The organism is Gillisia marina (assembly GCF_000258765.1).
Lineage (GTDB): Bacteria > Bacteroidota > Bacteroidia > Flavobacteriales > Flavobacteriaceae > Gillisia > Gillisia marina.
Genome location: NZ_AJLT01000023.1, coordinates 1 through 57,671 on the forward strand (window position 1 = coordinate 1; position 57,671 = coordinate 57,671).

Below are 57,671 nucleotides of genomic sequence, written 5' to 3' on the forward strand. Positions count from 1 at the left end.
TTTTTTTTAGAGCCGATGGAGGGACTCGAACCCACGACCTGCTGATTACAAATCAGCTGCTCTAGCCAGCTGAGCTACATCGGCGTCTAATAAATATTATAACTTATTGATCTTCTCTACCAAAGCATTTGCTTTAGTTTCAAGTTCCTTTTCTATACCTTTAAAATGCTTCTTTTTATCTTCAACATTCTTCTGATTGATTTTAGCGATCAATTCGTCAAAAGCTACGATAGCTTCATCAACAATCGCCTCAGTTTTTTTAGGGTCTTGCTTAGGATCTGCTAATTGGTGGATATATGCAGCTTCAATAATATCTCCCATCACATAATTCACATCCCTTTTTAACAATCTCTTACTTGCCATATTTTCTAAATTTTAAGTTGCGAATTTAATCTATTTTCCAATAATACTACACACTTACCTCTAAAATTTTTGCTCCTGTACTATTTATTTTAATTTTTGAAGCAGAAGCCGGTATTAGTAAGGTTTCCCCTTGTTTCAAAATTTCGGGATTTCCATTTTCTAAGCTAACAATTGATTCTCCTTCCACTCCCATCAGTATTAAAAAACAGTCTTTTTCAGCATAATCTTTGCTAAACTCTCCTTCCACCGAAATAATGTTAGTCTTAAAATAAGTGGTATTTATTATTTTTGATGTAGCATTTGGCTGAATCTTATATGCTATTTCATGGCCATTTTCACTTGAAAGATCAATTGCTTCCAATGCCAGATCTGTATGTAATTCTCTTTTTTGCCCAGTTTCAGTTTTTCTATCCCAATCGTAAATTCTATAAGTAACATCCGAAGTTTGCTGAATCTCTGCCAGCATAACTCCTTTCCCAATGGCATGAACCAAGCCAGGAGGGATAATAAAAGCATCCCCAACCTGTACCTTAATTCTATTTAAAGCTCTAGGAAGAGCATTATTTTCAACTAATTCTACATACTTAGATTTTGAAATTGGCTCTTTAAAGCCTAAAATAAGTTCAGCATCCTTATCTGCCTGCACGATATACCACATTTCGGTCTTGCCGAATGAGTTATGCTTTTCCTTTGCAATCTTATCGTTAGGATGAAGTTGAATTGATAGGTTTTCTGCAGCATCAATATACTTTATAAGCAGAGGAAATTTAATTCCGAAGTTCTTAAACACATCCTTTCCAACCAATTCTTCTTTATATTTCTTTAGTAACCACTGAAGAGATTTGCCTTTTAATTTACCATTGGCAACTATAGAAGTATCATTTTCAAGATCTGATATTTCCCAGCTCTCTCCGGTTTTATTAGATACTGTGTTCTTATTGAATAAAGATTTCAACTTACTTCCACCCCAAATCTTTTCTTTAATTATAGGCTCAAATTTCAAAAGATACAATTCATTCCTCATCCTGTTATGTCTTAAGTTTTTCTAATGCTTTTTTGGTGTGAGATGCAGCATTTAGGTTGTTATACTGCATAATGAGCTTACCACCTTTATCAAACACGAAAGTTACTCTTCCCGGTAAAAGCCCCATTAATGATGGCTTCACCCCAAAGGCAGAGCGCGCTTTTTTATTTATATCAGATAAAAATATGAATGGTAATTTATATTTGGTTTTAAACCTTTTATGTGAAGCTTCAGAGTCGGAACTTATTCCAATCACTTCTGCATTCAATGCCTTAAAATCTTCATATTTATCCCTAAAATCACAAGCTTCCTTTACACAACCGGGAGTAAAGTTCTTCGGATAAAAATATACAACCAACGCTTTCTTTCCAGAGAATTTGTTTAATTCAAATAGTTGCCCAGATTCATCCGGAATACTAATATTTGGAATCTTATCACCAATTTTTAAATCCATTTACTCGCCCTTATAAGTTACAAAATTTCTTGGTGTTTCATATAGGGTTATACTAAGTTCTAAGCTCTGTACTAATTTTGGTCTTAATCTATTCCAAATAACAACAGCGATGTTTTCGGCGGTAGGATTTAGTTTTTTAAATTCTTCTACTTCAACATTTAAATTCTTATGATCTAGATACTCTTCTATTTCAGAAGCAATAAGATTTTTTAAAACCTTCATATCTACCACAAATCCTGTTTCCGGGTCTATATCTCCTTTTACAGATACTGTTAATTCATAATTATGGCCGTGAAAATTAGGGTTGCTGCATTTTCCGAATATATCCCGATTCTTATCATCATCCCAGTCCTTACGATATAATCTGTGCGCAGCGTTAAAATGAGCCTTTCTATGTACAGTTACTTTCATCGTTCTATAGATTGGTAATATTTTTCAAAAATAATTTTAAACCATTCGGTATATGCCGTTGGGTTATTTTCCATATCCTTGGCCACATCGTCTAGACCCACCCATTTCCATGCTTCAGCTTCCTCAGGATTCAATTGTGGTTGTTTATTATAGTTTCCAACCAAGATGTGGTCAAATTCATGCTCTGTCAAACCATTATCAAATGGCGCCTTATAAATGAAGGAAATGGTATCTTCTAATTCTGTAGAAAAACCCATTTCTTCCTGTAAACGTCTTTTTCCGGCTTCAATATTAGTCTCTCCTTCTCTTTGATGGCTACAGCATGTGTTAGTCCAAAGTCCCGGGGAATGGTATTTTGTTAATGCTCTTTGTTGAAGCATTAACTCCTTCTTTTCATTAAATATAAATACGGAAAATGCACGGTGTAAGAGTCCTTTTTCGTGGGCTTCCATCTTTGGCATTAAACCAATAGGCTCATCCTTTTGATTTACCAAGATCACTTTTTCTTCGGTCATAACTAAAATTGAAAACCAAAAATACAAAATAGCATCACCAAATCATAGGAAAAGTAGGTGCTAAGGACGGGAAATGCATTTTTAAATATTAAGATCCAAATCCCGGAACAATTCCCATTTCTAGATCAAAAATTTTATCTTTGCAGCCTTAAATAAGGATATGAAATTTACCGACGAGATAAAAAGAAGGAGAACATTTGGCATTATTTCTCACCCAGATGCCGGAAAAACCACTTTAACTGAAAAACTTTTACTTTTTGGTGGGGCAATCCAAGAAGCCGGGGCGGTAAAATCTAATAAAATAAAAAAAGGTGCCACTAGTGATTTCATGGAAATCGAGCGGCAGCGTGGAATTTCTGTAGCAACCTCGGTTTTGGCGTTTGAATATGACGGAATAAAAATAAATATTCTAGATACTCCAGGTCATAAGGATTTTGCTGAAGACACTTTTAGAACTTTAACCGCTGTAGATAGCGTTATTGTGGTGATAGATGTTGCGAAAGGTGTAGAGGAACAAACCGAAAAACTCGTAGAGGTTTGTAGAATGCGAAATATCCCAATGATCGTTTTTATAAATAAAATGGATCGTGAAGGAAAAGATGCCTTTGAACTTTTAGATGAGATAGAGCAAAAATTGAGCTTAAGAGTTACTCCTTTAAGTTTTCCTATTGGAATGGGTTACGACTTTAAAGGGATTTATAATATCTGGGAGAAGAATATCAACCTATTTACTGGAGATTCCAGAAAAGACATTGAAGAGACCATTGAAATCTCCGATTTGAAATCTGAAAAATTAGATGAACTTTTAGGCTCTAAAGCTGCTAATACTTTACGGGAAGAAATTGAATTAATAGACGGTGTTTACCCGAATTTTGATAATAAGGAATACTTAGAAGGAAATTTACAACCGGTATTCTTTGGGTCTGCGCTTAATAATTTTGGAGTACGAGAATTATTAGATTGTTTTGTTAGTATAGCACCAACTCCCCGTGCAAAAGACAGTGAAGAAAGAACTGTAGAACCTAACGAAAAACAATTTACCGGTTTTGTATTTAAAATTCATGCCAATATGGATCCAAAGCACCGTGACCGTTTAGCATTTATAAAGATAGTATCAGGAATTTTTGAAAGAAATAAACCCTATTTGCATGTGAGACATAGGAAAAATTTAAAATTCTCGAGTCCGAATGCATTCTTTGCTGAAAAGAAGGAAATTGTAGACACTTCGTATCCTGGCGATATTGTGGGATTACACGATACCGGAAACTTTAAAATTGGAGATACCTTAACTGAAGGGGAAGTGCTTAATTACAGAGGTATCCCAAGTTTTTCTCCGGAACATTTTAGATATATCAATAACGCTGACCCTATGAAATCCAAGCAGTTGGAAAAAGGGATAGATCAGCTAATGGACGAAGGAGTTGCACAGTTATTTACTCTGGAAATGAACAATCGGAAAGTAATTGGAACGGTTGGAGCTTTGCAATTTGAAGTTATTCAGTACAGATTAGAGCATGAATATGGTGCTAAATGTACCTATGAAAATGTAAATGTATTTAAAGCGACTTGGGTAGAAGTAAAAGATCCAAAAAGTGAAGAATTTAAAGACTTTAAAAGAGTGAAATCAAAATTCTTAGCTAAAGACAAAAGAGGACAATTGGTTTTCTTCGCCGATTCTCAGTTCTCTTTACAAATGACACAATCTAAATATCCGAGTATTAAATTTCATTTGGTATCTGAGTTTTAACAGCGACGTTTTTTTTATAAAAATATAAAACCCCGAAGGAGATCCTTCGGGGTTTTTGATAATCTTTAAGTACAAAATTTCATTCCGATCCCGAAAGCTTTCGGGAGATGAATCTCATTAATTCTCCAGAGATTCTTCACTCCATTTCATTTCGTTCAGAATGACAAGTTGAAGTGAGTTCATAAATAAAACCCTGAAGAAAACTCTTCAGGGTTTTATTTATAATTGAATGTGTCATATTGAGATTGTCGAAATATGATTTGAAATACAACTATTAAAACTTCTCGACTCCGCTCGAAGTGACATACTATACATAAAAAATTTAGGCCTGTCCAGTTGGGCCAAAATTCAATGGAATAGGCGGTTGCTCGTAATCCTTTATTTCACCATGTGCTTTTTCAAAACGCTTCACATTATCTCCCAAGGCCTTCAATAATCTCTTAGCGTGTTGCGGCGTTAAAATAATCCTTGATTTTACCTTGCTTTTGGGTGTTCCGGGCATTATACTCACAAAATCCACCACGAATTCTGAAACAGAATGATTGATAATAGCTAAATTGGAATAGGTTCCTTCAGCTATTTTTTCATCCAGTTCTATATTAATCTGTCCTTGTTTTGCATTTTTATCATCACTCATAATTTCAATAGTTTTGTCTAAAATAAGAAAATCTGCATTCAATCGGCCGAAGCGTCAAAAAATGCAGATTTCTTATGATTTATTTCCTGTCCCACTTTTCAGCAAAACAGGAAACGAATTTATTAATTATAGTTTACTTCCTGCTTTTTCTCCATCATTTCGTTAAGATCCTCTTTAGAACCAACAATAATGTTATCATAAGCACGCATTCCAGTACCTGCAGGGATCTTATGTCCAACGATAACGTTCTCCTTAAGTCCTTCTAGGTAATCTATCTTACCGGCTACCGCTGCCTCATTTAACACCTTCGTAGTTTCCTGGAAGGAAGCTGCAGAGATGAATGATTTAGTTTGTAGGGAAGCTCTTGTTATACCTTGTAGAATTGGTGTTGCTGTTGCATTTACCGCATCTCTAGCTGTAGCAAGTTCTTTATCCTCTCTTCTTAAAGATGAATTCTCATCTCTTAGTTCACGAACACTTACAAGCTGACCCGCTTTCAGTTTAGTAGACTCTCCTGGATTTTCAATTACCTTCAATCCAAATAGATTGTCATTTTCTTCAATGAAGTCTGACTTATGGATTAATTGGTTCTCTAAGAAAATAGTATCCCCAGAATCTACGATTCTTACTTTACGCATCATTTGTCTTACAACAACTTCAAAGTGCTTGTCGTTAATCTTCACCCCTTGTAAACGATATACTTCTTGTACTTCATTCACCAAGTATTGCTGAACCGCGTTTGGTCCTTTAATACTCAAGATGTCTTCCGGAGTAATAGATCCATCAGATAATGGCATTCCCGCACGTACGTAATCGTTCTCCTGAACTAGAATCTGGTTAGAAAGTTTAACTAAATACTTTTTAACTTCTCCTAATTTAGACTCAACGATAATCTCACGGTTACCTCTTTTGATCTTACCAAAAGAAATCACACCATCTATCTCACTAACAACTGCAGGGTTAGAAGGGTTACGCGCTTCGAATAATTCGGTTACACGTGGAAGACCTCCTGTAATATCCCCGGCTTTAGAAGATTTTCTAGGTATTTTAACCAAAATCTTACCAACCTTGATCTTTTCATCTTTATCTACCATAAGGTGAGCCCCAACCGGTAGGTTATAAGAACGAATAACTTCATCCTTCTTACCTAAAATAAGTAAGGTTGGAATCATTTTCTTGTTCTTAGAATCTGAAATTACTTTTTCCTGGAATCCGGTTTGCTCATCTATTTCAACTTGGTAGGTATATCCTTGTTCGATATTCTCGTACTTAATCTTACCAGCAAATTCTGAAATGATCACCCCGTTATAAGGATCCCACTGACAAACAACATCATTAGCTTCACAGTGTCGCCACTCTTAATAAAGATTTGAGAACCATAAGGGATGTTATTAGTACTAAGTACAACTCCGGTTTTCTTATCCTTTACTTTAAGCTCTGAAGTTCTAGAGATCACGATATCGGTAATACTTCCATCTGGACCTTCACCTTTTACAACCTTTAAATCTTCAATTTCTGCAACTCCACCAAACTTAACAATAAGTTTGTTTTCTTCTGAAATGTTTCCTGCAATACCACCCACGTGGAAGGTACGTAGTGTAAGTTGTGTTCCCGGCTCTCCAATAGATTGCGCAGCAACAACACCTACAGCTTCTCCACGTTGCACCAATTTATTGGTTGCAAGGTTTCTACCGTAACATTTCACACAAATTCCTTTCTTAGCCTCACAAGTAAGAGCAGATCTTACTTCAACACTTGGAATAGGTGCTTCGTTTATTTTCTTAACAGCATCTTCAGAAATCTCTTCTCCCGTAGAAACTAAAAGTTCTTCAGTTAAAGGGTTATAAATATCATTTAAGGAAATTCTTCCTACAATACGTTCTCCTAAAGATTCTACTATTTCATCATTCTTCTTAAGTGGTGTAACTTCTACTCCTCTTAATGTTCCACAGTCTTCTTCATTAACAATAACATCTTGTGAAACATCTACCAATCTACGAGTTAAGTAACCCGCATCGGCAGTTTTAAGTGCAGTATCGGCAAGACCTTTACGAGCACCGTGAGTCGAGATAAAGTATTCAAGAATTGAAAGACCTTCCTTAAAGTTGGATAAAATCGGGTTTTCAATAATTTCTCCTCCTCCAGAGTTGGATTTCTTAGGCTTAGCCATCAATCCACGCATTCCGGTTAACTGACGAATCTGTTCTTTAGATCCACGCGCACCAGAATCAAGCATCATATACACAGAGTTGAATCCTTGGTTATCCTCACGGATACGCTTCATTGCCAATTCTGTAAGTCCTGCATTTGTTGCAGTCCAAATATCAATTACCTGATTATAACGCTCGTTATTGGTAATAAGACCCATGTTATAGTTACCAATGATTCCTTCCACCTGTTCGTTGGCTTCATCAATCATAGATTGCTTTTCTTCCGGGATAATAATATCACCTAAACTGAATGATAAACCACCTGTATAAGCGAATTTATATCCTAAAGTTTTGATCTGATCAAGGAATTCAGCAGTTTCAGCAACACTTGTTAACTTTAATACTCTTCCAATAATATCACGTAAAGATTTTTTAGTTAAAACCTCATTGATAAACCCAGCTTTTGCAGGTACTGTTTCATTAAACAATACTCTACCAGTGGTAGTTTCAATAACTTTCTTAACTAATTCTCCTTCTTCATTTAAATCTAGCGTTCTTATTTTTATTGAAGCATTAAGATCTACCATTTTCTCGTTGAAAGCGATAACAACCTCTTCTGCTGAATAAAAAGTAAGTCCTTGCCCTTTAATCTTCACTTCATCTGTAGATACTCTTTGTTTGGTCATGTAATAAAGACCAAGTACCATATCCTGAGATGGAACCGTAATTGGTGATCCATTAGCAGGGTTCAATATGTTGTGAGAACCTAACATTAAAAGTTGCGCTTCCAAGATAGCTTCTGGTCCAAGTGGCAAGTGTACCGCCATTTGATCCCCATCAAAATCGGCGTTGAATGCCGTAGTTGCTAATGGGTGAAGTTGGATTGCTTTTCCTTCAATAAGTTTTGGTTGGAATGCCTGGATTCCTAAACGGTGAAGCGTAGGAGCCCTGTTCAATAATACAGGATGTCCTTTAAGAACATTCTCTAATATATCCCAAACAACTGGTTCTTTTTTTGTCTATGATCTTCTTGGCAGACTTCACAGTTTTTACAATTCCTCTTTCGATTAGTTTTCTAATCACGAAAGGCTTGTAAAGTTCTGCAGCCATATCCTTAGGAATACCACATTCAAACATTTTTAATTCTGGTCCTACAACAATTACAGAACGAGCAGAATAATCTACACGCTTACCAAGTAAGTTCTGACGGAAACGCCCTTGTTTTCCTTTTAAGGAATCTGAAAGGGATTTTAATGGTCTGTTAGAATCTGTTTTTACTGCTGAAGACTTTCTTGTATTATCGAATAACGAATCTACAGATTCCTGTAGCATACGTTTTTCGTTACGAAGAATTACCTCTGGAGCTTTAATTTCCATCAATCGCTTTAAACGATTGTTACGAATAATAACTCTACGGTAAAGATCATTTAAATCTGAAGTTGCAAAACGTCCACCATCCAAAGGCACTAAAGGTCTAAGTTCTGGAGGAGTAATTGGCACAACCTTCATAATCATCCATTCCGGAAGGTTCTCTCTATTCTTATTTGCATCACGGAAAGCCTCTACAACCTGAAGTCTTTTTAAAGCCTCTGTTTTACGTTGTTTAGAAGTTTCGTTGTTCGCTTTATGTCTTAAATCGTAAGAAAGCTCATCAAGATCTATTCTTTTTAAAAGTTCTATCAAACATTCAGCTCCCATCTTAGCGATGAATTTATTTGGATCTGCATCGTCCAAATAAAGATTTTCTTGTGGAAGGGTGTCTAAAATATCAAGATATTCTTCTTCTGTTAAGAAGTCCATCTTTTTTACTGGTTCACCTTCAGCATTCTTTGCAATACCTGCCTGGATCACTACATAACGTTCGTAGTAAATAATCATGTCCAATTTCTTGGATGGAAGACCCAATAAGTATCCTATTTTGTTTGGTAAAGAACGGAAATACCAGATATGTGCTACAGGTACAACCAAGTTAATGTGCCCAACACGGTCACGACGTACTTTTTTCTCTGTAACTTCTACCCCACATCTATCACATACAATTCCTTTGTATCGGATTCTTTTATATTTTCCACAGGCACATTCGTAATCCTTTACAGGACCAAAAATTCGCTCACAGAATAACCCGTCACGCTCAGGCTTGTGCGTACGATAATTGATAGTTTCAGGCTTAAGAACTTCTCCTCTGGATGCCGCTAAAATGGATTCCGGGGAAGCTAAACCTATAGAGATTTTATCAAACCTCTGTTCTGTACTCTTTTCATTATTTCTAGCCATAATCAATGCTATCTAATTATTGTGAAAATCCTGTATTATAGGTTGAGCACTTTCGCACTACACCTATACTAACAGTATATTATTCTTCTAATCTAATATCCAATCCTAATCCTTTCAATTCGTGCATTAACACGTTGAAAGATTCAGGTAGTCCCGGCTCTGGCATAGGCTCTCCTTTTACGATTGCCTCGTAAGTTTTAGCTCTACCAATTACATCATCCGATTTTACGGTTAAGATCTCACGCAAAGTTGCAGAAGCTCCATAAGCCTCTAACGCCCAAACTTCCATCTCACCAAAACGTTGACCTCCAAATTGCGCTTTACCACCTAATGGTTGTTGCGTAATAAGAGAGTATGGTCCTATAGAACGTGCGTGCATCTTATCATCAATCATATGTCCTAATTTCAACATATAAATAACACCTACAGTTGCAGCTTGATCAAATCTATCTCCAGTTCCACCATCGTAAAGATGCGTATGTCCAAATCTTGGCACACCGGCTTCATCTGTTAATTCATTGATCTGATCTAATGTAGCACCGTCAAAAATTGGAGTAGCATATTTTCTACCTAATTTTTGTCCTGCCCATCCTAACACAGTCTCATAAATTTGACCAATGTTCATACGGGAAGGTACCCCAAGTGGGTTCAATACGATATCTACAGGAGTTCCATCTTCTAAGAAAGGCATATCTTCCTGACGAACGATACGTGCAACAATACCTTTGTTACCGTGACGTCCCGCCATCTTATCTCCAACCTTCAGTTTTCTCTTCTTAGCAACATAAATTTTTGCTAATTTTATAATTCCTGCAGGTAATTCATCTCCAACAGAGATCGTGAATTTCTCTCTTCTTAAGTTTCCTTGAAGATCGTTTTCCTTAATCTTGTAGTTATGAAGAAGATCTGCTACTAATTTGTTTAAATGATCATCTGTAGTCCACGTTCCTTGTGTAAGGTGCGTATAATCGTCTACAGAATTTAACATCTTTAGAGTGTATTTCTTACCTTTTGGCATTACTTCTTCCCCTAAATCGTTTATAACTCCTTGTGCAGTTTTACCTCCAACAATCGTAAACAATTTCTCGATCAATTCAGCTTTAAGAACATTGAATTTAGCATCATAGTTTTTCTCTAATGCAGTAACGTCCTCTTTATCCTGAACTCTTTTACGCTTATCTTTTACAGCTCTTGCAAAAAGTTTCTTGTTAATTACAACCCCTCTTAATGATGGGTGCGCTTTTAACGAAGCATCTTTTACATCTCCCGCTTTATCACCAAAGATCGCACGTAATAATTTTTCTTCAGGAGTTGGATCACTTTCTCCTTTCGGAGTGATCTTTCCAATAAGAATATCACCGGGCTTCACTTCAGCTCCAATTCTAATCATACCGTTTTCATCCAAGTCCTTAGTGGCTTCTTCAGAAACGTTTGGAATATCATTAGTAAGCTCTTCGTTACCTAATTTGGTATCTCTAACTTCTAATGAATATTCATCTATATGAATAGAAGTAAATACATCTTCTCTTACAACTCTTTCAGAAATTACAATTGCATCCTCAAAGTTATATCCTTTCCAAGGCATGAAGGCAACCTTCATGTTTCTACCTAAAGCAAGTTCCCCAGCTTCTGTAGCATACCCTTGACAAAGTACTTGACCTTTAGTAACTCTATCACCAACATTTACAATTGGTCTTAGGTTAATAGAAGTACCTTGGTTTGTTTTTCTAAATTTGATAAGGTTGTAAGTTTTAGAATCACTTTCAAAACTCACCATTCTGTCATCTTCTGTACGATCGTACTTAATGGTAATTTTTTCAGCATCTACATACTCAACTTCCCCTTCTCCTTCAGCGTTGATCAATACACGAGAATCTGTAGCCACTTGTCTTTCCAGACCAGTACCAACAATAGGAGATTCCGCTCTTAATAAAGGAACCGCCTGACGCATCATGTTAGATCCCATCAATGCTCTGTTGGCATCATCATGTTCCAAGAATGGAATTAACGAAGCCGATATGGAAGATATTTGGTTTGGTGCAACATCTATATAGTGGATCTCTTTTGGATCTACTACCGGGAAGTCACCTTCCATACGTGCAATAACCTTATCTGTATTTATAGTACCATCATCTTTTAAAGGAATGTTGGCCTGTGCAATCTTTTTGTTCTCTTCTTCTTCAGCACTTAAATAAATAGGCTCATCAGAAAAATTGATTTTTGCGTTATCTACAGTTCTGTAAGGAGTTTCAATGAATCCCATACTGTTCACTTTTGCAAAAACAGAAAGTGAAGAGATCAATCCAATGTTTGGTCCCTCTGGAGTTTCAATAGGACAAAGTCTCCCGTAGTGTGTATAGTGAACATCACGTACCTCAAACCCTGCTCTTTCTCTTGAAAGTCCACCTGGTCCTAATGCAGATAATCTACGCTTGTGGGTTATCTCTGCCAATGGATTCGTTTGATCCATAAACTGAGATAACTGGTTGGTTCCAAAGAAGGAATTAATTACAGAAGACAAGGTCTTAGCATTAATCAAATCTATAGGAGTAAACACTTCATTATCACGAACGTTCATACGCTCACGAATAGTTCGTGCCATACGTGCCAAACCAACACCAAATTGCTGAGAAAGCTGCTCTCCTACTGTTCTAACACGACGGTTAGATAAGTGATCGATATCATCTATCTCTGCTTTAGAGTTTATTAACTCTATTAAATATTTTACAATAGTGATAATATCTTCCTTGGTAAGCACTTGCTTATCCATTCCAATATCAAGACCAAGTTTTTTGTTCATTCTGTAACGACCCACTTCTCCTAAAGAGTAACGTTGGTCTGAAAAGAACAATTTATCTATAATTCCACGTGCAGTTTCCTCATCTGGCGGTTCTGCATTACGTAATTGACGGTAGATATGCTCAACAGCTTCTTTTTCAGAGTTTGTTGGATCTTTTTGCAATGTATTATGAATAATTGCATAATCTCCAGTAGAGTTATCTTCCTTGTGAAGCAAAATAGTTTTATTACCAGTCTCAAGGATTTCCTCGATATGATCTTTGTTCAATTCTGTATCACGGTCTAATACAATTTCATTTCGCTCAATAGATACCACTTCTCCAGTATCTTCATCTACGAAATCTTCATACCATGTATTTAATACTCTTGCCGCTAATTTACGACCAAGATATTTTTTAAGTCCTGTTTTAGAAACTTTTACTTCCTCTGCAAGGTCAAAGATCTCAAGGATGTCCTTATCTCTTTCAAACCCAATTGCACGGAAAAGTGTAGTAACAGGTAATTTTTTCTTTCTATCGATATACGCGTACATTACGTTGTTGATATCGGTAGCAAATTCTATCCAAGATCCTTTAAAAGGAATTACTCGGGCAGAATATAATTTTGTTCCATTCGCATGGAAAGACTGTCCAAAGAAAACACCAGGTGAACGGTGCAACTGAGAAACAACTACTCGCTCTGCTCCATTTATACAAAATGTTCCACTAGGAGTCATATAAGGGATAGTTCCCAAATACACATCCTGTACAATAGTTTCGAAATCTTCGTGTTCTGGATCTGTACAATATAATTTTAAACGAGCCTTTAACGGCACGCTATAAGTCAAACCACGTTCTATACATTCCTGAATGGAATATCTTGGTGGATCCACAAAATAATCCAGGAATTCTAATACGAATTGATTGCGGGTATCTGTAATAGGAAAGTTTTCCAGGAAAGTGTTATAGAGACCTTCATCTCCTCTTTCTTCTGATTTTGTTTCTAATTGAAAGAAGTCCTGAAACGACTTAATTTGGACATCCAAAAAGTCTGGATAATCAGGCTTGTTCTTTACAGAAGAGAAATTCAATCTTTCAGTTTGCGTTGCTAACATCAATGGACGGAATTATAATTTATATAAAATATGGGTGCGTTATAAGGCGTAAGCTTCATATACGCAAAAGGGTTTAGACCTTCGGGAGCTAGTCCCGAGGTCTAAACCTAAATATATTGCTTGTGCTAAGCTTATTTAAGCTCAACCTCGGCTCCTGCTTCTTCTAATTGTGCTTTTAATGCTTCAGCTTCATCTTTAGAAACTCCTTCTTTTACTGGTTTTGGAGCTTCATCAACTAATCCCTTAGCTTCTTTAAGTCCTAATCCTGTAAGTTCTTTAACCAATTTAACTACTGCTAATTTAGATCCACCTGCAGCTTTAAGAATTACATCGAATTCTGTTTGCTCATCGGCAGCATCATCACCACCACCAGCTGGACCAGCCATAGCTACAGCAGCAGCTGCAGGCTCGATACCATATTCATCTTTTAATATAGTAGCTAACTCATTTACTTCTTTTACCGAAAGGTTAACTAATTGTTCTGCGAAATCTTTTAAATCTGCCATTTTCTATCGTTTTAAAATGTTCTTTGTGTATAAATAATTATTAATAGTGCGCGTATTTATTTCTCTTCTTTTTCAGAAAGAGTTTTAAGAATTCCGGCTAATTTACCACCACTTGATTTTAATGCTGAAATAACATTCTTAGCAGGTGATTGTAACAATCCGATAATCTCTCCAATAACTTCTTCTTTAGACTTGATATTAACCAATGTCTCTAGATAGTCGTCACCAACATAAATAGCTTCTTCTATAAAAGCTCCTTTAAGTAAAGGTGTTTGAGATTTTTTTCTGAATTCTTTAATTACTTTCGCCGGAGCATTTCCAGTATCTGAAAGCATAATAGAGGTGTTCCCTTTTAAAACTGAAGGAAGTTCTCCGAATTCTTTATCGGAAGCTTCCATAGCTTTAGCAAGCAACGTATTTTTAACTACTGCAAGTTGTACGTTTGCTTTGTAACAAGCACGACGTAAATTTGAAGTACTCAAGGCGTTTAAACCTGAGATATCTGCAAGGTAAATAATAGAATTATTTGATAACTGCGCAGTTAAATCTTCAATTACTAATGATTTTTCTTCTCTTGTCATAATCTATAATATTATTGCTCAGTGAACCTTTTAGTATCAATCTCAACACTTGGGCTCATTGTAGAAGAAAGGTATATACTCTTAATATATACTCCCTTTGCAGCCACTGGTTTCAACTTAACCAACGTAGTTAATAATTCTCTTGCGTTTCCAGCAATTTTATCTGCATCAAAAGATGCTTTTCCAATACCTGCGTGTACAATACCGAATTTATCAACTTTAAAGTCGATTTTACCAGCTTTAACATCTGAAACTGCTTTCGCAACATCCATTGTTACTGTACCCGTTTTTGGGTTAGGCATTAATCCTCTTGGTCCTAAAACTCTACCTAAAGGCCCTAATTTCCCCATTACACTTGGCATGGTGATAATTACATCTACATCGGTCCAACCACCTTTGATCTTATCAAGGTACTCATCTAAACCAACGTAATCTGCACCGGCTTCTTTAGCTTCAGCTTCCTTATCTGGAGTTACTAATGCTAATACCTTTACGTCTTTACCTGTACCATGAGGAAGAGTTACAACTCCTCTCACCATTTGATTTGCTTTACGTGGATCTACGTTCAAACGAACCGCTAAATCTACTGAAGGATCAAAATTTGCGTTGGTAATTTCTTTTATCAAAACTGAAGCTTCTGCAACCGAATACTGTTTCCCGTTTTCGATTTTAGATTGAGCTTCTTTTTGCTTTTTAGTTACTTTTGCCATTTTTAATATCTATTTTGGATTAAAACGGCGCTTGCCCTTTTACAGTTACACCCATAGAACGAGCAGTTCCAGCAATCATCTTCATAGCCGATTCGATTTTAAATGCATTTAAATCTTGCATTTTATCTTCAGCAATTGCTCTTACTTGATCCCAAGTTACACTAGCAATTTTCTTGCGATTAGGTTCACCCGATCCTTTTTTTGATTTTGCTGCTTCTAATATCTGCACAGCAGCTGGTGGAGTTTTAATTACAAAATCGAAAGACTTATCTTTAAATACTGTAATAACAACAGGTAATACTTTACCTTGTTTATCTTGAGTTCTAGCATTAAATTGCTTACAAAACTCCATGATATTAACTCCGGCAGCACCTAAAGCAGGTCCAACTGGTGGTGATGGGTTAGCAGCACCTCCGCGAACTTGTAGCTTAACAACTTTACTTATTTCTTTTGCCATTATTATTGTTTTTAGATGATAGTTTTAGAGTGGAAGCTTTAAAAACTATCAAAAATATATGTAACAGTAATTCTTTATACCTTTTCTACTTGCATATAGCTTAATTCCAATGGTGTTTTTCTTCCGAAAATCTTTACCATTACCTCAAGCTTACGCTTCTCTTCATTAATCTTCTCTACAGTTCCATTGAAACCATTGAAAGGACCATCTATTACTTTTATAGTTTCGCCAATAGTAAATGGTATCGCAACATTATCTGCTTTTACAGATAATTCATCTACTTTACCTAACATTCTATTCACTTCAGCTCTTCTTAATGGCACAGGATCTCCTCCTTTTGTTTCACCAAGAAAACCTATAACTCCATTAATTGTTTTTATGATATGAGGAATCTCACCTCCAAGATTGGCTAATACCATTATATATCCCGGAAAGTAAACACGTTCTTTAGAAATTTTCTTACCATTTCTAATTTGAATCACTTTCTCTGTAGGAACAAGTACTTCCCCAATAAAATCTTCTAAACCGTGATGAGAAATCTCTCTCTCAATATATTCTTTAACCTTATTTTCTTGACCACTTACGGCGCGAACCACGTACCATTTTTTATCCTTAACTTCTGCCATAGCCTTAAAATTTAAGATTTAATCCATTCAAAATATTGTTCAATAGCCGAACTAAATACGGTATCTACACCCCAAATAGCTAGTGAAAAAATGATTGAAAAAACAGCTACAACTACTGTTAATCTTTGAGCTTCTGCCCAAGTAGGCCATGTAACGTGATTTCTCAATTCGTTATAAGACTCTGAAATATAATTGACGATTCCTGCCATGGTTTTATCTATTTACACGAATTCTAATTTTAGCTTCAAACAAACTATAGTTACAATCCTGTGATTTTATATTTTAAAAAACAGTACCCAAACCGGGACTCTTAATTAACAAGCACGGGTTGAGAGACTCGAACTCACGACACCTGGTTTTGGAGACCAGTGCTCTACCAACTGAGCTAAACCCGTAAATATAAGTTTAGGTATCCCACAAAAAAGCAGGATACCTATAAACTTATGATTTATGCTTAGTCCAAAATTTCAGTAACCTGACCAGCTCCAACTGTTCTACCACCTTCACGAATTGCAAAACGCAAACCTACGTTCATCGCGATAGTTTGCAACAACTCAACATGAATAGTTAAGTTATCTCCAGGCATAACCATTTCTACACCTTCTGGCAAGCTAATAGTTCCTGTAACATCAGTAGTACGTACGTAAAACTGAGGACGGTAGTTATTATGGAATGGAGTGTGACGTCCACCTTCTTCTTTTTTCAAGATATAAACCTCTGCTTTAAACTTAGCGTGAGGAGTTACAGATCCTGGCTTAACGATTACCATTCCTCTAGAGATCATTGATTTTTCAATACCTCTTAAAAGAATACCTGCGTTATCTCCAGCTTCACCTCTGTTAAGGATTTGACGGAACATTTCAATACCAGTAATAGTAGATGTCAATTTTTGAGCACCCATACCGATAATCTCTACTGGATCTCCAGTATTAGCGATTCCAGTTTCAATTCTACCAGTTGCAACAGTACCACGACCAGTAATAGAGAATACATCTTCGATTGGCATAAGGAAAGGCTTATCTACATCACGTGCAGGAAGTTCGATCCATGAATCTACAGCTTCCATTAATTCTAGAACTGTATTTACCCATTTTTCTTCACCGTTAAGCGCTCCTAAAGCAGAACCAGCTATAACAGGTCCATTATCTCCATCATATTCGTAGAAAGAAAGTAAATCTCTTACTTCCATTTCAACTAATTCTAATAATTCTTCATCATCAACCATATCCACTTTATTCATGAATACAACGATTCTAGGAATACCAACCTGGCGTCCTAAAAGGATGTGCTCACGAGTTTGTGGCATTGGTCCATCTGTAGCCGCAACTACCAAGATAGCACCGTCCATTTGAGCAGCACCAGTAACCATGTTCTTCACATAATCGGCGTGACCAGGACAATCTACGTGTGCGTAGTGACGCTCTTTAGTAGAATACTCTACGTGTGAAGAGTTAATTGTAATACCTCTTTCCTTTTCTTCTGGAGCGTTGTCAATCTGATCAAAAGACATAGCTGCTGAAAATCCAGCGTCAGCCATTACTTTAGTAATCGCTGCAGTTAAGGTAGTTTTTCCGTGATCTACGTGTCCTATCGTACCTATGTTTAAGTGCGGTTTGGAACGATCAAAAGTTTCCTTTGCCATAATTAATGATTATTTATTCTTAGTTATATATTAGTGTTCAATTTTATACAAAATATAAGAGCCAACGACGAGAATTGAACTCGTGACCTCTTCCTTACCAAGGAAACGCTCTACCCCTGAGCTACGTCGGCAAAAAAGGCTATCTCCCACAAGCCACGCCTGTTGGAGATAAAGAACAGTTCTAAAACCGTTGTTGTCCTTAGAGCTAGAAGTCATGCAACTGCCCGACTACTTTTTCTTAGAGCGAAAGACCGGGTTCGAACCGGCGACATTCAGCTTGGAAGGCTGACGCTCTACCAACTGAGCTACTTTCGCAAAATCGAAACATCAAAATTGACATTTCTGTTGGATACATCACAATAAAGTGATTTGTGGGGAGAGCAGGATTCGAACCTGCGAAGACGTAGTCAGCAGATTTACAGTCTGCCCTCGTTGGCCGCTTGAGTATCTCCCCAATATTACCTTTCCAAAATTTCACAGAACCATTGAAATCTACACTTAAATGGCTTGCTTTTTTGAAGGTGCAAATTTAACGATATTTACTCCTTAAATCAAAACATTTATGGGAATTTTCTAAAATAAAATAAAGCTTATGCTCTATTAGACCCAGAATAAAATATTTACCCCTGAAAATAAAGCTCTACAAACCTGCAAATCTTCATTTCTTACTGTGATTTCAATTTTTCAAAGAGCCGATGGAGGGACTCCCTTCGACTACGTTCAGGATAAACTTCTTGCCCCAATTAACTTTTTATCTTTTTCAAAACTCAGTTAATCTCCTGATATAATTTTTCAACTTAAAAAGAGCCGATGGAGGGACTCGAACCCACGACCTGCTGATTACAAATCAGCTGCTCTAGCCAGCTGAGCTACATCGGCATTTCTATACTTTTTCAGCATAAAAAAGTCCGCTATTTCTAACGGACTGCAAATGTATACATTTTATTTATTTCACAAAAAGAATTTGAGAAAAAATTTATTAAACGTGAGCACTCATTTTTTCTTTCTTTTTTAATAGTTGACGTTGCAATGCGCTAACCGATTCATCTACACACTCTTCAAATTTTTTACATCTCTTTTTCACCATTATATCTCCACCCGGAATGCTTAACAAAATTTCAGTGATTTTATTTTCTTTTTCGCTTGTCTTTTGAACTTTTAAAAACACATCGGCATAAATAATTTTATCGTAGAAGTGTTCCAATTTATCTAATCTGTTTTGAATGAAATCGATTAATTTCTGATCTGCATTAAAGTTTACTGATTGCACATTTACTTTCATCTCCTATAAAATTTAATTAAACAATAATTTTTGATAATCAGTCCTTGTTTTCGCGGGGATGAGAACCCCTATACACTTTACTTAACTCTGCGATGTTGCTATGTGTATAGACTTGTGTTGACGCTAAACTGGAATGACCTAACAACTCTTTAACAGAGTTTAAATTTGCACCATGACTCAACAAATGGGTAGCAAAGGAATGCCTTAATATGTGTGGACTCTTTTTCACCTTGTTGGATGCTTCACTAAAGTAATTATTTATAATCCTATAAACAAGAGTTTCATATATTTTATCGCCTTTTTCTGTTAGAAATAATTCAGCTCTACCTTCGGTAACAACAGCCTTCCTGAAACCTAGATATTTATTAAGATGCCTGATTAGTTCAGGTAATAATGGAATATACCGCTCCTTGTTTCTTTTACCTAAAACCTTGATTAATCCATTATCAAGATCTAAATCTTGTAACTTTAATCCTACAAGTTCTGAACGACGAACGCCAGTAGCATAAAACATTGTAACAATTGTAATATCCCGAGAGGTTTTAAAAGTATCCGGCTCGATAGCCGAGATCACATCTGTAATTTCTTCTTCAGAAAAAGGAATTTGCACACTTTTCTTAGTCTTAAGCGCCTTGTGACTAGCCAATGGTGTGGCAACCAGCTGATTTGTTTTTACCAAATATTTATAAAATGATTTCAACGAAGCCACTTTCCGATTTACACTTCTATTAGCAACCCCTGAATTCACTAGATTTACAATCCAATTTCTAATTTGAGGATAGTTAACAAGAATTAAATCTTCGTGATCGAATTCTTCGACAATGAACTCTTTAAATGATTTCAGGTCTGCCTCATAGGCCTTCACCGTATGCGGGGAATATTTTTTCTCTAATTGAAGATATTCTAAGAAGTGAGATATAGGCATAAAAAAAACTGTTGGTAAACAAAGTTATAAAACTTTAACTCACCAACAGTAGTTTATCTTGGATACCCTTTAACGGGTTCGATGTAGTTTTCTATTCGATAGAAAGAAGACTTATCGAAACTAGATTTTTTAAAGGGTTTCCCCTAAATCAAATTTCTAGATCTCTTCCTTATCTCTTAAGTTCTGAATGTATTGAGCTTTTTGTAACTGGGCTCTATTCACAACAGAAGGCTTAGAAAATGCTTGTCTGCTTCTTAGCTGACGCATTGTTCCTGTTCTATCAAATTTACGTTTAAAACGCTTTAGCGCTCTATCGATATTCTCTCCGTCTTTAACTGGTATAATTAACATAGTATCACCTCCTTTCGTTAGAAATTAAAGCGCAAAGATAATTGATTTCATTAACCTCGCAACCTTTATTTAAATAATTTTATTTTATAAGCAAACAGCCCAAAATCTCTAGTGAGCAGCCGGCTTGTATTCTTTCTTATCGATAAGCATTTTGGCGATAATTAAAAATTATTTTCGCCAAAAATCATATTCAAGATTAATGTGCCGCTGGCTTATACTCTTTCTTATCGATAACCATTTTGGCGATAATTTCTCTCAAAATTTCTGATGTTCCTCCTCCAATTGGTCCTAACCTACTATCTCTAAGCAATCTTGCCATTGGATATTCTTCCATATATCCATAACCACCTAACAATTGCAAGCAGTCGTAAATAACTCGATCTGCCATTTTTGTAGACAGTAGTTTAGACATACTTGCCTCTTTCACCACATAAACCCCATCTATCATTCTTTTTACTATAGAGTAGTTAAATTCTTTACACATTTCAACTTCACTTGCCATTTCTGCAACGTTGTGTCTTAAAGCTTGAAATTTATCTATTGTCTTACCAAAAGCCATACGCTCACCCATGTAATTGATGGCATAATCTAAAGCAAACTCAGCTCTTGCATGTGCATTCACACCCATAATCAATCTTTCGAATGCGAAATGCTGCATGATATAGTTAAAACCTTTGTCTTCGTCCCCCATTAAATTAGCTGCCGGAATCTCTACATTATCGAAAGCGATTTCTGCCGTATCTGAGGCTCTCCAACCTAGCTTATCTAATTTAGTTGCAGAAATTCCGGGAGTATCTCTATCCATAAGGAAAATGCTCATTCCCTTTCCTCCTTTATCCGGACTCGTTTTAGCTGCAACTACTAGATAATCTGAGTAAATTCCGTTTGTAATAAAGGTTTTAGAACCATTGATTACATATTTATCACCTTTTTTAACCGCAGTCGTTCTCATGGCCGCAACATCAGATCCGCCAAAAGGCTCGGTAATACATAGACAACCTATTTTTTCACCGGCAATACTTGGTTCCAAGTAATTCTTTTTAATTTCTTCGCTACCCTCAACATTCAAATGAGTCATTGCTAAATATGAATGTGCCCACATGGCTGCTGCAAAACCTCCAGAATTAATTTTCTGAAGTTCCTCTAAGAAAATAACTGTATAAAATAGATCCAATTCTAATCCACCATATTTTTCCGGATATGTCAATCCAAAATATCCCATCTCTCCAAACTTTTCCCATATAAAACGTTCTATGGTTCCTGTTTTCTCCCATTTTTCTATGTGAGGCACTACTTCTTTTTTCAAAAATTCCTGAAAACTTGTTCTAAATGCTTCGTGTTCCTCGGTAAAATACATGCTATTCATAAAGTATAATTCTATAATATTAGGGTTGATATAAAACTAAAGAGAAGGTAAGTTCTGTAATTAATCTTCGGAAGTATATCTCAAAAAATTCATAGGAAATCAAAATGAACATCAATTAAGTGCTTACCTAATTCCGAATTCCTATTCTAAGGTCAAATATAACGCTATTCTATCTAATTTTTCTGAAGGAAAGTCCTTAATTTTTGCCAATTCTTCAAAAGTATAAATTTTTTCGTGAAGGGTTCTATAATCAACAATCTCTCTAGCCAAATCATAATCCAAATAAGGCACCGATGCTATTTCTAAAACTGAAGCATTATTAATATTGAATGTAACTACCTCTGTAGGAGCGAGAACATAAAAATTATTTAGGAGCTCTTTTCTTGTTTCAAGATTTAGTCCATAAACATCTTTGAGCTGAAGATCTGAAACGAAACCTCCTATTTTAGACCTATATTTTATAATTCTAGTCGCTAGTACTTCGCCAATTCCTCTTGTTCTTAACAACTCCTCCATTGATGCCAAATTTAGATCTAATTTTTCATTCTGTGAGTTGCTAGCAATCGTTTGAAGGCTCTTGCTCCTTACTTGCCGAGTATTTTTCACCCAATCTGGAAATTTAAAATATGGCGAAATTTGATTTAAAAGACTATCTGAAACCAAGGTAACCGTTTGAAAATCTTCAGCGGAATTCACCCATCTATCAGTATTACGGAAATCATGCAATCTATCTATTTCTTCAACAGACATTCCTAACATATAACCTCTATAATCTGTAATAAAATTGGGATTAAATGGATTTACCTTCACTTCAGCCTTTGCTAAAGCGACTTGCTTTAAAGAGTCTACTTGTTTTTGAAAGTGAGCTATTCTCGTAGAATCTTCTTCAGAAATAATTTTTTCAGTTTTAAAATCAGCAAAAAAATAGATTCCCTGAAGGACAATTATTAGCACTACCAATGAAAAGATCCCATTTCGCTGGCTCTTACTAAAAATAAAATGCGACTTCAAATTGCCCATGTGGAAAGATTATCATTCAAACGCGGACATTAATTTAAGTCATTTATTTAGAATTATCAATTCATAAATTGATGGAAAAGAAAAATCCCACATTGCTACTGAAAGCAATGTGGGATTTTATATTAAAATATTTTATTTTTCTACATCTTCTTTTGAAGGTCATCTGCTCCTTCTTCCAAAGCGTCTTTCTTAATCTTAATTGCATTAAAATATTTTGTAAGTTCTTTCTTAATAACCGGAGTTAAAAACAATACTCCAATAATATTTGGAACCACCATCGCGAAAATCATGGCATCAGAGAAATCTATTACCGCACCTAAACTTATAGATGCACCTATCACAACAAACACAAGAAACACAAGAAACAAAGCTTTGTAAACTAAATCTGTGATTTTTCCTTTTCCAAAAAGGTACACCCAACCTTGCATTCCATAGTATGACCAAGAGATCATAGTAGAGAAGGCAAACAGAATTACCGCTATTGTTAATATAATAGAGAAGTGAGGTATTACGCTATCAAAAGCAATTGCAGTAAGCTCTACACCTTCTGTAATTGGCACTCCGTACGTCATGAATCCACCTTCTAAGTTTGTAATAATAATCACCAAAGCAGTCATAGTACAAATGATCACTGTATCTACGAAAGGCTCCAATAAAGCTACAATACCTTCACTTGCCGGATACTTCGTACGTACAGCAGAGTGAGCAATTGCAGCCGATCCAACACCCGCTTCGTTAGAGAATGCTCCACGACGAATACCTTGAATCATTACACCAATTAATCCACCTGCTATTCCTAATCCCGAGAATGCACCCTGATAAATTAATCCAAAAGCATCATCTATTAAATGCCAGTTAGCTACTAAAATTATAATGGCAGCCAAGACATAAATTCCAGCCATAAAAGGCACTACTTTCTCTGTAACACTTGCAATTCTTTTAATTCCACCAATAATTACTACAGCCACCAATGTTGCCATAACTAATCCAAAGTAAAATCCTGCGTTTCCTCCCGTTAAATCAAATAACTGAACAAACTGAGCAGCGGCTTGGTTGGCTTGAAACATATTTCCACCACCAAAAGATCCACCAATAACAAATACAGCGAAAATCACAGCAAGTACTTTCCCTATAGCTCCGAAACCTTTTTCTTTAAGTCCTTTGCTTAAGTAATACATTGGACCTCCATAAACGGTCCCATCTTCACCAACATCTCTATATTTTACACCTAAGGTACATTCTGCAAATTTTGAAGCCATCCCTAAGAATCCAGCTAAAATCATCCAAAAAGTAGCTCCAGGACCACCAATAGAAAGTGCTACTGCAACTCCTGCGATATTTCCAAGACCAACTGTCGCCGATAAAGCTGCAGTTAATGCCTGAAAGTGAGAAACCTCACCATCTGCACTATCATCCCTTATTGTTTCAATTATATTTTCACCTTCATTTGGCGTAACATCTCCATACAAGGTGCTTGCTCCATGCTTTTCGATGTCTTCATAATCACCCTTCACTACTTTAAGAGCAGTAAAGAAACCAGTGATATTAATAAACTTAAAGTAAATGGTAAAATACAATGCACCTCCAATAAGTACTATTAAAACCCAAGGGATTTGATAATATTCTGAAAAAGGAATTTCGTAAAAAATCAAGTCTACGAACCAACTAGTATAAGCACGAAAAGTCTCGTCTATTGCTTCAGATGTGGTTTGCTCTTGAGCGAAAGTTAGTAGTGGAGCTAGTATTGCAAATAAGGAAAATAAAATTTTCTTCATTATTACTTAGGGTTTATTGGTTTAAGATTTATAAAAATTGAAGCGCAAGATGAATAAAAATATCAGTAATTCAAATTTTTACTAGTTAAAATGTTAAAGATTTACTAAACGCAATATACTTGCTTCAATTTGTCTATCTAATTGAAATTGCCAATTAAGATTAATTCAGAATCCCATTTTTAGTTTGTAGAACATTTCGGCTTATAACATTCTATAAGCTCTTTGTAGAATTAAGCATTCAATAAACAATTAAATATTTCACAGGTCAAACACCGAAGTTCGTTTTGTGTAAACCATATCTTTCAGTTTAAGCCAAAATGCAAATGTTAGGTAAAATGCAAAGCCCAATCCTAAAGTTGCAAAAGAAAGATAAATAAAAAAAAAGTCTGATTGTTTTGGCGCGAATACCAAGTTTATCTGCCAAGCGGGAGGAAACATAAAATCCGTTTCGCTCAAAATAATGCCTTATGGAATATACAAGTTTTAACACTTTTCAAATATACTAATTATTTATACCAAGCCCTGAATAAGTTTCACTCCTAGACCACATTGCAAACATGCATTTTTATCGCAATATTCATTTTTGAGCTGAAGCAAGGCTTGAGAATCATGTGCGTTGGTTGACGTTTTTGGTCTTAAAACATTGAAATTTTCTAGAGTCGAATTCTTCTCGGATTTAACTTGCTGAATAATTTCCAACGTCTCCGAAGTTTCCTTATCTCCCGTTTCCTTCAAATGGCAAAATTTAAAAGGAACTATGGTATTTATGATTAAAAGATCGATGAAATTTTGAGTCAGTTTCTTTTTTCTGGGTTTATGATTCTTTTTAAAGGTATAATGAGTTTCCCAAAACTCTGAGGTGGCAGAACTAAATAGTCGATAAAGTTCTTCTTTGCTCTTACATTTTATCACTCCTGAAAATAAATGTGGTAGCGTACTATAGAGTTGTGCCAATTGCGAAAGCCTAATTGTAGGAAAATTATCCGGTCTCAATCTAAAAAACTGAGGGGCAATTACTGAAGAATTATCCAGATTAAATTTTTGTTTCAAAAACTCATATTCAACTTTGAGAGCAATAAAATAGGCATGATCTAAATCCTCACGAAGCAAACCGGCTTGACCCAAGAAAAGGGCTTCCAATTTAAAAGAAGACTTTCCAATTTTCTGAATCACTTTAAAATCGATACTATTTGCAATACTTTCAAAAGCGTCTCCATTCACTTTGAGTCCGAAATTTCTAAATAGCAATTTAAAAAGTACTTCTTCCCAGTTATTTCCGGTAGTCTTAAGCATCTCCAGGATCTTGATAGATTTCTTCTCTAATCGTTCAAAATAAACCCGTTCTAGCCAGTTAGACATTATAAAATCATCAAAAAGTCTAAAATCTTTTTCGCAGTTGATCCACTTTTTGCTGCCATTTTGCAGTAAAGACTTATAATTATTAAAAGAATCTGGATGCACTAATGCCTTTAATTCCATAGTGGGAATTGCAGAGTTATCTTTTCTGAAAACTTCTCCATCATCTTTCCAAACCACATGAAGAATCACGTTGTCATAGTTAGCATCTGTTTCATGTCTATGAAGATACCAGTCTGAAGATTTTATATGAATTTCAACATTTCCCGCCCAAAGTTGATGATCTATTTCAATCTTAGCATTAAAAAAGTCTGGGCCGGAATTATGATTATGCTTTCCAACATCCAATATGGAAAGTTTCAAATTATTAGTAGTTCTGGTATTACCAAAATCAAACTTTTTGAATTTCCAGAGATAATGTAGAAAGTCTTCTTGCATCAAATAAATGTAAAGCTTTTACATGTATCTAACTGATGCTTAAAGTGTTAAAAAATACGAGAAAACAGTTATTGCAACTTATCGAAAACCTCATCGCCAAACAAATTCACCCAAAGTGTATACATTTTTCCACTAGGGTGCAATCCGTCGTTAGCAACTAAAGATCTATCCGACTTTCCCATTTTGGAGATTGGGGTGATATTATAATAAGAAAGACCAAATTGATCGGTTACTTTTTTGAGAACAGCATTAAATTCTGCTATTTCTCTACCAATTTCCTCAGCATTGGAGGCTCCAAAGGGCGTTGCTCCATAATCTGGAATACTAACCACAAAAACTCCTTCTTTTCCAGTCTTGGAAAATTCTATAGCTTCAGAAAAAATGGTATTTAAATCTGCTTCATAATCTACGATAGATTTATTCTGATATTGATTATTCACACCTATTAAGACAGAAACGAGGTTATATTTCTCGTTACCAAGATTGGCATCCATAGCATTCAATAAATTATCTGTAGTCCAACCGGTTTTTGCAATAATCTTTGGCGCATTAATTTCCTCTCCTTTTATGCGTAATTGCCTAACAAGTTGCACTGGCCAACGCATATCTTCAGAAACACTTTCTCCAATAGTATAAGAATCTCCGAGAGCCAAATAGCTCAAGTTATTCGGGTTATCCGGAATATCATTTTCTTCAGGCTTTAGAGCTTCTGAAGAACTACTACAACCCACAATAAACATGAATAAGCCAAAAACAATTAAAAGAGACCTCATTGGATATATATATATTAATTTATGGTGGAAATGTAATTTATTTTTGAATGCAAGCAATCCATTTTAATAAACTTATAAGACTTCAAATTAGTATATTTAGAAAAAATTAAATTATGAAATACATTTCCATTCTTCTATTCCTTTTATTTACTCAAAATAGCATTGCTCAAGATAAAAATAATGCAGAACTATTCTGGAATAATTTAAAGGAATACTGCGGAAAGGCATTTGAAGGAAAACTAGATGAATCTATAAAAAATGATAGTTTTTCAGGAAAGAAACTCACCATGTATGTTTGGGATTGCGATGAGAAAACAATTAAAATCCCTTTCTATGTAGGAGATGATAAATCCCGTATTTGGGTTCTTACTTTGGAAGGAGATCGAATAAAACTAAAGCACGATCATAGACATGAGGATGGAAGTGAAGATTCTATTACCCAATATGGTGGAATGAGTACAAATGCTGGGTTAGAAAATCTTCAGTTTTTCCCTGCAGACGTAGAGACTGCCAAACTAATACCTGCTGCCGCTCCTAATGTTTGGTGGATTACTTTAGATGAAGACACTTTTTCCTACAATTTAAAAAGATTAGGAACCGAAAGACCACAATTCACAGTTACTTTCGATCTTACGAAGCCAGTTGAAATTCCAGGTGCCCCTTGGGGAGCGGAATAAATTGAAAAAGAAAAGAGCCTGACAAGTTAATAAATCCGTCATCCTGTCCCGAAACATCGGGAATTTCAGGATCTCAATTAATTTGTAATTAATTGGACTAGAAGCTGAAACCAGTTCAGCTTGACGTGAAAGATTAAAACTTTTCAGGCTCTTTATTATTTACTAAATCAGGTCTATTCGATATAACCCATTTTCTTCATCCATTCGTCATTAAATATTTTCCCAACATATCTACTTCCATGATCATGGAATAGTACTACGACTACATCGTCTTTTTTGAAATGTTCTTTTAGTTGAAGCAGTCCTTTAACAGCCGCTCCGGCACTATTTCCAAGGAACATACCTTCTTCTTTTGCTAACCTACGGGTATAAACCGCAGCGTCCTTATCGGTTACTTTCGTGAAACCGTCTATCAATGAAAAATCTACATTTTCGGGAAGAATATCTTCTCCAATTCCTTCGGTTACATAAGAATAAATTTCCTTTTCATCGAAAATCCCGGTTTCGTGATATTTTTTGAATACCGATCCATAAGTATCTATACCCCAAACTTTAATATTTGGGTTTTGTTCTTTCAAATATTTACCAATCCCAGAAATAGTTCCACCTGTCCCTACTCCTACTACAAAATGAGTGATTTTCCCATCTGTTTGTCTCCAAATTTCCGGGCCTGTACTTTCGTAATGTGCTTTGGCATTCGACGGATTATCATACTGATTTACATACCAAGAATTTGGTGTTTCTTCGGCTAAACGCTTAGAAGTAGAATAATAAGATCTTGGATCTGTTGGCTCTACATCTGTTGGACATACTACCACTTCACTTCCAACAGCTCTAAGAATATCCATTTTTTCCTTGCTCTGCTTATCACTAATCACACAAATCATTTTGTAGCCTTTGATAATCGCTACAAGCGCCAAGCCCATTCCCGTATTTCCTGAAGTGCCTTCAATAATAGTGCCTCCCGGCTTTAGTTTCCCGCTAGCTTCCGCATCTTCGATCATTTTAACCGCCATTCTATCCTTTGCAGAATTTCCCGGATTAAAAGTTTCATATTTAGCTAAAACCAAAGCATCGATTTCTTCGGTTAGTTTATTCATTTTCACCAATGGCGTGTTTCCAATGGTTCCTAATATATTTTCAGCGTATTCCATAGTTTATTTTTGAAAGCGCAAAGGTACTCTTCAGAATATCACTTTGCAAGGTTTTAAGTAAATCTGTAAAAACGGCAACTCCGAAATTAGTCGAATTTCATCGCTTTTACTGGCGAGATCTTGGTAATAATTATAGAAGGAATTAACAACATAAGAAGACATAAAATAAGTGTTCCAACATTTACACCTACAATATATTCCCAACCAATATATACAGGCACTTCAGTAACATAATAGGTCTCCGGATTTAATGGGAAAAGCTTAAAATACTTCTGAATAAACAGCAAGCCTAACCCTATAAGGTTTCCCCAGAATAATCCTAGTAAAATTAAATAAGAGGCGTTGTACAGAAATATCTTTCTTATACTCCAGTCGGAACCTCCAAGTGCCTTTAAGATCCCGATCATTTGTGTCCGCTCCAAAATCAAAACCAAAAGAGCAGTGATCATGTTGATACCTGCTACCAAAATCATAATTCCTATGATGAGTGCGATATTAAAATCGAATAAAGACAGCCATTCAAAAATTGAGGCATATTTCTGTTTGATTGTTTGCGTGTCTAAAAACGAATTGGTGTTATCATAAACTTCGGCTCCTTTGAGATCCAATTCATCAAAATCTTCGATAAAAACTTCAAATCCTCCGACTTGATTTTTATCCCAACCGTTTATCCGCTGTATATGGCGAATATCAGAGAGCATATAAAGCTCATCAAATTCCTGAAAACCAGAATTATAAATTCCTTTGATTATAAAAGCTCTCAACAATGGAGGCCTACTTGAATCTTCCCGAAGAAAGTACGTAATTATCTTATCCCCCACTTTAAAACCCAATCTATTGGCTATGTATTGTGAAATAAGCACATCTTCGTTTAGATTATCACTATAATCCGGTAATTCTCCTTCTACAATAAAGTCAGCAAAATTCTCCCATTTATAATCGCCTCCAACGCCTTTTACAATAACAAATTCAAAATCTGTTTCAGTTCGAATGATACTAGCTTCAGTTGCTACCGCTTGAATATGAGAAATTCCGTCCACAGATTTGAATTCAGGATAAAAATCCTGTTCCAACGAAACAGGCATTAAAGAGACCTGAGAGCTGTTATTATCGTAACTCTCAATGTTGATATGCCCATTAAAAGCAGCTATTTTTTCCCGGATTTTAACCTGAAGTCCCATCCCGGTGGCAAAAGAAACCAACATCATAATCACCCCAATAGCGATTGCTGCAATTGCAATTTTTATAATCGGTGCCGAAATACTACTTTTATACTTCTTTGCCCGGATAAGCCGTTTGGCTATAAAAAATTCAAAATTCAAGATAGATTCATGATTTATAGATTCTTCAAAAATACATTTTTATTCGCTTTTATTCTTAGTGTTTCCTGCGGAAGAAGTACGGGACAAATCAATTCTGAAAATACCGATGCTGCCAAGGAAACAGATTCTATTATTTCAGTTGAAAAAATCTCCCCGAATTTAGTTTTAGGCGCTAATAGAACTGAAGCTATCTCCCTTTTCTAAAGAATAAAAAAATTGGAATCGTTGGTAATCAAAGTAGTTTGATATTGAATAGTTCTGAAGAATTTGAAACCCCAACCTATACTCATTTAGTGGATTCTTTGGTGTCCTTAAAATTAGAGGTAGTCAAGGTTTTTGCACCGGAACATGGTTTTCGTGGTACTGCAGATGCCGGAGAAACCATAAAAGATGGTAAAGATGTAAAAACGGGGCTTCCCATTATTTCTCTCTACGGAAACAATAAAAAACCAAAACCAGAGCAATTAAAAGGGATCGATATAATGATTTTCGATCTTCAAGATGTGGGCGCTAGATTCTATACCTATATTTCGTCGCTACATTATGTGATGGAAGCCTGTGCAGAAAATAATATTCCGCTTATTATCTTGGATCGGCCTAATCCCAATGGTCATTATATTGATGGCCCAATTTTAAAGCCGGAACACAGCAGCTTTGTGGGAATGCATCCAATTCCGGTTGTTCACGGATTAACAATGGCAGAATATGCACAAATGATCAATGGTGAAAAGTGGTTAAAAAATGGAATTCAGTGTGATTTACAGATTATTGGAATGGAGAATTATACGCATAATTTAAAATATGAGCTCCCTGTGAAGCCCTCTCCTAATCTTCCCAATACTAAGGCTATCAATTTATATCCTAGTTTATGCTTTTTTGAAGGCACCAACGTAAATGCTGGAAGAGGAACCAACAAACAATTTCAAGTTTTTGGGTCGCCTTTTTTGAATAAAGAAATCTTCAAGTTCTCTTATACTCCGGAATCTTTAGAAGGCGCAAAAAGCCCTAAGCATTTAGGCAAGCTTTGCTATGGAGAAGACCTAAGTGAAACTCCCTGTCTGAATAGGATCAATTTGGATTGGCTAATAAATGCCTATAATAATACTGCAAATCAGAAAGATTTCTTCAATAGCTTTTTCACAAAACTTGCTGGTGGAACAGAACTACAGAATCAAATTGAAGCAGGAATGACTTCCGAAGAAATAAAGCAAAGTTGGCAGGAAGGATTAGAAAAATTCAAACTGAAAAGACAAGCTTATTTACTTTATAAATAATATCAAAATCATTTTATGGCCAACCAGAATTATATCGTTAGAAACGCAAAGGCTGACGAATTTGAAGAGATAGGGAAATTAATGATTCAGGTATATTCACAATTAGAAGGTTTTCCAAAAGAAACAGAGCAACCAGAATATTACAAAATGCTGGCGAATATTGGAGAGCTAACTAAAAAACCAAATACTGAACTTCTAATCGCAATCTCTGCAGACAAGAGAATAGTCGGGGCAGTTGTTTATTTTAGTGATATGAGTGTTTATGGCTCCGGAGGCATAGCAACTCAAGAAAAGAATGCTTCCGGGTTTAGATTGTTAGCTGTAGATCATGAAGTCAGAGGACAGGGAATTGGAAAGTTACTTACACTTAAATGTATAGAAAAAGCGAATGAAGCCCACCAGCAACAAGTTATTATACATTCTACAGAATTCATGAAAGTTGCTTGGAAAATGTATGAGAATCTAGGTTTTGAAAGATCTGAAGATTTAGATTTTATGCAGGGGAATCTCCCGGTTTTTGGGTTTCGATTGAAACTTTAAGAAAGTCTTATTTTTCTCAAATTTAAGAAATGAAACTTGGATAGTTTACAATCAAAACGAATGTTGGTTTATTAAAAATTTTCAAATATTTAATTCATAAAAAGTTCTGACTTTTTAAGATATATATTAGAATTATCGATACTTGCAAGTTGACTTTTCCACTTCGTTATTTCAAGATTGTCTTTTTTACTTAATGAAACGCAGTAATTTAAATAAGTATACAATAATTTATTCCCTCTAGACATATTTGAAGGTTCAAAGTTTTTTTCTAGTTTTTTTGACACCCTTTTCATTTTATTTAAATAAAGATCAATTTGAATTTCCATTAGAGAAACTTTTTCCTTCATGTTAATATAATTGCTCTGATCCTTATCCAACATTTTTTCACCATTTCTCAAATAGTTATTTGCCAAGGCTAAAAATTCAAATCGAATATCTTTTTGTAAATACTGACTATAATCTATATATTTTTGTGCCAATCTTATTCCACTTGCATAATTCTGGTGTTTAAAATAATTTAAATTCTCTGTACGGAGAAAGCTAGTATTTAATGCATATTCCTTCAAAATTTCACTTAATTCTTCTTTATTCATATAGCCTACTTGCTGAAAGATCATTTCTCCGTGACCATCCATAATAAGAACTAATGGAATAGCATTGACTCCAAATTTTTGTGCAAGAGGAGTTCTTTTATCTAAATCTATTTTTAAAGGAACATAAGCTTTAGTTATTTCTTGAACCTCTCTATCGCTCCACGATTCTCTATCCATTTTCTTACATGGACCGCACCAGGTAGCCCAAAAATCAACTAAGATAAGCCTATCTGTTGCGACGGCTAATTTTTGAGCATTTTCAAACGAACTTGTCCAACCGACCTGAGAAAAAGACTGTACACTTAATAAAACAAATAAAAAAGTAACTGCTTTAAACATATTTAAGATTTTCAATTTGAAAAATATAATTAATCACATCAAAATCCTAAAAAATTTACATTTTAATCCTTCTTTTCATTTCTTCCACAATATTATAAGCTGCCGGGCAAATAGCGGTGTTATTTAAGGTGATGTTGGAAATCTTATGGAAATCCTTTCTATCGGTATGTGGATATTCTCTGCAAGCTTTCGGCCGTACTTCATAAATAGAACAATAATTATCGTCGCCTAAAAAAGTACATGGCACTTGCTGCAATACATGATCATTATCTTCGTCCACTCTTAAATATGTCTCAATAAATTGAGCTGGTTTCTGCCGAAAATGTTTCGCAATTCGTTCTATATCCTTATTGGTGAATAAAGGGCCTGTGGTTTTACAACAGTTCGCGCAGGTAAGACAATCGGTGCGTTTAAATTCCTCTTCATGCAGTTCTTGCATCTGAAAATCCAAATGCTTTGGTGGTCTTTTTCGCAGCTTCGCGAAGAACTTTTTATTCTCGTTATGCTTATCTTTAGCCTTTTTCGGGAGATCCTTCAAAATTTCTTCCATAAGCGCAAAGATATGAAGAAGCAAGAAAGCAGCAAGGCGGTAGTAGATGTGTTTGGGAAAGCTATTTCCGCTTATTATTATGAAAAAGAGGAAACTCCTATTTTGGTTCATTCCCCGGATTTTGATGATGACGAAATTCTTGTTCCTTACTTATTTAGAGATTTTAAGGAAATGCCGGAGTTGGAGCAAGCCGCTTTGGAAAAGGCTACAGGAAAAGTTTTGGATGTGGGATGTGGTGCAGGAAGTCATGCGTTGTTTCTACAGAATGAAAAAAAATTAGAAGTGACGGCCATCGATATTTCTAAAGGAGCCTTGGAGATTTGCAAGTTACGAGGAATCAAGGATGTAAGGAAGATTGATTATTTCGATCTAAAAAACGAACAATTTGATACTATCTTATTATTGATGAATGGGACAGGAATTATTGAAAAACTAAAGAATCTCGATAAATTTTTTCAACATTCAAAAACCTTACTGTCGAAAAATGGGCAAATTTTAATAGACTCCTCAGACCTCAGCTATTTATTCGACCCCGATGAAGATGGTGGAATTTGGATAGATCCCGATGCTCCTTATTATGGTGAATTAGAATTCAGCATTAGTTACAAAGGAGAACAATCTGCAGAATTTCCTTGGCTGTATCTGGATTTTAATAGTTTGGCGTTGGCAGCTCAAAAAAATAATTTTAGTTGTGAACTAGTAAAGAAAGGGGAGCATTACGATTATTTAGCAATCTTAAAACCGTTATAGTAAGAAGCCCGTAAATATCTCTTAGAAGACTGATACTTATTCGTTTCAATAATTATATTTAAATTTAGACCCCTTTATAAACCGTAATACACCATGAAAACCCCTAAAATAGTATTCACTTTTTTTATTTCTGCTTTTAATAGTTGGATGTTCTAAAGATTCGGCCAATACAGATAACGGAACACCAACAGTCGATAAAAGCGCAAATTTAAAGGCTTTAGGCGCCTCTGCTAATGAACTTTTAAGTGATGCTAGATTTACTTCCTTAACTATCGAAATTGTATATGTAACCGGATTTAAACCCACTGATGCTGCCCTTAACAGTGTATCACAATTCCTTGGACAGCACACTTTTAAACCGGATGGAATTACAATTACCACTCGTGCAGTAGCCAGTTCTAACAAAGCTCCATTTTCTATTGAAGAGATTGCGGAGATAGAAAAAGATGAGCGCAATGTTTATAATGCAGGAGATGAAATAGCCGTTTTTATTTATGTGGCAGATGGAAGTAACGAAAATGACGAAAACAATAAAGTGGTTTTAGGTTCTGCCTTTAGAAATACTTCTATTGTCCTTTATGGAAAAACTATAGAAAACATCGCAAATAATTCGGCTTCTACAGCCAAGAGTGATGTAGAATCTGCTGTTTTGAATCATGAGCTTGGACACCTATTTGGATTGGTAGATGTTGGATCTCCTATGCAAGTAGATCATGAAGACCCAGATAGTGAAGCTCACTGTAATGTAAACGGATGCCTAATGACTTCCAATATTGAGTTTGGTGGCAGTATTATAGATATGGTTGACAATAATGTGCCAGAATTAGACGATCTTTGTATTAACGATCTCGTTGCCAATGGCGGAAGATAATTAAGGTTACCTGAAAGTTGATTAAATCGTGTACCTTCCAGAACACCCTTTAAATATTTTTAATTTTCAGGTAATCTTTTGAACTCAAATAATATTAAATAATGCTGAGCATAATGTACTCAGCATTTATTTTTTTCTGAAATTATATTTCCTTAATTCACTTTCTCTCCGTTCACATAAGTTTTCAACACGTTGATATTTGGGATTTCTTCTTCCTTCACTTCCATGATATTTTGGTCCAAGATTATAAAATCGGCGAATTTACCGGCTTCTATACTCCCTTTCTCATCTTCTTCAAAATTAGAGTATGCAGCCCAAATAGTCATTCCTTTTAAGGTTTCTTCTCTAGACAAGGCTTGCTCCATTTTATACCCATTTTCCGGATAATTTTTGAGATCTTTTCTAGCCGTAGACGCATAAAAGGTATAAAACGGATTCACCTCTTCCACCGGAAAATCTGTCCCTAACGCGACAATCCCTGCTTGATCCAATAATTTTTTAAAAGCATATGCGCCTTTAATCCTATCTGCTCCAAGTCTATCTTCTGCCCAATACATATCACTAGTGGCATGTGTAGGTTGGATAGACGGAATAATATTTTTACTGAAGTATTTAAAATCTGCCGAATCTATTACTTGTGCATGCTCCACTCTCCATCTGCGATCGTTCTTGCCCTTTAATAATTCATCATAGGTTTGAAGCACTAATCTATTAGCGGAATCCCCAATAGCATGAGTATTCATTTGAAATTTGGAATTTGCAATTCTTTGAGCCGTTTTCTTAAAATCTGCTACCGGAGATAGCAATGCTCCATAATGGTCTTCAAGATCTGAATATGGTTCCTTTAAGGCTGCACCTCTAGATCCTAAAGCGCCATCACCATAAAACTTCACAGAACGCACATTTAGTCTTTCAGTTTTAATTGGATCCTTAGCTAAATAAAAATCTAAATTTTCTTTGGTATTGCTTATCATCGCATAGATACGGGTCTTTAAACTTCCTGACTTTTGTAAACTATCTATAAGCTGAATAGTTTTTTTTATCTATTCCGGCATCTACAACTGTAGTTAAGCCATAACTAAAGCAAATTTTTTGAGCCTCCAATAAAGCCTGAATTTGCTCTTTTTTTGAAGGTTCTTCTACGGCATCATAAACAAAACTCATAGGATTATCTATTAGAATCCCCGTAAGTTTTCCGTTTTTAATTTCAATTGCACCACCTTCCGGAGAACTATCTATAGTTACTCCTGCTTTATCTAAAGCCGCTTGATTTGCTAATAATGCATGCCCATCTATTCTTGTTATTGCAACTGGAGTATCAGGGAATAAACTATCCAATTTTTCTTTAGATGGAAATTCTTTAAGCTCCCAGTCATTCTGATCCCAACCTCTACCAGTTATAAAATCCACATTTCGTTCTTTTTGAAAAGCAACAATTTTATCTAAAACCTCCTGAAAACTATTAGTTCCCGTGAGATCCACCTTTTGCTGCTGTAAACCCATTCTATAAAAATGTGCATGAGCATCTATAAATCCAGGGAGAATGGTTTTACCTTCTGCATCTAATTTTTCTTTAAAATCATATTTTTCCATAATGGCTTCAGATGAGCCTGATTCCAAAAATCTGCCATTTTTCACAGCAAAAGCTTCAGAGTTGGAAAACGCATCATCTACGGTGTATACATTTCCATTATAAACTAATAAATCTGCCTGTTGTTTTTCTTCAGTATTACAAGAAATAAGTAAGGCAAGTAGCAGTCCTAAATAAGGTAATTTATTGAGCATATTTAAAATTTTTCATAAAAATAGCTAATGTGGATTAAATGAAGAGATTTCCACTGCATATGTTTCAGAAAAAATAGTATTTAGAAGTGTTCAAAAATCAATTTCACCTACATAAAAAAAGATCGAGATTAAAATCCCGATCCTTTAGATTTTTTAAAAAACTATAAATTATCTTAAGCCAACTGCCTCTAAAATTGCTACCCTAATACTAGGATTAGCGGCTGCTGCTAAAGCAACGGAGATTATAAGTCCGATCATAGCAAAAGAGAAATCTTTAAAAATCATTTTTCCGGCTTTCTTGCGATGCTTTTTACCTTTCTTGGTTCTGGCAAGACTTATTGCAATTTCACGACCCCCGATAATACCAAGGAACAACCAAGTTGTACTCATTGGAACGGTACTGATAAACAATTTATAAATAAGTAAAATCACATAAGTAGCATCCACTAGGGTTGCTGCTCGAATATCTGAAATCCTAGCTTTTTCACTTACAACTTTCTGAATTTTATCTCCTCTTAAATAAAATAACAAACCAAGTCCGGCAAAAATTGTTACCGCAAAAATTATAAACTGAGTTAAGGTTTGTTGCCTTGGTAGATATACAGCGATATTCGCTCCATCTTGCATCACCCAAACAGCCCACAAAGATCCACTTACTATCCATTGTACTACATTCCAACTCTTATGAAACTTCCTGCTTTTAAAAAATGTCTTAATAAGATTGTAAGAGAAATACCAAACTGCAAAAGACAAGATAAATGCCATCGCATAACCAGATAAACTTTTCGCTACTACTGAAGTAATCCCTGATGTATCTGCACTAAATACAGATAAAATAAGGAATGTAGTGGATACCGGCATTCTTAATCTTGTTAAGATCAACAACACCAAAGGAGCTATAATCTGGAAAAAGCTAAAGTTTTCCGGGTGTGGATATTTTGTTGTTCCATCGGGTTTTAAAAGCCTTTGAAAGGTAACATCCCCATCAAAAATTATCCAACTAGAAATAACTGTGATAAGAAAAATTCCTCCAATATAAAGCCATAACACCCACCATCTTCTAGTCTTATTACTTTCTATAAAAGTTCCTAAAGATTGAATACTATCGTTTGCAACGGTTGCATAAGCTGCAAAAAAGAAACCAAGCCACATCGCCGCTTGGCCATTTCCGGTAAAAATACCGGCTAAAATAATTCCAATAATAATTAGCGCTAAAAACGCCTTTTCCTGAATCATGAAATCCAAAATATTCAGGTATGGACGAGATCTGTCGCTTCTTTTAAACTTTGCCATCTAATTAGGGTATTTGTGTTTAATAGGAAATGAATTAAAATTATATTGAATGTGTAATTATATTTTTCTCTTATCGGAATCAAAAATAAACTTTTTAAGTTAATATGAAATCAATATTCGACCAAAGGCCTCAATTGCTATTTTAGCATAAAAAAATATCTTTAATTCAGGTTGTGATAACTGGAATCATGCAGTAGAAAAAGTTTTCAAAATTAAAACATGTATAAACATCAAAATAAACTACGCTTAACATTTTATGCGATCTTTAGTTTGATCGCGCTTATTATTTTAGTCGATTTTGTAGCTCCAGGAAGATTTATAATAGATGAAATTGTAGCTGTGCAAAAGGAAAGACAGCAATATTACAATGCCTCCAGAAACTACCATTATTCATATAAAGTAGCTACGAGTGAACATGAATTTTTAGTGGACGAAGATTTTGCTGAATTAGAATTGATGGATAAAAGAATCGAATACTCAGTTTCTCCTTTATTCAAACAAGTAAATTGGTATAAATTAAGTTCAGACAAATACAAATCCTTCTATTCTTTAAGAATTGCATCTGGACTCGTACTTCCAATGCTGACTATTATTACGATTTTTGTGGCTTTTAAATATAAAAAGAAATTAGGCATATTTCTTTTTATACTTCAGATATTAATAATAGTGGATCTGTTATTTTTAATGACTTAACTAATGTATGTCAGTTGCCCATATAATTTAAAAGCAAAATATAAGTATTTGTGTAAAAAGTGAAGTTTTATACACCAATTAAAATATAGCAAAATCGAAAGAAACACATCCCTAGACCTTGCTACATGAGCTAAATAGTTCCGTTATTATAACAAATAAAAAAAAGACCGTTCTAGAAGAACAGCCTTTTTCTATTGGTAAATTACACCTTATTTATAATCGAACTTATATGTGGCCCCAGCCATTACCTGAATCCCTTGAACAGGAAAATTAGACCAACGTTCGTAAGTATCTCCTAATAGATTATTACCCCTAGCAAATATGGAAAGTTGATCGTTAAACCTATATCCAACATTTGCATTAAGATCTGTAAACCCATCTAAAGTAATTGTTCTACTTCCTATGGCACCTCCACCATCAATTGTTTCTTCTCTATCTTTTCTTTCTCCGGTATAAAATAAGTTAGCTCCTGCAAACCATTTTTCGGTGATTTGGTAATCCATCAATAAAGACGCTTTCATTTCTGGTAGATTCCATGCTTCAGCTTCGAATTCAGAATCATAACTGTAGAAAGATCCTCTTACACCTAATTTAAAATCCCTATTCACATCTACATTCAGTTCTCCTGAAAAAGATAGAGTATTAATATCGTCGTAAACAACTCCAAATGAATTTCCGAAGGCATAATCCTCTGTGCTTGAAGGATTGCTTAAATTAGCCAGGTATAAGGCTTTATTGATCTCTGATGCATAACCTCCCTTAAGATTATAACCAATACTATTGCTGAGTTTTCCTTTTGCTCCCACATACGCATCGTAAGACTTATCTGTTGGAGTTATATTTAAAGTAGGTGAAACAAATGGATTCCCTTGTGCAAAATTGAAATAGGTATTCTGACTTAAACTTCCTTCCAATCCCGCATAAGGAATAAAGTAGTCTCCAGCCAATCTATAACTAGCAGTTACTTGAGGATAGATGTAAAAACTGTTATCGCTATTTTCTGTATCCAACCCGTACACGAAAGAAGCTCCTAAGTTTAAAGTTAGATTATCCCTTAGTACCAGCAAACTTGGAGTAATCCCAAAAATCATCTGTGAATACTTCAACTCATTTGGAGTATTGTATCCTTGATCAAATTTTCCACTTAGCACATTTGCAAATACCTTCGTGCTAATTAATTCATCAGCTATATTTACTTCAAAAGTACCATCGGCTTTAAAATTGTGTTCAGCAGAATCGTAAGAATCACCAAAATATCTATAGTTCGCCGATGCTTTATTTAAGAAAGAATCATATAATTCCAACTCTCCTCCAAGACTTCCCGAAAAATAATTTTGCGTAGGATCTATTGCAACAATTAATTCGTTAGATAATCGTGTTTGCTCCGGTAACCCATACCAGTTGAATAATTGATGTTGAAGACCTAATTCGGTATTCCAATTACTTTTCTTATTCTTAGAGCTATAATTTAAATTGAGCTCTGTATCATAATACTTATCGTCCAATCTCACGTCTTCTATTCCTCCCTGAGAAGAATTATGGGTAAGATATACGCCAAAATTATCGCTTTTACTAATTTCTAAATTGCTATAAAACTCAGCCAATACATTAGAATAACTTCCAAATCCAAGGGTGACATAATTATCATAAAGCTTTACCCTTTTTTCCCGTTCTACTTTTGTTGCGCGCCCTTTAGAAGGTGTAAAAGTTGAAGCTACCGGTACAGAAAAAATACTGTATTTCACAGGTTTCTTTTCTAAGCTTACGGAATCTCCTTGTACGGGAGTTTCTTTAATTTTAAAAGCATCATTCACAGAAGGCGTGTAAGGCTTTACAACTATTACCGTTTCGTTACCCAAAGGTTTATCCTGAGCCACCAAAACACCGGTAAATAAAAATGACAATAAAAACAGACTTCTTTTAATTGAAGGGGTTTGCATATTGAGGTACTTAAATGTTAGTTTGATAATTTTAGTTTCTTGTATCTACAGAAGCATTGGTCTTGGCTTCCATCGCTTTGATTTTGTTCAATTCTGTTTGTGCTTCTTTCACCACATCTGGGTATTCCTTGAAATTCTTGATCACGTTATCCAAAATATATGTGGCTTGATAGGCATCTTTTAAAGCATAGAAGTTCTTGGCCATTACTACCAATCCCTTTGCTCCGTAGAATTTATAACCGGAATAATCTTTTGCCAACTTCTGAACAGACTCGTTAGACCCTTTAAAATTGGAAGCTTTATTTTTGAAATATGCATCGTAATACAATGCTTCTGCAGCTAATTCTCCGGTAGCTATTTTAAGTACTTCGGCATATGCGTTCTTTGCCTTATTTTCATCTCCGGTGTTAAATGCAGATCTGGCGATGATTACTTGCGCATCAGACTTAACAGTATTTTCTATTGAAGAATTTCTAAGCACTTTTTCAGCATAAGAAACCGCTTTTGTATAATCCTTTAGTTCATAGAACGATTTCATTAAATTAGATTGTGCATAAATCACATTCTGATCGAAATCTGCTTCATTTTCTAAACGTTGCAACAATGGCAATGCATCCTGATAATTCCTCTTTTCTAGGTAGATCTGAGATAATCTTGCCAAAGCTTGTTCAGAAAATTCACTTCTTGGTTTACTTACTACAAACTTATAGTTACTAATAGATTTATCTTTTTGATCGTCTCTAAAATAAAGCTGTGCTAAATAGAAGTTCCCTTTTAATGCATTTAAACCATTAGGAAATGATTGTAAATATTTCTCGAAAGCTGTTTTCGCAGCAGTAGTATTGTTGTTTAAATACTGTTTTTCTGCTGCCTCAAAAGTGGTATTATCAACATCGGCATCGGTAACTTCAACAAAATCTACATTTCTAACCCAAGCCGCATATTCATCGGTTTTCCCAAGATCTATATAAATTAATCGCGCGGTGGTAATGGCTTGTAAAGATTCCGGAGTATTTGGATACTCTGCAACAACCTTTTTAAATCGTTCCAAAGCTTTATTTGCCTGATCTCCGTTATAATAAATAAGACCTTGCTTTAACATTGCCTGAGGTACAAATGCACTTCCCGGCACATCGCGGATTAATTTATTATAAGTCTCTATTCCTTTTTGAGAGTTATTCATGGCAACATACGTGTTCCCCAACTCATACATCGCATCGTCTCTATAAGAAGAACGTGGATATTTATTGGTAAAACTGCTAAGCTCTTCGATCTTGCTTTCGTTTCTATCTACAAACCCATAACTGATAGCTTTTTGATAAGCTGCATAATCTGTATTTCCAAGATTCATATCGATAGCCTTTGTATAAGCTTCCATTGCCGGCCAATATTTACTGGTTACAAAATAGGTGTCTCCTAATCTAGTGTAAGCATCGTTTCTTCTTGCATTATCTTTTTCAGAATTGTTTGCATATCTATTAAAGAAATCGATCGCTTTTCCATATTCCTTTTGTTTGAAATATGCATAGGCAATATTATAATCTAAATTGTCTTTTTCGGTTAAGCCTGAACTCGCGCTCATTGCTCCAAATTCCTGATATCCTCTTAATGCCTCTTGCATTCTATTCAAATTGAAATCGCTTTCTGCTTTCCAAAAAACCGACTTGGCAGTGATTTCAGGATTTATTTTATTCTTTAAGGCTTTATCAAAGTTGATACTCGCATTTCTATAATCACCATTTTCATATAATTCCAAACCATAGAAATAGGCTACTTTTTGATAGGCTCCCTTATCGCTGAAGTTTTTATTGGTTTCCAACAACTCCATCGCTTTCTCATAATTCTTGGAAGTGATAAATGAATCTATTAGCAATGTTTCCATTTCAGCTTTTACTGAAGTATTAGGATATTTATTTAAGTAATTAATAATTACTTCTGAAGGACTCATATAACTATTCCCAACCTCGTAGCTCAATTTCGCATAATTTAAAAATGCATCTTCCTGCAATTTGGCATCAAACTCCATTTCGCTGGCATTTTTAAAAGCATTTAGCGCTTCTTGTTTCTTATCTAAATTCAAATAAGACTGGGCTAAGTGATAATACGCATTTTGAGCAATACTGTTATCTCCGTCTATAATTTTATTGAACTCTGAAATTGCACGTTCGTAATCTCCTTGTTTATAATAGGCATATCCCAATTGGTAATAATCGGTATTCGTCCATTTTCCACGTAAACCTTTATACTCCTTTAAATATGGAATCGCCTCCTCATATTTTTCTAGGTTGAAATAGCTTTCCCCAATAATTTTATTAAGTTGAGAAATCTCTCCTCTATCGGCGGTTGGAAGTTGCTCCAAACCTAAAGCAATCGCTTTTTCAAAATTCCCAAGCTTAAAATTCATATCACTTTGGAAATAAGAAAGATTTTCAGAATATCTATCTTCTCCTTTTACTTCTTCAAAAAGCTCATTGGCTTGTTCATAGTCGTCACCTTCATAAGCCATATAGCCCAAATAATATTTGGCTTGTGACCCATATTCCTTGGAATCACGCACTTTATTAAGGTATGTTGTAGCTTCTTCAAAATTATTCGAAGCGAAATATGCATAACCATTATTAAAGTAATAGCGCTCCTTATCGGCTCGGCTCATCCCCTTTTCATCTACTTTATCGTACCACTTTCTGGCATAAGAATATTTTCCTGTCTGAAAATAATAATCGGCTACATCTATAAATGCTGTATTTCTTTTTGTAGAGGTTGGATAGCGTTCTACAAAGTCTTCCATTAGTTTATCTGCGCCGGGCTGGCCCAACCTAACAGCAGCATTTGCTATATAATATGCACAATCTGAAACTATTTTTTCATCTTTAGCATCATCCTTCACTTCATCGAACAAAGTTTGAGCCGGCAAAAATTGCTCGTTATTATAAAGCTCCAAAGCTTTATTGAACTTTACCAGATCGTTTGTATTAATTGCAGATTGTTGTGCAAAAAGTGAAGAAAAAAATAAGAAGAAACCAACAAAAAGGGATGCGGAATATCGTGTCATTAATTTTTTTTTAGGTTGATGAATCAAAGATACTTAAACACTTATTTCATAACGCAACATCGTTGTGATAATTATGTTAATATGAAAAAAAGTGTTTTAGCACTTTCTTAAAAATGTATATTTACCAATTATTTTAACTTACATAACTACAATCGTACCATATGTCTAACATTGTCCTAGAATTAAAAAAATGCAGCAATCTATCAACGAGAGAGTTTAATCTTATCTGAAGTGGATGTAACCATTCATAAAGGGGATTTTGTATATTTAATTGGGAAGACCGGAACTGGGAAAAGTAGCTTCATGAAGACCCTTTATGGCGATCTTCCACTTACCGAAGGTGAAGGCAGTATTGTAGATTATAATCTTAGAACTTTAAAGGAAAAAGACATCCCCTTTCTTAGAAGAAAATTAGGAGTCGTTTTTCAAGATTTTAAATTACTAAATGACAGGAATGTTCGTGAAAATCTAACTTTTGTATTGAAGGCAACCGGCTGGAAAGAGAAGCCAGCTATGGAGCGCAGGATAGACGAGGTTTTAGATAAGGTGGGAATGAAGACTAAAGGGTTCAAGTTCCCTTATCAATTATCTGGTGGAGAGCAGCAGCGAATCGCTATTGCCCGTGCGCTTTTAAATGATCCCGAATTAATTCTTGCCGATGAACCAACGGGAAACTTAGATCCGCAGACTTCTGTTGAAGTTATGGAGGTGCTACAGGAAATAAGCAAAAATGGAAACACTATTTTAATGGCTACTCATGATTATGCCTTACTGCTGAAATATCCGTCTAAAACACTAAAGTGTGATGGAGAACGGGTCTTTGAAGTGGTGCAGAAATCGTTGTAATTCTGATTAAAGCAAGCTATGGAAATTCAAAAAACAGGTTTTACTTTAATAGGTGTGTCCCTGATAATACTATTAGGTATTATTCTAAAATTCTACCCTAATTATAACTGGGTGTTTTATCTTCTCGTATTTTTAATTATTGCTATAATCATCGCTACGATTATTATTATTCAGAAATATAACAGCAAAAAATAAAAATCTTTAATTGAATGATTGAAGAATCACTGATAACAAAGATTCCTTACTATCCCCAGATCCTGAAATAAATTCAGAAATACGCTCTATAATAAGATCCTTCGACAAGCTCAGGATGACTTCTGGTTGGTCATTCTGAGCCTGTCGAAGAATGCTTCCTGTCACAAGAAACAATTTAAAACAAAAAAACCCGAACTTTTCAGCTCGGGGTTTTTATATAAACACTTTTCAGTATTATACTATTTTATTTCTCTTACGTTCATTTTCGGTAAGATAGATCTTACGTAAACGGATATGTTTAGGAGTTACCTCTACATACTCATCCTTCTGAATATATTCTAAAGCTTCTTCTAAAGAGAACTTAATTGCCGGAACAATCTTCGCTTTATCATCTGCCCCAGAAGAACGTACGTTAGACATTTTCTTAGTCTTAGTAATATTTACAGCCATATCATCCTGACGAGAATTCTCACCAATAACCTGACCTTCATAAATATCTTCACCCGGATCTACGAAGAACTTCCCTCTATCTTGTAATTTATCTATAGAATAAGGAATCGCTTTTCCTCTTTCCATAGAAACTAAAGATCCATTCTGACGCTCTGGAATTCCACCTTTTAAAGGTTGGTATTCTTTAAAACGGTGAGACATGATCGCTTCACCAGCAGTAGCGGTAAGTAAGTTGTTTCTCAAACCAATAATACCACGAGATGGAATCATAAACTGAATATTCATACGGTCACCTTTAGCTTCCATACTTGTCATCTCCCCTTTTCTCATAGAAACCATTTCTACAGCTTTTCCAGAAACAGTTTCTGGAAGATCTATGGTCATTTCTTCAACCGGCTCACATTTAACACCATCAATTTCCTTGATGATAACCTGTGGCTGACCAATTTGAAGTTCGTACCCTTCTCTTCTCATTGTTTCAATAAGAACAGATAAGTGAAGTACTCCACGACCAAATACCATAAATTTATCGGCACTATCTGTAGCTTCAACTTTTAGCGCAAGGTTCTTTTCAAGTTCCTTAGCCAAACGCTCTCTAATATGTCTAGAGGTTACAAATTTACCATCCTGTCCAAAGAATGGAGAATCGTTAATTGTAAAAAGCATACTCATTGTAGGCTCATCGATAGCAATTGTTTTTAATCCTTCCGGATTTTCAAGATCGGCAACAGTATCACCAATTTCGAAACCTTCAAGACCAACAATAGCACAAATATCTCCTGCCACAACTTCGTCTATTTTTCTTCTTCCTAAACCTTCAAAAGTATGAAGCTCTTTTATTTTAGTTTTCTTGATGCTACCATCGCGTTTAACCAAAGATACAGCCATCCCTTCTTTCAAGGTTCCTCTTTGTAATCTTCCAATTGCAATTCGTCCTGTAAAAGATGAAAAGTCTAAAGAAGTGATCAACATTTGAGTTGTTCCTTCTTCAATTTTTGGAGACTCAATATGTTCTAGAACCATATCTAATAGCGGCTCGATATTTTCAGTTTGAACTTTCCAATCATCACTCATCCAGTTATTTTTAGCTGAACCGTATACTGTTGGAAAATCTAGTTGCCATTCTTCAGCACCTAATTCAAACATCAAATCGAAAACCTTCTCATGAACTTCTTCCGGAGTACAGTTTTCTTTATCAACTTTATTTACAACAACACAAGGCTTAAGACCAAGGTCGATTGCTTTCTGAAGTACAAATCTTGTTTGTGGCATTGGCCCTTCAAAAGCATCTACTAATAGAAGAACACCATCTGCCATATTTAATACTCGCTCTACTTCTCCACCAAAATCGGCGTGACCAGGAGTATCAATAATATTAATTTTTGTGTCTTTGTATACTACAGAAACGTTTTTAGAAGTAATTGTAATACCACGCTCTCTTTCAAGATCGTTGTTATCTAAGATAAGATCGCCAGTGTTTTCGTTATCACGAAAAAGTTGACAATGGTACATGATTTTATCAACCAAGGTAGTTTTACCGTGGTCAACGTGTGCGATAATCGCAATGTTTTTAGTAGCTTTCATAATAAACGCCTCATTTTTAAGGCTGCAAAGGTACTCCTATTTTTGTCGAAAATACCATACTTAACAAATATTCTTAAATTAAAAAGCACTGCTTAATATTCTAGCTTACTGATTATTAAAATTTTCGATGATATTCTATTTGCGCAAATAGACACTTATTGTAAGTATGACTATTAAATTTAACTAGATCATTGAGCAAACAAATAGATACTTCAGAGATAAAAAATATCGCTTTTGATAAAATACACAAAGAGGTAATCTCTATTTACGAGGTTTTCAAGCCTTCGGTTTTCTTTAAAAAAAAAATTGTTTTTCAACGGTTTTAGTTAACAGGAAATCTTTACTCATCGTCGATTAAATATAGGGAACCAGCGAAAAAGAATTTAATTTCTTAGAAAAGTCCACATCTTTACAGTCCCAAACCTACTTAATTATAATGCTATGATTAAAGAATTTAAAATCCTTTTAGTAGAAGACGACTCTATTGAAATAATGAAATTAAGGCGAACACTGGATTCGTTAAACCTTCCCCATGATATTGTCGAAGCTGGAAATGGAAAAGAAGCACTCGAAGCATTGGAAGAATCCGATTATTTACCGGACTTAATTTTGTTGGATCTTAATATGCCGCATATGAATGGGATCGAGTTTTTAGAGCATCTTAAATCAGATGATATCTTAAAACTTATACCAACTGTGATTCTAACTACCTCTGAAGATCACAAAGATATTTTAACCTGCTACAGATTAGGTATTTCCGGTTATATTACTAAACCTACAAAGTATACCGATTATTTAGAAAAATTGAAGAGTTTATTTGAATATTGGAATTTCAATGAATTAACAAAGGCATCTTAGGCCTAATAGATTTAATATCCTACATTGTTTAATGGGAGATATTTGAAACCAAATCCCTACAATTTGGCAACTAGAAATATCTCCTTTTTTTTTCCTAACTCACATCAAAACTACTTTTAACAATGGAGTAGACCCATGTGTTATACCTAGTATAGATACTAATTCCTTAAAATTATTTCTTATTTAGCGCAACAACACAGCTAAACTTGACTTCTTTTTATCACCAGATTATTTAAGGATTGAGTATTTGAGAATTATTTATCCTATTTCTCTTTATTTCTATTTTAATAAATAAGAATCTATCTGCTAAACTTATTTTTATTAAATTAGGCCAAATTCCCCTTACAATCCAGTTTTTCTATGCCTGAAACACCTACATTAAAAACTATTAAAAAAAATTGCTGCGGGAGATAATGAGTTCGAAAAGAAACTATTAGAAATTATAAGAAGAGAACTCCCGCTTGAAATTGAACAATTCAACGAGAATTTTGAAAGCTCTAATTATGTTAAGGTTGCCGAAAATGTTCATAAATTAAATCATAAAATTAATATTTTTGGTCTTGAAGAAGGAAGTCGAAAAGCTGTTCAGTTTGAACATGAGCTACGATCTGGAAAAAGTGAAATGAAGAGTGAGTTTGATATCATTTTAAAAAAAATGACCCAATTTTTAAATACCATAACTTAACAAGTATGAACTGTATTATAGTAGATGATGAAGAATTAGCAAGAGCTATAATTTATCAATTTGCAACCAAAGACCCTCATATTTCCGAGTCTAAGGAATTTGATAGTGGTATTGCAGCTATTAAATATTTAAATACCAACCCGAAGGTAGACCTCATATTTTTAGATATCCATATGCCTGGTTTTAATGGATTCGATTTTATACAGACTATTAATAGTGAAGCAAAAATTGTTCTCACTACCTCCGATAAAAACTTTGCAATTCAAGCTTTTGAATATAATGCTATTGTAGATTATTTGGTAAAACCAATAACCGAGGAAAGGTTTCAAAAAGCAATTCAAAAGGCTCTAGATAAAAAACCTAATGAAGTAAGTTCAAATGCAAACGAAAAAACTACCTGACTCTTCCAGCAAAGATGATCTTTATGTAAATGTAGACAGAAAGCTGATTAAAATTGACATTCCAACGATTCAAGTAATAGAAGCTAAAGGAGATTATATTTTAATAAAAACAGAGCAAAAAAACTATACGGTGCACTCCACTTTAAAAAAGATTCACGAGCGTATACACAGAGATTATTTTGTTAAGGTCCACAGATCTTTTATAATCAACATCAAAGAAATTGTAGACATAAAAGACAATAGTGTCTTAATTTCCAAAAACGTAATACCAATAAGTCGTTCCAAAAGACCCGAATTAATGCAACGCTTAAATCTACTTTAAGTAAGTTGTGAAATTATTATTAACCTCGAAAATCAATTGTTTTGAAGTTCGAGGTTTTTTTGTTTTTATAAGTTATTGACTTTCGTCTGCAGAAGGCCCATAAGTGGCGGGTACAGAAACATCCAATAGCCTAAAATACACTCCCAATTGTGCACGGTGATGCGGAATTTGATTAAGGACAACCGTATTTAGAACATCTATTCTAGGCATTTCCCATAAGGTTTCATCTTTCATTTTCATTTTCCATTTTTTTTGGAAATCGCCATTAGACTTTTGTAAAGACGCCTCAGCATCTGCGGCATTTTTCTTAAGTACTTTCACCATTTCATCTGGTGAACTTAATTTCGGAGTTTCATAACCATCCACATCCATTTCGTCCATTTCCATGGTTCCAGTGATCCAACTCGGGATTTCAGCTAAATGACTTCCAAGCTCCTGAATATTCATCGACTTTTTATGAGGTCGCCAATCCAGTTTATCTGCTGGAATTCTCTTTAGGAACTTTTCAGTTAGTTGCACTTCATTTCGCAATTCGTTCAATAAAATATCTTTAATTTCCATGATCATAAAATATTAGTTTACAGTTATTTAAGTTACAATTTAAAATATTTGATATGTGAAGTGCTTCAGTAAAAGGCGTAGGGGAAATCCCTTAAATTTCACCTTTGTTCCCAAGCCATAAACCGCTACATTTGCATCTATAAATAGTGTCTTATGAAACTTCGCAATATCCCTCAGTTAAAACATTTAGAATCCAATAACTTCTTTCTTCTTGCAGGACCTTGTGCTATTGAAAGTGAAGAAATGGCTTTACGAATTGCTGAAAAAGTTTTGAAGATTACCGATAAATTGGAAATTCCGTTCATATTTAAAGGTTCCTTTAAAAAAGCTAACCGTAGTAGAATAGATAGTTTTACAGGAATAGGTGATGAAAAAGCTCTGAAGATATTAAGGAAAGTCTCCGAAGCATTTAAAATTCCTACGGTTACAGATATTCATGAAGTTTCTGATGCTGAAATGGCGGCAGAATATGTAGATGTTTTGCAGATTCCTGCGTTTCTTGTTAGACAAACAGATCTTGTGGTTGCCGCTGCAAATACAGGAAAAGTGGTAAATCTTAAAAAAGGGCAATTTATGAGTCCGGAAAGTATGAAGCATGCCGTTACAAAAGTAACCGATTGTAATAATGAACAAGTAATGATTACCGACAGGGGAACTATGTTTGGCTATCAAGATATGATCGTAGATTTTAGAGGAATTCCTACTATGCGTGAATATGCTCCCACAGTTTTAGATGTTACTCATTCGCTTCAACAGCCAAATCAATCTAGTGGCGTTACCGGCGGAAGACCAGATATGATTGAGACTATCGCGCGTGCCGGAATTGTAAATAATGTAGATGGATTATTTATTGAAACTCATTTTGATCCTGCGAATGCAAAAAGTGATGGAGCAAATATGTTGGATCTACAATATCTTGAGAAATTGCTGTCTAATTTAACAGCAATCAGTAAAACGGTAAATTCATTATAATTCATAAAACCTTCTTTTAAGTTAACGTATTACAAATTTTTAATACTAATTTCTTCGATTTATTTATAAAGTGTTGTTAATCACAACAACATAGATTAGAATATTTTATAATTTGAGTTTCTAACTAATGAAAATCAATTTATAGAATGGAAAATCAACTCGAAAATTTTGCCGATCAGGTATCTAACTTTTTACCCGATTTGTTAGGAGCAATTCTTGTGCTTCTTGTAGGATGGCTTATTGCAAAAGGCATCAAAGCCCTTGTAGTAAGACTTTTAAGAAAAACCAACTGGGATGAGCGTGTTTTTGGCCGTGCAGACGTGCGGACACGAATGTTTTCTTAGGTAATATCTTTTATTATTTGGTGATGATCATTGTGATCTTAATAGTATTAGAAATTCTAGGAATAGATCAAGTTCTCACCCCACTGGAAAATATGGTAGATGAATTTCTTTCTTATGTCCCTAACGTAATAGGTGCTATTCTTATTGGTTTTATAGGGTATATATTGGCCAAATTCGTTTCTAATCTGGTTAGTATAGGTGGTAGTTTTCTTGACAGAATGGTGGATAAAACTGGATTTAAAGACACCGATAAACTGGTTAATATTCTTAAGAAAGTAGTTTTCATAATAATCTTTATACCCTTTTTAATTCAGGCTTTCAATGCACTACAGCTAGAGGCAATTTCTGAACCGGCAAATGATATCCTTTACGGATTTACAAGTATGATTGGCGAAATTATTATTGCTGCAATCATCCTCACAGTATTTATTTGGGGAGGAAAATTTCTTGCAGACTTTTTAGAAGATCTCTTTAAAAGTTTAGGCTTAGACACTTTGGCTGAAAAAATCCAAATTCAGAATATGATTGGAGCCAATCAGTCTTTATCTAAAATTGTAGCAAATCTTATCTATTTCTTCTTGGTTTTCTTCGGGGTTATTACCGCTGTAGAAATCTTAGGATTAGATAGATTAACCGAAATTTTAAATCAGATTCTTGAAGTAACCGGACAAATTATTTTCGGACTTATTATTCTTGCCATAGGAAATTATATTTCTGTAATGATCTATAATACAATGACAAAATCTAGCAACAATAATTTCATCGCTAGTATAGTAAGATATGCTTCTTTAGCTTTATTTATTGCAATTGCCTTGAGAACAATGGGAATTGCTAATGAAATAGTTGAATTGGCCTTCGGTCTTATTTTAGGAGCGCTTGCTGTAGCATTTGCTTTAAGTTATGGACTTGGTGGTAGAGAGGCTGCGGGAGAACATTTTAGAGAAGTTATCCAAAAATTTAAGGATGACAAATCGGTTGCACCTGATGCTAGAAATCAAGTGAATCCTACAAAACCTCAACGAGACATTAATGATCCTGCTAATCCAAACAGACCAAATTCTGGAGCTAGCGATTCGGATAACCGAAGAGATCCAAATGACCCAACGCTAAACTTATAAGAATTTCAGCAATAAATACAATTACAAGCCCGCAAATAATTGCGGGCTTTTTAATGCTTTCTATTGTTTTATTGAAAGAAATACACTTACTTTGTTTTTCAAAGTACTTCGTAGATGGAAAATGAAAAGTATCTTCAAGATTTAAGCGAAATCAGGCAAATGATGAATCGGTCTTCCCGATTTATCTCATTAAGTGGGCTCTCCGGGGTTTTTGCCGGTTGTTATGCACTTTTAGGAGCTGTAGTTGCCAAGACTCTTCTTAGGGATAATGGAAGTGTTTATAATCAGGATTACAATTCGGTTACAGTTAATTTTAGTAATAGCAATCTTGAATTACAATTACTAATGGTAGCCATTGGCGTTCTTATTTTAGCAATTGGTACTGCAGTATTTTTAACAACTCGGAAGGCTCAAAAAAATGGACAAAAAATCTGGGACGCAACCAGCAAAAGGTTGATGATCAATTTTTTTGCTCCTCTTATCGCTGGAGGACTTTTTTGCTTGGTGTTATTGCAATATGATATCATTGGGTTAATTGCACCTTGCATGCTTATTTTTTACGGCTTGGCACTTATACATGCTAGTAAATACACATTTAACGATCTTAAAAGTTTAGGATATGCAAATCTTATTCTTGGACTTATAGCTACTCAATTTATAGGTTATGGTTTGTATTTTTGGGCTTTAGGGTTTGGGTTCTTTCATATTGTTTATGGCATATGGATGCACAATAAATATGATAGAAAAAATGCTTGATGAAAAACATAATAAGTAACATAAATAAGGCATTCGATCACCGGGTTCGACTAGGAATTATGAGTGTGTTGATGGTAAATGAATATGCCGACTTTAATACACTTAAAGAATTTCTGGGCGCAACAGATGGAAATATTGCAAGCCACACCAAGGCACTTGAGAAGCAAGAATATATAAAAGTGGAAAAATCGTTTATTAACAGGAAACCTAATACCAAATATATTGCTACTCGAATTGGCAGAAAGGCATTTCAAGAACATTTAGATGCATTAGAAAAATTAATTAGCTCAGGAAATACTATCGAAAATAAGAAAACATAATTTTTTTGTCTATTCGCTTTGAATTTCAAAGTACTTAAAAAACTGAATCATTCACTTAATTTTTAAAAAATGAAAAATAAAAGATTAATAATCATTCTAATTAGCATAAGTGCACTTCTTTTAATTCCCTTAATAGCGATGCAATTTAGCACTGAAGTAATATGGTCACTTTCAGATTTTGTGATTATGGGTGCATTACTCCTTGGTGTGGGTCTCGCTTTCGAGTTCCTGCTAAGGAAAGTATCCAGCAGCAAGAGGCGCGTAATTATTGGTGGAATTATCCTAGTGATATTTCTTTTGATCTGGGCAGAATTGGCAGTAGGAATCTTCGGAACTCCTTTCGCGGGAAGTTAATAAATCTTAAATATGAAGTATTTCGTCGAAGTAAACTCAATAGTAAGACAGATCTGGGGAAAGAGCGATACCATTCTCTTTATCTTCGCTGGTGCAGCTGCAGAATTTGCTCTAAATAAAGCTGTAGACTGGCTTTACTTTACAGGGAAATTACCAAAATCTCCTTTGGAGCGGCTTTTTTCAACAGTTTCTTACGCGCGTACCATTGTTTTTTCTGAAGAAATTTCAGCTTACAAGTCTATTGATGCTATTGCAGCAATACATGCAAATGTGGAAAATAAAAGAAATGCGAAAATACCAAATTGGGCATATCTTGATGTACTTTTTATGCTGATAGATTATTCTATCAGATCCTTCGAATTGCTAGAGCGTAAATTAACCAATGAGGAGAAGGGACAAGTTTTTACAGTTCTTTATAGAGTTGGTGATAGAATGGGAATTAAAGGCTTGCCAGTGACTTTCTTAAGCTGGCAAAAAATGAGAAATAAACACCTTTCAAAGAACCTATACTACAGTCATTTTTCTAAAGACCTTATTAAGCAGTACCGCAAACATCTAGGCTTTATTAGATATCGCATTTTATTGGAGACTCAGATTTTAATTCTTCCTAAAAAAGTAAGGAACTTATTATGTCTTAGAGAATTCTCATTTCTAACTCCGCTGCTGATCATTTATAAAATCTCCAGAAGATTGCATCTGGATAAAATTTTAAGATCACTGATTCTTCCATCTTCGTATAAGAAAGAGATAGGAAATTTAGATCATATATAAAAATTCATATTCCAATTAAAATTATGAAACTATCTGCCAAATTAGATCAAATTCATTTTAAAGCGCGACAAAACAAGTGGATGGGTTACTTCGCAATTTTTTGCAGGATTAGTCTCGCTGCTGGTTTTTTACCTTCAGGATTCGTGAAAATAAATGGAGAGCGATTTACAGATTTACATAATCTTCATCCTTTAGGGCAATATTTGGAATCCCTTTTTCATACCGGTTATTATTATCCCTTTATAGGGGTATTGCAGGTAACCGCTGCCATACTTTTAATCATACCAAGAACTGCGCTATTGGGGGCATTGATATATTTTCCAATAATATTAAATATTACAGTGCTATCTCTGGCAGTGCGCTTTCAGGGCTCTATGCTAACGGCTCCACTCATGGTAATGGCCAATTTATATTTATTTGCATGGTATTATCATAGAATTAAATATCTGTTCCCATTTAAAACATCAGCATATCCTGAAGTTCTTGATGACAGAAAAATTATAACCAGAAGTTTTCTTTCAAATTTTTTGGGGGTGTTTTAGCCTTTGTAATTTTCTAGGGCTTTTTTATATTGAATGTTTATGATATTATTCCTATGAATACTTTAGAAGAATGCCAACTGCAATGTGAAGATGAAAATGATACCGCGTGTATAGAATTTTGCGATTGTATCCATGTAGAACCAACCTCTTTCGAAAATTGTCACGATACATATTTAAATTCTGTTGAAAACAAGCAATAATACAATGAGACTAAAACTTAAAAGAAATACGAAAACTTCCTACTTAATCGGTTTTCTATCTCTTCTTATTATCGAAATTTTGATCGCTAATTATATAAACGATGACTTTATTAGGCCTTATTTGGGAGATTTTTTGGTGGTGATCCTCATCTATTGCTTCCTGATGTTTGTTTCTAAAGTAACAGTAATTAAAGGCCTATTAATCGTACTAATTTTTTCATTTACTATTGAATTTATTCAGCTAATAAATATTGCAAATGTGCTTGGATACCAACCTCCTAAATTAGTAATGATTATACTTGGTAGCAGTTTTTCCTTCTGGGATTTGCTTGCTTATACCTTGGGAGTTTTGTTTGCCGGAAGCCTAGAGTTTCTTATCTCTGCCAATAAAAAATCAAAAGCCCGATCTATGAATTCCGATTTCTGGCAATAAGTAATTACAATCTAAACTATAAAATTGCAGTACCCTTTACGTAATCTTCTAAATACTTAAATCGCTCTGTTAATTCGCCATTTTTGGTCATTCTAGCACGTTCCAGAATCCCATCTTTATCTCCATTAAAAAATGCAGGAATCACAGATTTCATGAACATTTCCCCAAAACCTTCACTTGCATCTTTTGGTAATTCACAGGGTAAATTATCTACTGCCATTACAGTAATGGCTCCTTTCTGTTTAAAATCTGTTTCCTTACCTGTCTTAGGATCGTACCCATATATGGGCTTAGCTATTGTTGAAGGTCTAAGTGTACTTGCTATTGGCCCATTAATATCACACGAAATATCGGCAATCAAATTGATCTTGAATTCAGGAGAATTAGCTTGTTCATGAGTAAAAAACACAGGTGCACCATCTCCATAAAAATGTCCGGCAATGAAGAAATCGCTCACTTTGGCAAATCCCATAAAGTTTGATAGGTATTCTTCCGGGTGCTTATAAAAATGTTTATTCGTAGTATTCTTACCGCTCCTATGGATGTTATAGTCAAGCACGTCTATCATACAATAAACAGGAGTATCAAAAGTGGTGTTTAAATATTCCTCTACTTCTACCCTATTAATTCCTAAATGATCTAAAATTTCCTTTGCACCATACGCGACTTTCCCCGATCCGGTAAGCACAATTTTTAGGTTTGGTAACTTTATCTTATCCAATTCCTGAAGAACAGATTTGAGATCTGGTAAGGTTTCTACTTTTGGTAATTCATACAAGGAATCTCTTATACCTAAAGCCCTAAGTCCGTTATAAGCACCTACCAAACCGGCATACCTTCCAAAACCTATGAGCCTATGCCCATTTTCCTTAACAATTGCCTCGTGATCATACAACTCAATATTGTTCTTTAAAATGGCCCTCAAGAGTTCCCTATTGTACGGTTGCTTTTTGATGGTATGTGAGAAGAAGAAATATTTTTTATTTGGAATTAGATTCGCCATTGGCACTTCTTTTACACCTAATAACACATCACAATCTGATAAATCCTGAGATACCTCAAATCCTGCTTCTTTATATTCTGAATCTTTAAAAATTCTAAGTTCAGATGATTCGATTTTAAAACTTGCCTCTGGAAATTTTTGAATGATTTCTTGTAATTTTTTAGGAGAGAAAACCACTCTTCTGTCTGGTGGAGTTTTACGCTCTTTAATTAGGGCAAATTTTATCATAGGTTGGTATATCTTTTGTAGAATGTTACGTGTGTTCCAAAGATATAAATTTTAATCTGTATCTTTGCACCCGCGTTAGGGATAGCAGTGAAAATCCTTCTTTAATTTATTTTGAAATTAAAGAAGATTGAAACGAATAGCCCGGCCCTCGCTAAAGCGAGGGAACGCCATCCTTCGACAAGCTCAGGATGACATTAAAAAGTTCATTATTTTATGGGGTCGACTTGGATTTGACAGCGAGTCTAATTGGATAGTAAGCACGTCGAGCGCTGGGATATAGCTCGTAAATCTCATATTTCACACTTTTTTAAACGGCGAGAATAACTACGCCTTGGCTGCATAATCTGAATTACAGTAAGATTATCTTTATCCCTACTAGGTAGGGAGCCGAGATGCCTCGTGAAAGCCTTGATTTACGGCGTTCACACCCGAGGTATCGATAAAGTAAATATAGGAATTGCAGGGTCTTGATGTAATTCTGAAGCTCAAGTGAGAATACGTGTAAGGTTGGTGGTTTTCGGCCGGTCTTGCATCGACAATTAAGTGAAAACTAAGCGTGAAGAAAGCTATGTTAATTGCTTGTTTGGACGAGGGTTCGAAACCCTCCGGCTCCACCTTCG

Annotated in this window: 49 protein-coding genes, 6 tRNA genes, 1 other RNA gene and 7 pseudogenes; 21 read left to right on the forward strand and 42 right to left on the reverse strand. The window is 35.0% G+C overall.

All coding sequences use genetic code 11. The annotated features are described in order from the left end of the window. Positions 1-10: 10 nt before the first annotated feature. From ON07_RS07200 to idi, 6 genes are all read right to left on the reverse strand, one after another. Positions 11-84, reverse strand: a tRNA-Thr gene (locus tag ON07_RS07200). A gap of 12 nt (positions 85-96) precedes the next feature. Further along, the gene (locus ON07_RS07205) at positions 97-363 is read right to left on the reverse strand and encodes a hypothetical protein (RefSeq protein ID WP_010229538.1); all 267 of its coding nucleotides are present in this window, start codon (positions 361-363) and stop codon (positions 97-99) included. A 46-nt stretch (positions 364-409) separates the two neighbouring features. Then, complete coding sequence (locus ON07_RS07210; protein ID WP_010229541.1) at positions 410-1,387, reverse strand: type I phosphomannose isomerase catalytic subunit; 978 nt, start codon at positions 1,385-1,387, stop codon at positions 410-412. Between the two features lie 4 nt (positions 1,388-1,391). After that, entirely contained in the window at positions 1,392-1,841 is a 450-nt protein-coding gene (locus ON07_RS07215; protein WP_010229543.1) for a peroxiredoxin, read from the reverse strand. Further along, on the reverse strand, positions 1,842-2,252 hold the full coding sequence (locus ON07_RS07220; protein ID WP_010229544.1) for a 6-pyruvoyl trahydropterin synthase family protein: 411 nt from the start codon (positions 2,250-2,252) through the stop codon (positions 1,842-1,844). It abuts the gene before it with no gap. Then, positions 2,249-2,767, reverse strand: coding sequence for an isopentenyl-diphosphate Delta-isomerase (gene idi, locus ON07_RS07225; protein WP_010229547.1), 519 nt, complete (start codon positions 2,765-2,767; stop codon positions 2,249-2,251). The genes ON07_RS07220 and idi overlap by 4 nt, the downstream gene beginning before the upstream one ends. Before the next feature lie 160 nt (positions 2,768-2,927). Here idi and ON07_RS07230 point away from each other — a divergent pair, with 160 nt between their 5' ends. Continuing rightward, complete coding sequence (locus tag ON07_RS07230; RefSeq protein ID WP_010229549.1) at positions 2,928-4,514, forward strand: peptide chain release factor 3; 1,587 nt, start codon at positions 2,928-2,930, stop codon at positions 4,512-4,514. Positions 4,515-4,836: 322 nt separating this feature from the next. Here the strand turns inward: ON07_RS07230 and ON07_RS07235 are convergent, their stop codons facing one another. The 24 genes and pseudogenes from ON07_RS07235 to ON07_RS07350 form a co-directional block, all read right to left on the reverse strand. Continuing rightward, complete coding sequence (locus tag ON07_RS07235; protein WP_010229551.1) at positions 4,837-5,151, reverse strand: DUF3467 domain-containing protein; 315 nt, start codon at positions 5,149-5,151, stop codon at positions 4,837-4,839. A gap of 122 nt (positions 5,152-5,273) precedes the next feature. Then, positions 5,274-9,575 (reverse strand): annotated as a pseudogene (gene rpoC / locus ON07_RS14830) (DNA-directed RNA polymerase subunit beta'). Between the two features lie 79 nt (positions 9,576-9,654). Next, positions 9,655-13,467, reverse strand: coding sequence for a DNA-directed RNA polymerase subunit beta (gene rpoB / locus ON07_RS07245; RefSeq protein ID WP_010229553.1), 3,813 nt, complete (start codon positions 13,465-13,467; stop codon positions 9,655-9,657). 131 nt (positions 13,468-13,598) lie between these two features. Next, on the reverse strand, positions 13,599-13,973 hold the full coding sequence (rplL, locus tag ON07_RS07250) for a 50S ribosomal protein L7/L12 (RefSeq protein WP_010229555.1): 375 nt from the start codon (positions 13,971-13,973) through the stop codon (positions 13,599-13,601). Positions 13,974-14,029: 56 nt separating this feature from the next. Then, a complete protein-coding gene (gene rplJ / locus ON07_RS07255; protein ID WP_010229558.1) occupies positions 14,030-14,554 on the reverse strand; it encodes a 50S ribosomal protein L10 in 525 nt (174 codons plus the stop codon). 11 nt (positions 14,555-14,565) lie between these two features. Continuing rightward, on the reverse strand, positions 14,566-15,264 hold the full coding sequence (rplA, locus tag ON07_RS07260) for a 50S ribosomal protein L1 (protein WP_010229561.1): 699 nt from the start codon (positions 15,262-15,264) through the stop codon (positions 14,566-14,568). Positions 15,265-15,283: 19 nt separating this feature from the next. After that, positions 15,284-15,721 (reverse strand): 50S ribosomal protein L11, encoded by a 438-nt coding sequence (gene rplK / locus ON07_RS07265; protein WP_010229563.1) that lies wholly within the window; start codon positions 15,719-15,721, stop codon positions 15,284-15,286. 74 nt (positions 15,722-15,795) lie between these two features. Beyond that, the gene (gene nusG / locus ON07_RS07270) at positions 15,796-16,347 is read right to left on the reverse strand and encodes a transcription termination/antitermination protein NusG (protein WP_010229566.1); all 552 of its coding nucleotides are present in this window, start codon (positions 16,345-16,347) and stop codon (positions 15,796-15,798) included. An 11-nt stretch (positions 16,348-16,358) separates the two neighbouring features. Next, positions 16,359-16,556: a preprotein translocase subunit SecE gene (gene secE, locus ON07_RS07275; RefSeq protein WP_010229569.1), complete on the reverse strand. Its 198-nt coding sequence runs from the start codon at positions 16,554-16,556 to the stop codon at positions 16,359-16,361. 113 nt (positions 16,557-16,669) lie between these two features. Next, positions 16,670-16,742: transfer RNA gene (locus ON07_RS07280), tRNA-Trp, on the reverse strand. 59 nt (positions 16,743-16,801) lie between these two features. Further along, positions 16,802-17,989 (reverse strand): elongation factor Tu, encoded by a 1,188-nt coding sequence (gene tuf / locus ON07_RS07285; RefSeq protein WP_010229572.1) that lies wholly within the window; start codon positions 17,987-17,989, stop codon positions 16,802-16,804. A 59-nt stretch (positions 17,990-18,048) separates the two neighbouring features. Continuing rightward, positions 18,049-18,120: transfer RNA gene (locus ON07_RS07290), tRNA-Thr, on the reverse strand. Between the two features lie 111 nt (positions 18,121-18,231). Further along, positions 18,232-18,304 (reverse strand) — tRNA-Gly (locus ON07_RS07295). A gap of 57 nt (positions 18,305-18,361) precedes the next feature. Then, positions 18,362-18,443 (reverse strand) — tRNA-Tyr (locus tag ON07_RS07300). 351 nt (positions 18,444-18,794) lie between these two features. Next, positions 18,795-18,868, reverse strand: a tRNA-Thr gene (locus ON07_RS07305). Positions 18,869-18,968: 100 nt separating this feature from the next. Next, the gene (hpf, locus tag ON07_RS07310; protein WP_010229575.1) at positions 18,969-19,271 is read right to left on the reverse strand and encodes a ribosome hibernation-promoting factor, HPF/YfiA family; all 303 of its coding nucleotides are present in this window, start codon (positions 19,269-19,271) and stop codon (positions 18,969-18,971) included. A 37-nt stretch (positions 19,272-19,308) separates the two neighbouring features. Next, positions 19,309-20,196, reverse strand: coding sequence for a tyrosine-type recombinase/integrase (locus ON07_RS07315; protein ID WP_010229576.1), 888 nt, complete (start codon positions 20,194-20,196; stop codon positions 19,309-19,311). A gap of 156 nt (positions 20,197-20,352) precedes the next feature. Further along, positions 20,353-20,547, reverse strand: a complete 195-nt coding sequence (gene rpsU, locus ON07_RS07320; protein WP_010229578.1) for a 30S ribosomal protein S21 — start codon at positions 20,545-20,547, stop codon at positions 20,353-20,355. A gap of 196 nt (positions 20,548-20,743) precedes the next feature. Beyond that, positions 20,744-21,913 (reverse strand): acyl-CoA dehydrogenase family protein, encoded by a 1,170-nt coding sequence (locus ON07_RS07325; protein WP_010229580.1) that lies wholly within the window; start codon positions 21,911-21,913, stop codon positions 20,744-20,746. Between the two features lie 141 nt (positions 21,914-22,054). After that, the gene (locus ON07_RS07330) at positions 22,055-22,933 is read right to left on the reverse strand and encodes a ComEA family DNA-binding protein (RefSeq protein WP_010229581.1); all 879 of its coding nucleotides are present in this window, start codon (positions 22,931-22,933) and stop codon (positions 22,055-22,057) included. A 140-nt stretch (positions 22,934-23,073) separates the two neighbouring features. Further along, on the reverse strand, positions 23,074-24,708 hold the full coding sequence (locus ON07_RS07335; protein WP_010229582.1) for an alanine/glycine:cation symporter family protein: 1,635 nt from the start codon (positions 24,706-24,708) through the stop codon (positions 23,074-23,076). Positions 24,709-24,966: 258 nt separating this feature from the next. Then, positions 24,967-25,198 (reverse strand): annotated as a pseudogene (locus tag ON07_RS17065) (PspC domain-containing protein). A gap of 20 nt (positions 25,199-25,218) precedes the next feature. Beyond that, positions 25,219-26,502 carry a DUF2851 family protein gene (locus ON07_RS07345; RefSeq protein WP_010229584.1) on the reverse strand — a complete coding sequence of 428 codons (1,284 nt, stop codon included), beginning with the start codon at positions 26,500-26,502 and terminating at the stop codon, positions 25,219-25,221. Between the two features lie 68 nt (positions 26,503-26,570). Then, positions 26,571-27,275 carry an SGNH/GDSL hydrolase family protein gene (locus ON07_RS07350; protein WP_010229586.1) on the reverse strand — a complete coding sequence of 235 codons (705 nt, stop codon included), beginning with the start codon at positions 27,273-27,275 and terminating at the stop codon, positions 26,571-26,573. 113 nt (positions 27,276-27,388) lie between these two features. Between ON07_RS07350 and ON07_RS07355 the strand changes: the two genes are divergently transcribed. Next, entirely contained in the window at positions 27,389-27,952 is a 564-nt protein-coding gene (locus ON07_RS07355) for a hypothetical protein (protein WP_010229588.1), read from the forward strand. 176 nt (positions 27,953-28,128) lie between these two features. On the opposite strand, the pseudogene ON07_RS07360 reads toward ON07_RS07355, so the two are convergent. Both ON07_RS07360 and ON07_RS07365 read right to left on the reverse strand, forming a co-directional pair. After that, positions 28,129-29,106 (reverse strand): annotated as a pseudogene (locus ON07_RS07360) (PLP-dependent cysteine synthase family protein); the annotation flags it as partial. Between the two features lie 86 nt (positions 29,107-29,192). Then, positions 29,193-30,428, reverse strand: a complete 1,236-nt coding sequence (locus ON07_RS07365) for an ABC transporter permease (protein ID WP_010229593.1) — start codon at positions 30,426-30,428, stop codon at positions 29,193-29,195. 9 nt (positions 30,429-30,437) lie between these two features. Between ON07_RS07365 and ON07_RS14840 the strand changes: the two are divergent. Continuing rightward, positions 30,438-31,702: pseudogene (locus ON07_RS14840) on the forward strand (exo-beta-N-acetylmuramidase NamZ family protein). Positions 31,703-31,717: 15 nt separating this feature from the next. Continuing rightward, positions 31,718-32,242 carry a GNAT family N-acetyltransferase gene (locus ON07_RS07375; RefSeq protein ID WP_010229599.1) on the forward strand — a complete coding sequence of 175 codons (525 nt, stop codon included), beginning with the start codon at positions 31,718-31,720 and terminating at the stop codon, positions 32,240-32,242. Between the two features lie 89 nt (positions 32,243-32,331). Here ON07_RS07375 and ON07_RS15925 read toward each other — a convergent pair whose 3' ends face one another. After that, the gene (locus ON07_RS15925) at positions 32,332-33,174 is read right to left on the reverse strand and encodes a thioredoxin family protein (RefSeq protein WP_010229601.1); all 843 of its coding nucleotides are present in this window, start codon (positions 33,172-33,174) and stop codon (positions 32,332-32,334) included. Between the two features lie 55 nt (positions 33,175-33,229). Next, a complete protein-coding gene (locus tag ON07_RS07385) occupies positions 33,230-33,724 on the reverse strand; it encodes a YkgJ family cysteine cluster protein (RefSeq protein WP_029331663.1) in 495 nt (164 codons plus the stop codon). Positions 33,725-33,736: 12 nt separating this feature from the next. Between ON07_RS07385 and ON07_RS07390 the strand changes: the two genes are divergently transcribed. Beyond that, positions 33,737-34,474 carry a class I SAM-dependent methyltransferase gene (locus ON07_RS07390; protein ID WP_010229605.1) on the forward strand — a complete coding sequence of 246 codons (738 nt, stop codon included), beginning with the start codon at positions 33,737-33,739 and terminating at the stop codon, positions 34,472-34,474. Positions 34,475-34,519: 45 nt separating this feature from the next. On the opposite strand, the gene ON07_RS17070 is transcribed toward ON07_RS07390, so the two are convergent. Then, complete coding sequence (locus tag ON07_RS17070; protein WP_010229607.1) at positions 34,520-34,930, reverse strand: hypothetical protein; 411 nt, start codon at positions 34,928-34,930, stop codon at positions 34,520-34,522. Between the two features lie 40 nt (positions 34,931-34,970). Here ON07_RS17070 and ON07_RS17075 point away from each other — a divergent pair, with 40 nt between their 5' ends. Next, complete coding sequence (locus tag ON07_RS17075) at positions 34,971-35,345, forward strand: zinc metalloprotease (RefSeq protein WP_010229609.1); 375 nt, start codon at positions 34,971-34,973, stop codon at positions 35,343-35,345. Positions 35,346-35,497: 152 nt separating this feature from the next. On the opposite strand, the pseudogene ON07_RS14845 reads toward ON07_RS17075, so the two are convergent. Both ON07_RS14845 and ON07_RS07405 read right to left on the reverse strand, forming a co-directional pair. Continuing rightward, positions 35,498-37,130, reverse strand: a pseudogene (locus ON07_RS14845) (amidohydrolase). 168 nt (positions 37,131-37,298) lie between these two features. Continuing rightward, complete coding sequence (locus ON07_RS07405) at positions 37,299-38,423, reverse strand: hypothetical protein (RefSeq protein ID WP_029331666.1); 1,125 nt, start codon at positions 38,421-38,423, stop codon at positions 37,299-37,301. 219 nt (positions 38,424-38,642) lie between these two features. Here ON07_RS07405 and ON07_RS07410 point away from each other — a divergent pair, with 219 nt between their 5' ends. After that, entirely contained in the window at positions 38,643-39,116 is a 474-nt protein-coding gene (locus ON07_RS07410) for a hypothetical protein (RefSeq protein WP_010229611.1), read from the forward strand. A gap of 209 nt (positions 39,117-39,325) precedes the next feature. Here ON07_RS07410 and ON07_RS07415 read toward each other — a convergent pair whose 3' ends face one another. Together ON07_RS07415 and ON07_RS07420 are read right to left on the reverse strand one after the other, a co-directional pair. Continuing rightward, positions 39,326-41,056: a TonB-dependent receptor gene (locus tag ON07_RS07415; protein WP_010229613.1), complete on the reverse strand. Its 1,731-nt coding sequence runs from the start codon at positions 41,054-41,056 to the stop codon at positions 39,326-39,328. Between the two features lie 31 nt (positions 41,057-41,087). After that, on the reverse strand, positions 41,088-44,108 hold the full coding sequence (locus tag ON07_RS07420; protein ID WP_010229614.1) for a tetratricopeptide repeat protein: 3,021 nt from the start codon (positions 44,106-44,108) through the stop codon (positions 41,088-41,090). Positions 44,109-44,269: 161 nt separating this feature from the next. On the opposite strand from ON07_RS07420, the pseudogene ON07_RS14850 reads away from it, so the two are divergent. Further along, a pseudogene (locus tag ON07_RS14850) lies at positions 44,270-44,954 on the forward strand (cell division ATP-binding protein FtsE). Between the two features lie 429 nt (positions 44,955-45,383). On the opposite strand, the gene typA reads toward ON07_RS14850, so the two are convergent. Then, positions 45,384-47,183 (reverse strand): translational GTPase TypA, encoded by a 1,800-nt coding sequence (typA, locus tag ON07_RS07430; protein WP_010229616.1) that lies wholly within the window; start codon positions 47,181-47,183, stop codon positions 45,384-45,386. Positions 47,184-47,624: 441 nt separating this feature from the next. Here typA and ON07_RS07435 point away from each other — a divergent pair, with 441 nt between their 5' ends. Together ON07_RS07435 and ON07_RS17925 are read left to right on the forward strand one after the other, a co-directional pair. Beyond that, positions 47,625-48,041 (forward strand): response regulator, encoded by a 417-nt coding sequence (locus ON07_RS07435; RefSeq protein ID WP_010229617.1) that lies wholly within the window; start codon positions 47,625-47,627, stop codon positions 48,039-48,041. A 690-nt stretch (positions 48,042-48,731) separates the two neighbouring features. Further along, a pseudogene (locus ON07_RS17925) lies at positions 48,732-49,449 on the forward strand (LytR/AlgR family response regulator transcription factor). A 72-nt stretch (positions 49,450-49,521) separates the two neighbouring features. Here the strand turns inward: ON07_RS17925 and ON07_RS07445 are convergent. Beyond that, complete coding sequence (locus tag ON07_RS07445; RefSeq protein ID WP_155807171.1) at positions 49,522-50,010, reverse strand: DinB family protein; 489 nt, start codon at positions 50,008-50,010, stop codon at positions 49,522-49,524. Between the two features lie 153 nt (positions 50,011-50,163). Here ON07_RS07445 and kdsA point away from each other — a divergent pair, with 153 nt between their 5' ends. From kdsA to ON07_RS07485, 10 genes are all read left to right on the forward strand, one after another. After that, complete coding sequence (gene kdsA, locus ON07_RS07450; protein ID WP_010229619.1) at positions 50,164-50,982, forward strand: 3-deoxy-8-phosphooctulonate synthase; 819 nt, start codon at positions 50,164-50,166, stop codon at positions 50,980-50,982. A 146-nt stretch (positions 50,983-51,128) separates the two neighbouring features. Further along, complete coding sequence (locus ON07_RS17080; protein ID WP_010229620.1) at positions 51,129-51,326, forward strand: mechanosensitive ion channel family protein; 198 nt, start codon at positions 51,129-51,131, stop codon at positions 51,324-51,326. Positions 51,327-51,349: 23 nt separating this feature from the next. Continuing rightward, complete coding sequence (locus ON07_RS14860; RefSeq protein ID WP_010229622.1) at positions 51,350-52,444, forward strand: mechanosensitive ion channel; 1,095 nt, start codon at positions 51,350-51,352, stop codon at positions 52,442-52,444. Positions 52,445-52,558: 114 nt separating this feature from the next. Continuing rightward, positions 52,559-53,200: a hypothetical protein gene (locus ON07_RS07460; RefSeq protein ID WP_010229624.1), complete on the forward strand. Its 642-nt coding sequence runs from the start codon at positions 52,559-52,561 to the stop codon at positions 53,198-53,200. Continuing rightward, positions 53,200-53,520 carry a winged helix-turn-helix domain-containing protein gene (locus ON07_RS07465; protein WP_010229626.1) on the forward strand — a complete coding sequence of 107 codons (321 nt, stop codon included), beginning with the start codon at positions 53,200-53,202 and terminating at the stop codon, positions 53,518-53,520. Before ON07_RS07460 ends, ON07_RS07465 begins: the two co-directional genes overlap by 1 nt. Before the next feature lie 69 nt (positions 53,521-53,589). Further along, a complete protein-coding gene (locus ON07_RS07470) occupies positions 53,590-53,874 on the forward strand; it encodes a hypothetical protein (RefSeq protein WP_010229627.1) in 285 nt (94 codons plus the stop codon). A 12-nt stretch (positions 53,875-53,886) separates the two neighbouring features. Beyond that, positions 53,887-54,645 carry an oxygenase MpaB family protein gene (locus tag ON07_RS07475; protein ID WP_010229628.1) on the forward strand — a complete coding sequence of 253 codons (759 nt, stop codon included), beginning with the start codon at positions 53,887-53,889 and terminating at the stop codon, positions 54,643-54,645. Between the two features lie 23 nt (positions 54,646-54,668). Then, positions 54,669-55,187: a hypothetical protein gene (locus tag ON07_RS07480; protein ID WP_010229629.1), complete on the forward strand. Its 519-nt coding sequence runs from the start codon at positions 54,669-54,671 to the stop codon at positions 55,185-55,187. Positions 55,188-55,240: 53 nt separating this feature from the next. After that, positions 55,241-55,387: a hypothetical protein gene (locus tag ON07_RS16750; RefSeq protein WP_155807173.1), complete on the forward strand. Its 147-nt coding sequence runs from the start codon at positions 55,241-55,243 to the stop codon at positions 55,385-55,387. Between the two features lie 4 nt (positions 55,388-55,391). Further along, the gene (locus ON07_RS07485) at positions 55,392-55,820 is read left to right on the forward strand and encodes a ribosomal maturation YjgA family protein (protein ID WP_010229630.1); all 429 of its coding nucleotides are present in this window, start codon (positions 55,392-55,394) and stop codon (positions 55,818-55,820) included. 16 nt (positions 55,821-55,836) lie between these two features. Here the strand turns inward: ON07_RS07485 and ON07_RS07490 are convergent, their stop codons facing one another. After that, complete coding sequence (locus ON07_RS07490) at positions 55,837-57,051, reverse strand: NAD(P)-dependent oxidoreductase (protein WP_010229631.1); 1,215 nt, start codon at positions 57,049-57,051, stop codon at positions 55,837-55,839. Between the two features lie 215 nt (positions 57,052-57,266). On the opposite strand from ON07_RS07490, the gene ssrA reads away from it, so the two are divergent. Next, positions 57,267-57,668, forward strand: a transfer-messenger RNA (tmRNA) gene (gene ssrA / locus ON07_RS16225). The last annotated feature ends 3 nt before the right edge of the window (positions 57,669-57,671 follow it).

Bases quoted from the DNA above. Each gene is read 5' to 3' on its own strand.
- ON07_RS07480 (WP_010229629.1), top strand. From the start codon at position 54,669: ATGAAACTATCTGCCAAATTAGATCAAATTCATTTTAAAGCGCGACAA.
- nusG (WP_010229566.1), bottom strand. From the start codon at position 16,347: ATGGCAGAAGTTAAGGATAAAAAATGGTACGTGGTTCGCGCCGTAAGT.
- ON07_RS07375 (WP_010229599.1), top strand. From the start codon at position 31,718: ATGGCCAACCAGAATTATATCGTTAGAAACGCAAAGGCTGACGAATTT.
- ON07_RS07390 (WP_010229605.1), top strand. From the start codon at position 33,737: ATGAAGAAGCAAGAAAGCAGCAAGGCGGTAGTAGATGTGTTTGGGAAA.
- ON07_RS07345 (WP_010229584.1), bottom strand. From the start codon at position 26,502: ATGCAAGAAGACTTTCTACATTATCTCTGGAAATTCAAAAAGTTTGAT.
- rpoB (WP_010229553.1), bottom strand. From the start codon at position 13,467: ATGTTAGCAACGCAAACTGAAAGATTGAATTTCTCTTCTGTAAAGAAC.
- tuf (WP_010229572.1), bottom strand. From the start codon at position 17,989: ATGGCAAAGGAAACTTTTGATCGTTCCAAACCGCACTTAAACATAGGT.
- hpf (WP_010229575.1), bottom strand. From the start codon at position 19,271: ATGAAAGTAAATGTGCAATCAGTAAACTTTAATGCAGATCAGAAATTA.
- rpsU (WP_010229578.1), bottom strand. From the start codon at position 20,547: ATGTTAATTATACCAGTTAAAGACGGAGAGAATATCGATAGAGCGCTA.
- ON07_RS07355 (WP_010229588.1), top strand. From the start codon at position 27,389: ATGAAATACATTTCCATTCTTCTATTCCTTTTATTTACTCAAAATAGC.
- ON07_RS07230 (WP_010229549.1), top strand. From the start codon at position 2,928: ATGAAATTTACCGACGAGATAAAAAGAAGGAGAACATTTGGCATTATT.
- ON07_RS07325 (WP_010229580.1), bottom strand. From the start codon at position 21,913: ATGAATAGCATGTATTTTACCGAGGAACACGAAGCATTTAGAACAAGT.
- rplL (WP_010229555.1), bottom strand. From the start codon at position 13,973: ATGGCAGATTTAAAAGATTTCGCAGAACAATTAGTTAACCTTTCGGTA.
- ON07_RS07460 (WP_010229624.1), top strand. From the start codon at position 52,559: ATGGAAAATGAAAAGTATCTTCAAGATTTAAGCGAAATCAGGCAAATG.
- ON07_RS14860 (WP_010229622.1), top strand. From the start codon at position 51,350: ATGATCATTGTGATCTTAATAGTATTAGAAATTCTAGGAATAGATCAA.
- idi (WP_010229547.1), bottom strand. From the start codon at position 2,767: ATGACCGAAGAAAAAGTGATCTTGGTAAATCAAAAGGATGAGCCTATT.
- ON07_RS07335 (WP_010229582.1), bottom strand. From the start codon at position 24,708: ATGAAGAAAATTTTATTTTCCTTATTTGCAATACTAGCTCCACTACTA.
- rplJ (WP_010229558.1), bottom strand. From the start codon at position 14,554: ATGACAAGAGAAGAAAAATCATTAGTAATTGAAGATTTAACTGCGCAG.
- ON07_RS07465 (WP_010229626.1), top strand. From the start codon at position 53,200: ATGAAAAACATAATAAGTAACATAAATAAGGCATTCGATCACCGGGTT.
- ON07_RS16750 (WP_155807173.1), top strand. From the start codon at position 55,241: ATGAATACTTTAGAAGAATGCCAACTGCAATGTGAAGATGAAAATGAT.
- ON07_RS07315 (WP_010229576.1), bottom strand. From the start codon at position 20,196: ATGCCTATATCTCACTTCTTAGAATATCTTCAATTAGAGAAAAAATAT.
- ON07_RS07435 (WP_010229617.1), top strand. From the start codon at position 47,625: ATGATTAAAGAATTTAAAATCCTTTTAGTAGAAGACGACTCTATTGAA.
- ON07_RS17080 (WP_010229620.1), top strand. From the start codon at position 51,129: ATGGAAAATCAACTCGAAAATTTTGCCGATCAGGTATCTAACTTTTTA.
- rplA (WP_010229561.1), bottom strand. From the start codon at position 15,264: ATGGCAAAAGTAACTAAAAAGCAAAAAGAAGCTCAATCTAAAATCGAA.
- ON07_RS07405 (WP_029331666.1), bottom strand. From the start codon at position 38,423: ATGGCAAAGTTTAAAAGAAGCGACAGATCTCGTCCATACCTGAATATT.
- kdsA (WP_010229619.1), top strand. From the start codon at position 50,164: ATGAAACTTCGCAATATCCCTCAGTTAAAACATTTAGAATCCAATAAC.
- ON07_RS07350 (WP_010229586.1), bottom strand. From the start codon at position 27,275: ATGAGGTCTCTTTTAATTGTTTTTGGCTTATTCATGTTTATTGTGGGT.
- ON07_RS07210 (WP_010229541.1), bottom strand. From the start codon at position 1,387: ATGAGGAATGAATTGTATCTTTTGAAATTTGAGCCTATAATTAAAGAA.
- ON07_RS07385 (WP_029331663.1), bottom strand. From the start codon at position 33,724: ATGGAAGAAATTTTGAAGGATCTCCCGAAAAAGGCTAAAGATAAGCAT.
- ON07_RS07215 (WP_010229543.1), bottom strand. From the start codon at position 1,841: ATGGATTTAAAAATTGGTGATAAGATTCCAAATATTAGTATTCCGGAT.
- ON07_RS07415 (WP_010229613.1), bottom strand. From the start codon at position 41,056: ATGCAAACCCCTTCAATTAAAAGAAGTCTGTTTTTATTGTCATTTTTA.
- ON07_RS07475 (WP_010229628.1), top strand. From the start codon at position 53,887: ATGAAGTATTTCGTCGAAGTAAACTCAATAGTAAGACAGATCTGGGGA.
- typA (WP_010229616.1), bottom strand. From the start codon at position 47,183: ATGAAAGCTACTAAAAACATTGCGATTATCGCACACGTTGACCACGGT.
- ON07_RS07410 (WP_010229611.1), top strand. From the start codon at position 38,643: ATGTATAAACATCAAAATAAACTACGCTTAACATTTTATGCGATCTTT.
- ON07_RS07485 (WP_010229630.1), top strand. From the start codon at position 55,392: ATGAGACTAAAACTTAAAAGAAATACGAAAACTTCCTACTTAATCGGT.
- ON07_RS07235 (WP_010229551.1), bottom strand. From the start codon at position 5,151: ATGAGTGATGATAAAAATGCAAAACAAGGACAGATTAATATAGAACTG.
- secE (WP_010229569.1), bottom strand. From the start codon at position 16,556: ATGGCAGGAATCGTCAATTATATTTCAGAGTCTTATAACGAATTGAGA.
- ON07_RS07445 (WP_155807171.1), bottom strand. From the start codon at position 50,010: ATGGAAATTAAAGATATTTTATTGAACGAATTGCGAAATGAAGTGCAA.
- ON07_RS15925 (WP_010229601.1), bottom strand. From the start codon at position 33,174: ATGTTTAAAGCAGTTACTTTTTTATTTGTTTTATTAAGTGTACAGTCT.
- ON07_RS07470 (WP_010229627.1), top strand. From the start codon at position 53,590: ATGAAAAATAAAAGATTAATAATCATTCTAATTAGCATAAGTGCACTT.
- rplK (WP_010229563.1), bottom strand. From the start codon at position 15,721: ATGGCAAAAGAAATAAGTAAAGTTGTTAAGCTACAAGTTCGCGGAGGT.
- ON07_RS07490 (WP_010229631.1), bottom strand. From the start codon at position 57,051: ATGATAAAATTTGCCCTAATTAAAGAGCGTAAAACTCCACCAGACAGA.
- ON07_RS07220 (WP_010229544.1), bottom strand. From the start codon at position 2,252: ATGAAAGTAACTGTACATAGAAAGGCTCATTTTAACGCTGCGCACAGA.
- ON07_RS07205 (WP_010229538.1), bottom strand. From the start codon at position 363: ATGGCAAGTAAGAGATTGTTAAAAAGGGATGTGAATTATGTGATGGGA.
- ON07_RS07330 (WP_010229581.1), bottom strand. From the start codon at position 22,933: ATGGGCAATTTGAAGTCGCATTTTATTTTTAGTAAGAGCCAGCGAAAT.
- ON07_RS07420 (WP_010229614.1), bottom strand. From the start codon at position 44,108: ATGACACGATATTCCGCATCCCTTTTTGTTGGTTTCTTCTTATTTTTT.